Below are 56,762 nucleotides of genomic sequence, written 5' to 3'. Positions count from 1 at the left end.
ATAGGGGCAAAGGACAAAAGAGGTCCCAGAAGATATGAAAACCGGCATCATGAAAACAAAGATCCGGACAGTCCTCTCGGCTTTCGCCTGCATGATTGCCGCAAGTCTTGTCTGCACCATGCCTGCGCGCGCCGTGGTGGAAATCAACATCAACAAGGGTGTGATCGAGCCTCTGCCGATCGCCATCACGGATTTCCTGTCCGCGGACCAGCTTGGTCCGAACATCACGTCGGTCATCGCTGCCGATCTTGAGCGGTCCGGCCTATTTGCGCCCATCGACAAGGGTGCCTTCATTGAAAAGATTTCCAATCCCGATGCCGCGCCGCGCTTCGAGGACTGGAAGGTCATCAATGCGCAGGCACTGGTCACCGGTCGCATCACCAAGCAGCCGGATGGCAGGCTGAAGGCGGAATTCCGTCTCTGGGATACGTTTGGCGGTCAGCAGATGATCGGCCAGCAGTTCTTCACCTCGCCGGATAACTGGCGTCGTGTCGCCCATATCATCGCCGACGCCATCTATGAGCGCCTGACGGGTGAAAAGGGCTATTTCGATACGCGCATCGTTTTCGTCGATGAATCCGGCCCGGCCCAGAAGCGCATCAAGCGCCTCGCCATCATGGATCAGGACGGCGCGAATATCCGTTATCTATCCGATGGTCGCGACATGGCGCTGACCCCGCGCTTCTCGCCGAACCGTCAGGAAGTCACCTATATGTCGTTCGCTGGCGGTCAGCCAAAGGTTTACCTGCTGCAGCTCGAAACGGGCCAGCGTGAACTGGTCGGCAATTTCCCCGGCATGACCATCGCGCCGCGCTTCTCGCCGGATGGCCAGAAGGTCGTCATGAGCCTGCTTCAGGACGACGGCAGCGCCAATGTCTATGCAATGGATCTGCGCTCGCGCACCACGACCCGTCTGACCAACAGCCAGGCGATCGATACCAGCGCTTCCTATTCGCCGGATGGTTCTCAGGTTGTGTTCGCATCCGACCGCGGCGGTCGCCCGCAGCTCTATATCGCCGGTGCCGATGGCTCCAATCCGCGCCGCCTGTCGATGGGCGACGGCAGTTATTCCACACCGGTCTGGTCGCCGCGTGGCGATCTCATCGCCTTCACCAAGCAGTCGCAGGGTCAGTTCTCGATTGGCGTGATGAAGACCGACGGTTCGGGCGAACGCCTTCTGACATCGGGCTTCCACAATGAAGGTCCGACCTGGGCACCGAACGGTCGCGTGCTGATGTTCTTCCGCAAGGCGGCAGGCGCGGGCGGTCCAAAACTGTTCACCATCGATCTGACAGGTCGTAACGAACGTCAGATCCAGACGCCGAATTTCGCGTCCGATCCGGCCTGGTCGCCGCTGCTCGAATAGGCTGACGGTCGGAGAATCATAAAAAGATTAAGGCGCGGGATTTTGGTTCCGCGCCTTTTTCATTGGTCCTTATCGCGCGATATGCGATGTTTTTGGCCTACATTTAAGGCGATTGCCATAATCCGCCCCAAAAGCCCTGTTTCTGCCGCATTTTGCCATCAAGGCCTAAAAGCAGAATTGCAGTCGGAAACGCCGGTTGCATTTGGTCTCAAGACAATATTAACCATACTTCTTGAGCCTGCATTAACCTCGATATGATTATTGGTTGGTTACGCAGGAACATCAAATCTTAAGGAGCCTCGGCCCATGCGCCGCATCCAGTCGATTGCACGTAGCCCGATCGCTATTGCCCTATTCATGTCGCTCGCCGTCGCCGGTTGCGCATCCAAGAAGAATCTCCCGAACAATGCCGGTGATCTCGGCCTCGGCGGTGCAGGCGCGGCAACGCCCGGCTCGGCGCAGGACTTCACGGTCAATGTCGGCGACCGCATCTTCTTCGATCTCGACTCGTCGCTGATCCGCGGAGACGCACAGCAGACGCTTTCGAAGCAGGCCCAGTGGCTGCAGCGTTACCCGCAATATTCGATCACCGTCGAAGGTCATGCTGACGAACGCGGCACGCGCGAATACAACCTCGCTCTCGGCCAGCGTCGCGCTGCCGCCACCCGCGACTTCCTCGCTTCGCGTGGCGTGCCGACCAACCGTATGCGCACCATCTCTTATGGTAACGAACGTCCGGTCGCAGTTTGCGATGCCGACTCGTGCTGGTCGCAGAACCGCCGCGCAGTCACCGTTCTCAACGGTGCCGGCAGCTAAAATTTGCAAACGCACAACAGCGTTGCAGGAAAAGCGGCCTTCGGGCCGCTTTTTTTGTTTTCATGCCAATTGATCAGGCATTTCGACAAACTTTGGCCGAAGTTACTCCTGTCATAGTGAACCGCGATTAGCACTACAGCTGTATTCTTCGTGATGCCGGTCTGCAACGAGCAATTTTCTGTGCTCCGGTGCTCACGTACTTTTAAGTACGCTCCGCTCCGGTGCTCTAAAATCACTCGTTTCGCCACGGCCTGACGAATTTGCAGCTGTGGTGTTAGGGAAAGCATCTTTGCTTTTCGCGGATTTGCTCTAAAAGCGGAACTGGCCGTGCGGTATGGCGTGTTCAGCAAGCATTCAGGCGCGGCACTCGATCATCCTGTTCATTGTAAACTCGCAGGGGCAATAGGGAATGAGGACAACAATGAGGAAAGTGACACTGGCAATCGCCATGCTGCCGCTTTTGGCGAGTGCTCCGGTTTTGGCGCAGACTGGCGATCCGGGTGCAAACCAGTATTCGCAGCAGGTGTGCAATCTCGCGCATCAGAACGCGCAATCCTACAGCAAGATCCTGCAGCTCCGCGACAGAATCGTGAAAATCCATCGCGATAACGAAGCCCGTTTTCAGGCGCTCGAAAAGGGCAAGGGCGGCGGACAGAATAGCGTCAGCGTTGGCTCGACCGCTATTCTCGATGACGCCATGCGTGGCGGCGGTGCATCCGCACAGAATGGCGGCTACCAGAGCCCCGGCATGTTACAGGAACTGGTGCGTAACCTGACAGGCAAGATCGAGGATGTGGACGCGCAGATCGCCTTCACCGACAATCAGCTGCAAAAAACGCAGGAAGACAACGAATTCCGGTTCGAGGAACTCGAAAAGAAGAACGGCATCACCTCACCGGCTTCGAGTGTGGCGGGTCAGTCGGCTGCAGCCGCACCGGCCCCGGGCGCCGATCTTTGTGCGCAGGGCGGAGGCGATGCGGTCAGCATGGCCGATACGCTGGGCATGCGCGCTGAGGCCATGAACTTCCAGATCCTCGAAATGCAGGATCAGATGCAGAAAATGCAGGAAGAATATGAGCAGCGCTTCCAGTTTCTTGAAACGGGCAAGCGCGCCGAAACCGGTGAGCGGTTGGGCAATGGCGGCGGTTCCAGCGATGGTAGCGCTCTCGCCAGCAGCGGTGCCGCCGGAAACCCTGATGCCGGGGTTTCCGCAAGTGCCGGTCAGGACGGTTCGATTTCGGACCGGACACCAGCTCTGGATGCACCGCAGACCGCACAATCGGGCGCAGTCGGCGCCGATTCTCTTGCTACTGGTACAACCGGTTCGGGCGCGATGGCGCAGGGCGGCCCCCAGCGCGGCGAGCCGCCGCAGACATTGGGGTCTATCCGGTTCGATTCGAGTGGCAATGTAATCGGCGATTCGTTGAGTGCTACACCACGCCCCGTCGAACAGGGCGGTCTGCCTGCTGGCCAGGGTTCCGCTGGGAATGGCGGCGCGCAGGACGGCACGGCGGTTGCTTCGCTGCCAATGGGCGATAATCCGAACACGCTCTATCAGGCGTCGTATCAGTATCTGATGTCGGGTGACTACAAAGCTGCCGAATCGGGTTTCCGCCAGCATGTGAAGCGCTATCCGGCTGATCCACAGACGGCGGAAGCGCGCTTCTGGCTGGGAGAATCGCTTTACGGTCAGGGGCGTTATCCGGAAGCCGCGACCGTGTTCATCGACACGCAGCGCGACTATCCCGATTCCCGCCGTGCGCCGGAAAACATGTTCAAGCTCGGCATGACGCTTGAGAAAATGGACAATCACGACGTTGCCTGTGCGACTTTCGAGCAGATTCCGCAACGTTATCCCAAAGCGGCTCCCGCCATTTTGAAGCGCGTTGCCGAAGAACGCACACGCGTAAAGTGCTGATTGCGGAGTTGTTTCGTGGGGCTTTCCCCGACTGATATTTTTAAATCTTTTCATCTGGATCAGGCAAAGACTGTTATTGCGGCCGTTTCCGGTGGCAGCGATTCGCTGGCAATGCTGTTCCTGCTTAAGGATTATTTGGCGACACTGGTTCACTGCCCGGCATTGCTGGCGGTGACTGTTGATCATCGCTTGCGTCCCGAATCAGCCGAAGAGGCTGAAAATGTCGGGGTGCTGTGCCGTGAACACGGTATCGCGCACCGCATTCTGGCATGGGACGATCCCAAGCCGACGCAGGGGCTGGCCGCAGCCGCGCGCAGCGCGCGCTACCGGCTTCTGGTGCAGGCGGCGCATGAAGCGGGCGCGAGTGTGATCGTGACCGGCCATACGCAGGATGACCAGATCGAGACTTTCCTGATGCGCAAGGAGCGCAGCCACCATGCGGAGGCGAGGGGGCTTGCCGCCATGGCCGCTCAATCGTGGCTGGAAGGGTCTGTCGAACTGATCCGACCGTTGCTTTCCGTTTCGCGGCAGGCATTGCGGGACGAACTGACAGCGAAAGGTCTCCGCTGGGTCGATGATCCGAGCAATACCAATACGGATTACGAGCGCCCGCGTGTTCGCCAGGGCGCTGCTGCCGATGCCGATCCGCAGATTGTTCTGGCGCAAGTGGCTTTGGCCAGCGCGGCGCGCAAGCGCGACAACGCCGCTCTCGTTGCGGCCTTGGCTGATCCGGCGAGTTTGCATGTGGATGTTTGCGACCGGATGGAAATCAACCCGGCCATTTATGCCGCCTTGCCCGAAACCGTGCGGCGGCTCTTTTCCGGCCTCGTGGCTTCCCTGGCTGGCGGGCGGCGTTTCCTGCCGGGCGACGCCGAGCGGGTGCGTATTGAACGCATCCTGTTGGGCGAACACGAAAGCCAAAAACACGAAAGATTGACCATTTTTGGCGCGTTGATCGAGCGGGGAGCCAAAGGGCAGCCGCATCGCTTTCGCCGCGAGCGGCGCAATTTGCCGTCCGTGCCGTTGCCCGCCGGGGGTAGTTGCATCTGGGATGGGCGCTTCCGCTTTTTCAATACAGGCGACCGCGATTTTGAATTCGCCGCGCCGGGACGACAGGCGCTGATCGATTTTCTGACCGATTCTCCAGTGTCCCTCCCGGAAAATCCTTCAGAAACAAATACGCGATGGCGCGAAGCGCTTCTGGTGCTGCCCGCGGTCTATGCGGACGGAAAGATTGTCTCTCTTCCGTTCCTTCCGGGGCAGAATCTCCCGGCGGAAGTTCGTATGGAGCGGCATTTCGCTTTGTTCGATCATGTGTTGCCGGGATATGATTTTGCACTTGCCCAGGCGATCGAAAAGCGGATTGGCCGTCAAACTTCGCTAAACTCCTAATTTTTATAAACCAGAGTGGGAAGAATCTCCCATGCGGCGTGATACGCGCCTTGGCAACGCCTTCCTTCGATCCTATGTTAGATCGAAACATCGTTCCGCGGTTGCGGAACGGCCGTGGTATCGATTGGACCCGATATGAATCCGAACTATCGCAACTTCGCCCTCTGGGCGATCATTGCTCTTCTTTTGATCGCGCTGTTCAACCTGTTCCAGAGCCCTGGTCAGCGCACGAATTCCCGTGAAGTTTCCTATTCGCAATTTATTGACGACGTATCCAATGGTCGGGTGAAATCGGTCACGATTACCGGCGAGCGCATTACCGGCACCTTTGCCGACAATGGCTCGACGTTCCAGACCTATTCGCCTGGCGATACGGGCCTCGTCGCGCGGCTTGAAAGCAAGGATGTTGCGATCACTGCCCGTCCCGAAAGCGACGGCTCCAGTTCGCTGATTGGCATTCTCCTGTCGTGGCTGCCGATGATCCTGATCCTTGGCGTGTGGATTTTCTTCATGCGCCAGATGCAGGGTGGCTCGCGCGGTGCGATGGGCTTCGGCAAGTCGAAGGCGAAGCTTTTGACCGAAGCGCATGGTCGCGTCACCTTCCAGGATGTGGCTGGCGTCGACGAAGCCAAGCAGGACCTTGAAGAAATCGTCGAATTCCTGCGCGATCCGCAGAAGTTCCAGCGTCTCGGCGGCAAGATTCCGCGCGGCGTGCTGCTCGTTGGCCCTCCCGGAACCGGTAAGACCCTTCTGGCGCGCTCGGTTGCGGGCGAAGCCAATGTGCCGTTCTTCACCATTTCCGGTTCGGATTTCGTTGAAATGTTCGTCGGTGTTGGCGCAAGCCGCGTCCGCGACATGTTCGAACAGGCCAAGAAGAATGCGCCTTGCATCATCTTCATCGACGAAATCGACGCTGTCGGTCGTCATCGTGGCGCCGGTCTCGGCGGCGGTAATGACGAACGCGAACAGACCCTCAACCAGTTGCTGGTCGAGATGGACGGTTTCGAAGCCAACGAATCGATCATTCTGATTGCCGCGACCAACCGTCCGGACGTTCTTGACCCGGCATTGCTGCGTCCGGGCCGTTTCGACCGTCAGGTCGTGGTGCCGAACCCGGATATCGTCGGCCGCGAACAGATCCTCAAGGTGCACGTGCGCAACGTGCCGCTGGCACCCAATGTCGATCTCAAGGTCGTCGCACGCGGTACGCCGGGCTTCTCCGGCGCGGATCTGATGAACCTCGTCAACGAAGCCGCCCTGATGGCAGCGCGCCGCAACAAGCGTCTCGTCACCATGCAGGAATTCGAAGACGCCAAGGACAAGATCATGATGGGTGCGGAACGCCGCTCCGCCATGACGCCGGAAGAAAAGGCCAACACGGCCTATCACGAGGCAGGTCACGCCATCGTGGCGCTCAACGTGCCTGCCGCTGATCCTGTCCATAAGGCGACCATCATTCCGCGCGGTCGTGCGCTGGGCATGGTCATGCAGCTTCCGGAAGGCGACCGTTATTCGGCCACCTATACCTGGATGGTGTCGCGTCTTGCCATCATGATGGGCGGTCGCGTGGCAGAAGAGCTGAAATTCGGCAAGGAAAATATCACGTCTGGTGCATCGTCGGACATCCAGCAGGCAACCAAGCTCGCCCGGTCCATGGTCACCCAGTGGGGTTACTCCGACAAGCTCGGTCGTGTGGCTTACGGTGACAATCAGGAAGAAGTCTTCCTCGGTCACTCGGTCTCGCGCACGCAGAATATTTCGGAAGAAACCGCGCAGATCATTGATGCCGAAGTGCGTCGCCTGATCGACGAGGCCTATGCCGAAGCGACCCGCATCCTGACCAAGAAGAAGAAGGACTGGATCGCGCTCGCCGAGGGTCTTCTGGAATATGAAACGCTGTCGGGCGACGAGATCAAGGAACTGATCGCGGGCAACAAGCCGTCGCGCGATCAGGGCAATGATACGCCGTCGCGCGGTTCCGGTGTTCCGAAGGCGGGTAGCCCGCGCAAGCGCAAGAGCAGCGGCGAACCGGGGAATGAACCCGGCATGGAGCCGCAGCCGCAATAAGTTGCTTATGGCAAACAGACGAAGAAAGCCGGGTTTCGCCCGGCTTTCTTTTTGATTATATCTCCAAGACAGCTGCCAAGCCCTGCAAAGGCTCGGTTAACGATTTCGGTGCATCATCTTTTGAGGGATACAACTTTAGCGACCGGCATCGCTTTGGACGCTGCCAAAGACGAAATTGCATAGAACAGGCATTTTAGGATATTAACCCAGAAATTCGCCGTCAGAGTTGCGGGCCTGCGCGACTATTGCGCTCCGGTTGAAAGGAGCGGCATATATCGACGGCGCCGGGATGGCGAAGTGGCTCAACGCAAGGCTAAACATATGACACGGAAATACTTCGGAACTGACGGCATTCGCGGACAGGCGAACAGTTTCCCCATGACGCCTGATGTGGCCATGAAGGTCGGCATGGCGGTGGGCCATATTTTCCGCCGTTCGGGTCAGGTTTCGCGGGTGGTGATTGGCAAGGATACGCGCCGTTCGGGCTATATGCTGGAAAACGCACTGGTTGCCGGTTTCACGGCGGCGGGCATGGATGTGTTCCTGCTGGGGCCGATCCCGACACCGGCTGTCGCCATGCTCTGCCGTTCGCTGCGCGCAGATATCGGCGTGATGATTTCGGCTTCGCACAATCCCTATTACGACAACGGCATCAAGCTGTTCGGTCCCGATGGCTTCAAGCTGTCAGACGAGATCGAGCTTCAGATCGAAACGCTGATCGAGGGCGATCTGTCCTCACTGCTGGCAAGCCATGGGGCCATCGGCAAGGCCAAGCGCGTCGACGGCGACATCTATCGCTATATCGAATTTGCCAAGCGCACCATGCCGCGCAACATCGCGCTCAACGGTCTGCGTGTGGTGATCGATTGCGCCAACGGTGCTGGCTATAAGGTGGCTCCGGCAGCGCTCTGGGAGCTTGGCGCGGAAGTCATCACTATCAATGACGAGCCGAACGGCATCAATATTAACGAGGATTGCGGTTCGACCCATCCGATCGGCCTGATGAAGAAGGTGCAGGAACTGCGCGCCGATGTCGGCATTGCGCTGGATGGCGACGCGGATCGCGTGCTGCTCGTCGATGAAACCGGATCGGTAATCGACGGTGACCAGCTGATGGCGGTGATTGCCGAATCATGGGCCAATAGCGACCGGCTGACCGGCGGCGGCATTGTCGCGACCATCATGTCCAATCTCGGACTGGAGCGTTTCCTGACCGATCACAATCTGACGCTCGCCCGCACCAAGGTGGGCGACCGCTATGTGGTCGAGCATATGCGCGAACATGGCTTCAATGTGGGTGGCGAACAGTCCGGCCACATCGTCCTGTCAGATTTCGCGACGACCGGGGACGGACTGATCTCCGCCTTGCAGATATTGGCTGTCATGCAGGAAGCGGAAAAGCCGCTCAGCGACATCTGCCGCAAGTTTGAACCCGTGCCGCAATTGCTCAAGAATGTGCGCACTGCCGGTGGCAAGCCGCTGGAAAATAAGAATGTAAAACACGCCATCGATGAAGCGCGCGAGCGTCTTGGCGTGCAGGGCCGCCTCGTGATCCGCCCATCGGGGACCGAACCACTGATCCGCGTGATGGCCGAGGGCGATGATCGCGTTCTGGTTGAGAAAGTGGTCAACGATATTGTCGATGTCATCTCGTCGGTGGGCAACGCGGCTTAACTTAATAATAAAAATTCGAATGATTGAAACGGCGCGTCTCTACGCGCCGTTTTTATTTTAGCTACGTCTAAGATTTATTAAAAAGGATCGTTAAAAAACAAGGTTAAGTTGTAATTAACCTTTCAAAATTATGTTCCCTACAGAAAGCGAGGATGACGCTCTGGCGTCATGATATTTCAATGGGGCAGATGATGAACGGTCTTGTGAAAACTCTTTTCGGCGGCTTGGCTGCATCTGTCGCCATGATGGCTACGGGCGCTTTGGCGGCCGATATGATCGAACCGCCGGTGGTTCCGGAAGTTGTTGTAGCGCCGCCTGCCGTTGGCGGCTGGTATCTGCGCGGCGATCTCGGCTATTCCAAGCCGAAATTCAAGGATGCGGATTACTCAACGATCGACAATTGCGATTGCGGTCCGTCGACATTCGGCAGCAACACGCTTTATGGCGACTTGAAAGGCTCTTTCCTGATCGGCGGCGGCGTCGGCTACCAGCTGACGGATTACTTCCGTACCGATCTGACGATCGATTACATGACCCGCGCAAAGTTCGAGGGCAATACATTCGGTGAAGCCTGCAACGGCGATCTGAATTGCGCTTCCGATGAACGCGCCCATTTCTCGGCGCTGTCGATCCTGGCTAATGCCTATGTCGATCTCGGCAACTTCAGCGGCTTCACGCCTTATGTCGGCGCCGGTATCGGTGGAACGCGCGTCAGATGGAGCGATCTGGACGATGTGCGCTATGGCGGCTCCATGGAAGGCACGGCCAACTGGCGCTTCACCTACGCCCTCATGGCCGGTGCTTCGGTTGATCTGACGCAGAACCTCAAGCTCGATGCCGGTTATCGCTATCGCCATATCAATGGCGGCAAGATGTTTGAAGGCAACCAGTATATTGGCGACGGTTACGACAAGGGCATGGACATTCATGACTTCCGTGTCGGCCTGCGCTACATGTTCGGCGGAACGAATGCGCCTTATGCTCCACAGCAGGTTTCGACCATTGTGGACGGCCCCGTCTACAAGTAAGCGAATACAGAGATATCTGATTGTTGAGGGCCCGGGAAACCGGGCCTTTTTCTTTGCGGCTTCGCTTGAATGACCCCCCAATTTTTATCGGGCGTTAACCATAGGTGTTCATAATTGAGATAATTCTTATGAGCGGGGTTCTCATCATGTTTGCGAAGTGGCGTGCTCTCGATCTGTCGGCCATTGTTCTGGCGGGTTTCAGCGTTGTATCCGTTGCCTCGGCGGCCGATCTCGATGCCGTCGGCTATGAGCCAATTGTCGAAGCGCAGCCGGTTGAAGTCGGCTCCGGCTGGTATTTGCGCGGCGATCTCGGTTACAATATCTCTTCCAAAACCGGCCTTTCGGCCCGCGATCAGTTCGGGAACAGCATTTCCGAAAGCTTCGATCTGGATAAGAATTTCGTGCCTTCGGTCGGTATCGGTTATCAGTTCACTGATTATCTGCGCGCCGATGTGACGGGCAGCTATTCCAAGCAGGATATGGAAGATTTTCCCGCCGAAGCCCGTATCTGGGACATGATGGCCAACGCCTATGTGGACCTCGGCAATTTCGCAGGCTTCACGCCCTATCTCGGCGGGGGCCTCGGCTTTGCTAATGTGCGCTATACATTCGATACTGGCGTCGGCGATCTGAAGTCCGACGATGACTATCGGTTCGCCTGGGCGCTGATGGCTGGTGTCGGCATCGATGTTGCCTCGAACATCAAGCTCGATCTCGGCTATCGTTACGGCGTCATCAGCAGCGGTGATGTCGTCAGTGGCAATGGCATCACAATCAGCGATCAGGATATCAAGTCGCATCAGCTGCGCGCCGGTATCCGTTTCACGACCTGGTAGTCAGTGCGATTGAAAGCAGGCTGAAAACAGGGCCCTTCCGGGCCCTTTTTTGTTGCGGCAACACCGTTCTACGAATTTTGATATCGTGCGGCAGTTAAGAGCAAAATATTCCTGAAAAGCCCCGTTGTGGAAAAATGCGCTTTCCGCTATTCCCATCAGTGGGCCACGTCTCCCCACCGAGACGCGTGCTATCTGAGAGGATAGAAACAACATGACGACGATTGCGAAGCCGGTAGTTCGCCCGGCTAACCCTAATTTTTCATCCGGTCCCTGTGCAAAACGTCCCGGCTGGTCGCTTGATGCGCTGGTCGATGCCGCTCTTGGCCGTTCGCATCGCGCGAAAATCGGCAAGACCAAGCTGAAGGACGCCATCGACCTTACCCGCGAAATCCTGCAGGTGCCTGCCGATTACCGCATCGGCATCGTTCCGGCATCCGATACCGGCGCTGTGGAAATGGCGCTGTGGTCCATGCTCGGCGCGCGTGGCGTCGATATGGTCGCGTGGGAGAGCTTCGGCGCGGGCTGGGTTACGGATGTGACCAAGCAGCTCAAGCTCGAAGATGTCCGCACTTTTGTGGCGCCTTACGGCGAGATTGTCGATTTTTCGCAGGTCGATTTCGACCGCGATGTCGTCTTCACCTGGAACGGCACAACGTCGGGCGCGCGCGTACCGAACGCCGATTTCATCCCGGCCGATCGCAAGGGTCTGACCTTCTGTGATGCCACCTCTGCGGCTTTCGCGCAGCGTCTGGATTTCGCGAAGCTCGACGTCGTGACCTTCTCCTGGCAGAAGGTTCTGGGCGGCGAGGGCGCACATGGCATGCTGATCCTCAGCCCCCGCGCCGTGGAACGTCTGGAAAGCTACAAGCCTGCATGGCCGCTGCCCAAGATTTTCCGCATGACTTCCGGCGGCAAGCTGATCGAAGGCATCTTCGTCGGCGAAACCATCAACACGCCGTCCATGCTCTGCGTGGAAGACTATCTCGACGCGCTTAACTGGGCGAAGTCGATTGGCGGCCTTGATGGTCTGGTCGGACGAGCCGACAGCAATTTTGCCGTTCTGGATGCTTTCGTGGCCAAGACGCCATGGATCGCCAATCTGGCCGCGAAGCCGGAAAACCGTTCCAACACCTCCGTTTGCCTGACCATCGTCGATCCGGAAGTGACCGCACTTTCTGCCGAAGCTCAGGCTGCTTTCGCCAAGGGAATGGTTACGGCGCTGGAAAAGGAAGGCGTTGCCTATGACATCGGCGCTTATCGCGATGCGCCTTCGGGCCTGCGTATCTGGGCCGGTGCGACGGTTGAGACGTCCGATCTGGAAGCGCTGACCCATTGGCTCGAGTGGGCTTTTGAAGCGCAGAAAGCTGCACTCAAGGCTGCTGCCTGAGGCGCGTTCCTGTTAAGCCGTGGCCAGTCGTTCGGCCACGGCTCGCATTCCCAAAATATTTGCAGCATTTCGCATGAGCCCAATGCGGTGCCTATCTGCAAGCTCACGGTTTGAAATGCTTGGTCAGGAATTGTTTGAAGGAGGCCCAAATGGCACCTCGCGTTCTCGTATCCGATAAGCTTTCGCCCACTGCCGTCCAGATTTTCAAGGATCGCGGTGTTGAAGTCGATTACTTGCCCGATCTCGGCAAGGATAAGGAAAAGCTCCTCGAAGTTATCGGTCAGTATGACGGTCTGGCAATTCGTTCGGCCACGAAGGTCACGGAAAAGCTGATCGCCGCTGCTAAAAATCTCAAGGTTGTCGGTCGCGCCGGTATCGGCGTGGACAATGTTGATATCCCGGCTGCTTCGCGTCGCGGTATCATCGTGATGAATACGCCTTTCGGCAATTCGATCACCACAGCGGAACATGCCATTGCGCTGATGTTCGCCGTGGCGCGTCAGTTGCCGGAAGCCGACACTTCCACCCGCGCCGGCAAGTGGGAAAAGAACCGCTTCATGGGCGTGGAAATCACCGGCAAGACGCTCGGTGTCGTCGGTTGCGGCAATATCGGTTCGATTGTCGCCACGCGCGGCATTGGCCTCAAGATGCATGTGGTGGCTTTCGATCCGTTTTTGTCGGAAGCCCGTGCGCAGGAACTGGGCGTCGAAAAGGTCGAGCTGGACGAATTGCTCGCCCGCGCCGATTTCATCACGCTGCACACGCCACTCACCGACAAGACCCGCAATCTCATCAATGCGGAAAGCCTTGCCAAAACCAAGCCGGGCGTCCGTATCATCAATTGCGCGCGCGGTGGTCTGATCGTTGAAAAGGACCTCATTGCCGCATTGAAGTCCGGTCACGTGGCCGGTGCCGGTATCGATGTTTACGAAACCGAGCCCGCGACGGAGAATGAGCTTTTCACCCTGCCGAATGTCGTCTGCACGCCGCATCTGGGGGCTTCGACCTCGGAAGCGCAGGAAAATGTCGCGCTTCAGGTGGCCGAACAAATGTCGGACTATCTCACCAAGGGTGCGGTTTCCAACGCCATCAACATGCCGTCGATCACGGCGGAACAAGCGCCGCGCTTGCGGCCTTTCGTCAAGCTGGCGGAAGTTCTCGGCGCTTTTGTCGGTCAGGTGACGGATGAGCCGATTGAGGAAGTGGAAGTGCTGTTCGACGGTTCCACCTCCGGGATGAACACCCGCGCTTTGCTGAGTGCGGCTCTGGCCGGTCTCATTCGCCCGCAGGTCGCCGATGTCAACATGGTTTCGGCGCCGATCATGGTGAAGGAGCGCGGCATCATCGTTTCGGAAGTGAAGCGCGACAAGTCCGGCATTTTCGACGGCTATATCAAGCTGACCGTCCGCACGACGCTGCGCGAGCGCTCCATCGCCGGAACCTGCTTCTCGGATGGCAAGCCGCGCTTCATCCAGATCAAGGGAATCAACCTCGATGCCGAGGTCGGTCCGCACATGCTCTACGTCACCAACAAGGACGTTCCGGGCATGATCGGCCTGCTCGGCACGATCTGCGGCAAGCACAATATCAATATCGCAAATTTCTCGCTTGGACGCGATCATCCCGGTGGCGACGCCATTGCCATGCTCTATGTGGATGAACAGATTCCGCAGGCAGCACTTGACGAACTGATAGCTCAGGAGGCAATCAGAGCGGCAACACCGCTTGAGTTCAACGTCGGAGAAGTTTGAAAACATGACTGAAGAGATGGCACAGCCGGAATGGCGGCGCATGCACGAGCAGGATATCGAGCGCGTGACTGTGGTAGCCAATGTGGTCCATCTCGACTTTTTCGAAGATGAGGCGGTCTTCCGGGACCGCTTCAAGCTCTATCCGGCGGGTTGCTTCGTCTATGCCCGTGACAATGACATTCTGGGTTATGGCATCAGCCATCCCTGGAAACTCGATACGGTGCCCGCGCTGAATTCGGTTCTCGGCGAACTGCCGGAAGACACCAGCACCTACTATATCCACGATATTGCGCTTTTGCCCGCCGCCCGCTCCGCCGGTGCCGCCACGCGCGTGCTGGAACTGATGGCCGCCCAGGCCGAAACAGACGGCTTTTTCACCATGTCATTGGTGGCCGTGAATAACTCCGAAGGTTTCTGGGAAAAGAAGGGATTTGTGTCCCGCGACCTGCCAGCACTGGAAGAAAAGCTGAAAAGCTACTCTGATGATGCCATTTACATGGTGAGAGCAGGGTAAAACTCCCGCGCCGGTCGAAAATCGTGATTTTTTTGCACGAAAGAGTCGCGCAAGCGGGATTCAGTCTGTATAGAGACGAGGGATCAGCACCCCGTGAACCTTTCGGGGAAGCTTGCGATCCTTGGGTTGTTAAAGGCCAATAGTTAGTTTTACGCATTTCCGAACGCAAAACCGCTTCACACTTTTGCTGGAAATGCTTCATGCCGACCGAGGAGTTTTCTTAAATGGCAAATGTGGTTGTCGTCGGGTCGCAATGGGGCGACGAGGGCAAGGGTAAGATCGTGGACTGGCTGTCCGAACGCGCCGACGTCATCGTGCGCTATCAGGGCGGTCACAATGCCGGTCATACGCTTGTTATCGATGGCGTCAGCTACAAGCTTTCGCTGCTGCCATCGGGTCTGGTGCGCGGCAAGCTCAGCGTCATCGGCAACGGCGTCGTCGTCGATCCGCACCATTTCGTCTCTGAAGTCGCGAAGCTGCGCGCACAGGGCATCGAGATTTCTCCCGACGTTCTGCGCATTGCCGAAAACGCGCCGCTCATTCTGTCGATCCACCGCGACCTCGACGCCATGCGCGAAGGCTCCAATTCGGGTCTCAAGATCGGCACCACCAAGCGCGGTATCGGCCCTGCCTACGAAGACAAGGTCGGCCGTCGCGCTATCCGTGTCATTGATCTGGCCGAGCCGGAAACGCTGGAGCCCAAGGTCGAGCGCCTGCTGTCGCACCACAATCTGCTGCGTCGCGGCATGGGCCTTGAGGAAATCGCCGTTGAGACGATCCTCAAGGAACTGACCTCGGTTGCCGATGAAATCCTGCCTTATATCGATCAGGTCTGGCGCGTGCTCGACGAGCGCCGCAAGGCTGGTGACCGTATCCTGTTCGAAGGTGCGCAGGGCGCTCTGCTCGACAACGACCACGGCACTTATCCGTTCGTGACCTCGTCGAACACCGTTGCCGGTCAGGCTGCTGCCGGTTCGGGCCTTGGCCCGACGGCTATCGGCTATGTGCTGGGCATCACCAAGGCTTACACGACCCGCGTTGGCGAAGGTCCGTTCCCGACGGAACTCCACGACGAAATCGGCGAATTCCTTGGCACCAAGGGCCATGAATTCGGCGTGGTGACGGGCCGCAAGCGCCGCTGCGGTTGGTTCGATGCCGTGATCGTGCGTCAGACGGTTCGCACTTCCGGCATTACCGGCATCGCGCTGACCAAGCTCGACGTTCTGGATGGTCTGGACGAAATCAAGATCTGCGTTGCCTACGAACTCGACGGCAAGCGCATCGACTATCTGCCGTCCTCCATGGGCGCGCAGGCTCGCGTCAAGCCGATCTATGAAACGCTGCCGGGCTGGTCGGAAACGACCGCTGGCGCCCGTTCGTGGAACGATCTTCCGGCGCAGGCCGTCAAATATGTTCGCCATATCGAAGAACTGATCGGCGCTCCGGTGGCCATGCTGTCCACCAGCCCGGAACGCGAAGACACCATCCTCGTCACCGATCCTTTCCAGGATTGATCATTTCAAGGTGGCGTATTGATCAACCCGAAGCAGTTTTGCATAAACTGCTTCGGGTTTTCAGTTTTTGAGCATTGCAGTGGTGTCCGGTGGTTCAGATTGGCCAGAAAATGCCCGAAGCTTCGTCAAATCTGCCGCTATTTCGCCTCATCGTTTTGAAAAGCTTCGCTTAATTACTGCCAGACACTTTGCTTTCCCTTGATTATTGTGATTATTGGGACATTTAATTGCATCCAGTGCTTGTGGTATCTGAACGGGCGATAAACCGGGTATGACGGAATGGCGGATTTTGTAGCTGTACTGAAAAAGACGATCGATGCGCAGGCGGACAAATCGCCTGAATTACGCCAGCGCGTTTACGCGAAGGCGCGCGCGACGATCGAGCAGAAGCTTGTGACGGCAAATGCCTCGCAGGCTGTGGCGGTACGCCAGCGCAATATTCTTGAAGATGCGATTGCCGAAGTCGAAGCCTTTTATGCGCCGCCGGCAGCTGCGGCGTCACCCGATCCGGTCAATGATGCGCTCGAAGATTTTCTGCAGGAAGCGAATCAGGGCGTAAGCGCCACACGCGCTCACCATGACGACGCCGCTTTTTCTGCCGCACCGGCTGCGGAGCGTCATGATCGCGTGGCGGGACAGGACGAAGATACGTCGTTCAGCGCGGACCGCAGCGGCGATTGGAAGATCGACCGCGCCAAGGAAAAAGCGCAGGCGCGCCGCAGCGAATATATCGAGCGCAGCGCCGTCAAGGAAAAGCGCTCCTATAAGGGACTGATTGCCGGTCTCGTCGCTCTGCTCGTTCTGGGCGGCGCGGGTTACGGCGTCTGGGCCAACAAAGACAAGATTCAGGAACTCGCATCGAGCCTCGGTCGCAACGATGCGCCGTCCACGCCTGCCAGCGGCGACGCGGGCACGACGACGCCGCCTCCCGCCGAGAACCACACGGCAGATCAACAAACCACGCTACCGCCGGAACATCAGGCTCAACCACCGGCTGGCGAGCAGAAGCTCACCCAGCGTTTGATGCCGGATGGCAGCGAAACCGATGAAGGTCCCGCTGGCGGCGCGCCGGGTCTCGGCGAAGGCAAATCCACGGCAGCATCAACGCCGTCTGGCTCGCAGGCGACACCGGGCGAGCAGCCACCGGCCTCGCAGCAGGCTGTGGCCGTCGGTCAGCAGGCGCTGCTTTATGAAGAGCGTGGCGGCACCGAATCCGGTTCTGTGGAAAAGGGCAATGTCGTCTGGTCGGTCATTCAGGAAAGTCCGGGTGACGGTCAGCCGGAAGAACCGGCGGTCCGTGGCACGGTGACGATGCCGACGAGCAATCTTCAGCTGAAAATGACGATCCGCAAGAATACGGATCAGTCCATCCCCGCCAGCCATTTGATCGAGATGGTGTTCACCGTTCCCGATGGCTTCACCGGCGGCGTGATCGACAATGTTCAGCGCATCACCTTCAAGGATACAGAGCAGGCAGCGGGTAACCCGCTGATCGCGGTTCCGTCCAAGATTGCGGATAATTTCTTTATCATCTGGCTCAATGATGCCCGCACGGCACAGGATACCAACCTGTCGCTGATGCGCCGTCTGCAATGGATCGATATTCCGGTTTCCTATCGCAACGGTCGCCGTGCGCTGATCAGCCTTGAAAAGGGCGTTCCGGGCGAGAAAGCCTTCACCGACGTTCTGGGCGCTAACTAAAGCACCGTTATTGCAATGAAAAAAGGCCGCGCGAGCGGCCTTTTTGGTTGCAGAAATCTCTGCGTTATTTCTTGTTCTTTTCCGTGAAAGCCTCGATGGCTGCGGCAACTTCGTTCTGTGCTGTTTCAGCGGTATCAAAGCCACCCAGTTCCACGACCTTGCGGCCTTCCGGCAGCTGCTTGTAGACGCGGAAGAAGGCTTCCAGACGCTGCTGCTCAATCTTCGGCAGGTCGGCGACTTCCTTGATGTTGTCGTAGGTCGGATCGATATCGGAAGCCGGAACGGCGACGATCTTGTCGTCCTTTTCGCCGCCATCGATCATCTTCAGGACGCCGATCGGGCGAACCTTGATGATGGCGCCCGGTACGATCGGCTCGCGCGTGTAGACAAGCGCATCGAGCGGATCGCCGTCGCCGGCCAGTGTGCTGGTGATCGAGCCATAATTGGCCGGATAGATGACCGGCATCGACTGGTAGCGATCAACAACGATATGACCGGTCTTGTCGTCGATTTCGTATTTGGTGAAGCTGCCCTGCGGAATTTCGATGGCCGTGAAGAATTCCTTCCCATCCTGTTCCTTCTGCGGATAGTCGAGATAGGAAACATAGTCGGAAGCAGATGCGGCAGTGGCAGCGGTCAGCGCAAGAGCTGCGGCGAGCAGGAGCTTTTTCATGGGATGTCCTTTAGGCATCGGTGAAACACGCTTTGTGCCTAAAGGCCTACCATTGCAGTTATTTGAAGCTTTTATTGCGGTTGGATGACGGTTCCGCGAGAAAGCGTCTGCGATATTCCGCCGGGCTGATGCCGATCTTCTGTCGGAAATGGTGGCGCAGCGTGTAGGCGCTGCCAAAGCCCACGGAAGCGGCGATATCGTCCACACTGGCCGGGGTCTGGCAGAGCAGTTGCTTGGCGGTCGTCACCCGTTCGGCAACCAGCCATTCGCCGGGCGTGGTCGCGGTCGCTTCCGCAAAACGCCGCAGAAAAGTGCGGGCGCTCATGCGGCTCTCGCTGGCCATTCGTTCGATGGTCCATTCCGAGCCGAGATTGCTTCTGATCCGATCGAGGAGGGGGCTGATTTCGGCGCCTTCGCGTTTGGCGACCGGCCTTTCGAGAAACTGCGCCTGTCCGCCGGTGCGGTGCGCTGGCATGACCAGACGGCGGGCGACGGAATTGGCCGCCACCGGCCCAAAGTCCTGCCGCACGATTTCGATCAGCAAGTCCATTCCCGCAGCACTACCCGCAGAGGTCAAAATACGATCATGCTCGCGATAGAGCGATGCGTCATCGACCGCAATGTCAGGGTGTCTGGCGCGCAGGGCCTCCGCATAGCGCCAATGGGTCGTGGCCTCACCTCCATCAAGCAGACCTGTCGCTGCCAGAACAAATGCGCCGGAACAGATCGAAGCCAGCCGTGCGCCGCGCCGGTGCGCGCGCCGCAGTCTTTCGCAGATCGCTTCGGGCACGGGAATATCGGCGCCTTTCCAGCCCGGCACGATGATGATGTCAGCCTCATCGATCAGTTCCGGCCCATGGTCCGGGGTGATGACGAAACCGCCATGCGCGCGCAATGGGCCATCCTCAATCGGGCAGCTGGCAAAGCGATACCAGTCCGGCCCCATTTCCGGGCGGGGCAGACCGAAGATTTCTGCCACGATGCCGAATTCGAACGTGCAGAGTCCATCGTAGAGAAGGGCGACGACCAGCGGGCCGGCGGTTTGTGGCGTCTGTTTTGTCATGATCTTTACGTATATTGTCAATCGCGCCAATTGCAAGCGCGATGATGTTCAGGCGAAAAGAATGGCGAACATTACAACAGGAGATCGCCATGACCATTGCGTTGAAGACCCCGGCCAAATCCGCCGTGACAGCCATTGAAGCCGCGCCAAGCGCTTTGGCGCGCGACCATTTTGCAGCGCAATTCGCTTTCGAGACGGATTGCTGGGATGTGCATGATGCGCTTTCGAAGGGGGCCGATTTTGTGCTTCTCGATGTGCGCAGCCCAAGCCAGTTTGCAAAAGGGCATGTGCCGGGCGCGATCAATCTGCCGCACGGCAAGATCATCGGCTCGAAAATGGCAAAATGGCCGGAAGAGACAGTGTTTGTCACCTATTGCGCGGGACCGCATTGCAATGGTGCGGCGCGTGGCGCCTTGCGGCTCGCCGATCTCGGCAGGCCGGTCAAGCTCATGGCTGGCGGGATAACCGGCTGGATCGATGAGGGTTTTGAGCTGGAAACCGGGGAGGCGACAGAATAGCCGTGCCCCTAAATAAATCTGCCGCAGGGCGCTTCACGCATCCTGCGGCAGAAAAAAGTGCTTAAGGTTTAAGCCTTTATGCGTGCGCTTCCTCGACGTGGTTCAGCGCCTTTTGCTGCTTGAATGCGGCAGCCTTGACGGCAGCCTGCACCTTTTCAAAGGCGCGCACTTCGATCTGGCGCACGCGCTCGCGGCTGATACCGAACTCGCTGGACAGGTCTTCCAGCGTCATCGGATCGTCGGAAAGACGGCGGGCTTCGAAGATACGACGCTCGCGATCATTCAGCGTGTCCATGGCCTGTTCAAGCATCGAGCGGCGGTTTTCCAACTCGTCCTGTTCGATCAGAACCTGTTCCTGGCTGTTGCTGTCATCGACCAGCCAGTCCTGCCATTCGCCGGATTCACCTTCGCTTGCACGCAGCGGCGCATTGAGCGAGGCGTCACCCGACAGACGGCGGTTCATGGAAACCACTTCGTCTTCACTGACATTCAGCTTGGTCGCGATTTGCTTGACCTGATCCGGGCGGAGATCGCCATCGTCGAGCGCCTGAATCTTGCTCTTCATCTTGCGCAGATTGAAGAACAGACGCTTCTGGTTGGCGGTCGTGCCCATCTTCACAAGGCTCCACGAACGCAGGATATATTCCTGGATCGAAGCCTTGATCCACCACATGGCATAGGTGGCAAGACGGAACCCGCGTTCCGGCTCGAAACGCTTGACGGCCTGCATCAGGCCGACATTGCCTTCGGAAATGACTTCGCCGATCGGCAGGCCATAACCGCGATAGCCCATGGCAATCTTCGCCACGAGACGCAGATGGCTCGTCACCAGCTTGTGAGCGGCTTTCGGATCCGTATGTTCATGATAACGCTTGGCCAGCATATATTCTTCCTGCGGCTCAAGCATCGGAAAACGGCGGATTTCTTCCAGATAACGGGTAAGGCCACCGTCACCGGACGTAATGCTCGGAAGATTCATTTGGGCCATAGAGCACCCTCCTTTATAATTTCAGGTTCCCATTTGGCGAACCTGTCGCGGGGGCTGCCTCCTGCACTTCCCTCACGCGAGCCTCCATATATAGGCATGATTTTGGCGAAAACACGATCCTTTAACTCATGAAACAATCTGTCACTGCAATGTGAACGCTGATCTGCGTGAAAAGTTGCAGAAAGCGTTTGTAAAGCACAGCGGATCGGACTGTTCCCGATGATCCAGGCGCAGTTTTCGAAGTAACTGCACCCGGAACGACAATGGTTCGGTCCTACCCATGCGCTTCAAAAGCTATGTTTACATGCGACGCGAGGCAGGGGAGAACCGGAAGACCTGACAGTATTATATGGAGTGCGCGCGGAAATTTTCCAGTAGGTGCTCCATATCTTCGGGCACGGGCGCTTCAAAACGCATCAAGTCATCGGTTGCGGGATGCGTGAAGGCCAGAAGCCAGGCGTGGAGCGCCTGTCTGTGAAAGCCGTTTACAGCTTCCTTCAGCGGTTCCGGCAGCTTGTTCGCTTTGGTTTTATAGGCGCTGCCATAATCCATGTCGCCGACCAGCGGATGACCGATATGGGCCATATGCACGCGAATCTGGTGTGTGCGACCGGTTTCAAGACGGCATTCCACCAGAGACGCCAAAGCTGTGGCATCCTCGCGGGGGCCGAATTTTTCCACCGTCGCATAATGGGTGACAGCGTGGCGCGCATCTTCGCGCTCCTCGTTCACCACGGCCTGCTTCGTGCGGTCGCGATGCGAGCGCCCGAGATGCGCATCGATGAAACCCTGCGGGCGCTCGGTCATGCCCCAGACGAGGGCGAGATAAGCGCGCTCCAGATCGCCGGTGCGGCCATGGTCGGCAAATTGTTCGCTCAAATGCCGGTGCGAACGGTCGTTCTTGGCCACCACCATGACGCCGCTCGTATCCTTGTCGAGACGATGAACAATGCCCGGACGGCGGATTCCGCCTATGCCGGACAAGCTATCGCCACAATGATATATAAGGGCATTGACAAGCGTTCCCGTCCAGTTGCCGTTGCCAGGGTGAACGACAAGGCCAGCAGGCTTGTTGATCACGATGAGATCATCGTCCTCGTAAAGAATATCGAGGGGAATGTTCTCGCCTTGCGGTTCGGCAGGTTCAGGCTCGGGCAGCACGATGGCAATCTTCATGCCTTCGCGTAGCTTCTGCTTGGTTTCACGAGCAGGTTCGCCGTCGATGGTCACATGACCGTCGGCAATCAGGGACTGAACGCGACTGCGGGAGAGTTCCGGCCCTAATGCTGCGGCCAGCCACTGGTCCAATCTTTTGCCCGCAGCATCAGTGTCGGCAATTAGTTCTTTCAATTGTCTCTTCCCTTCGTTATCACGCGCCACGGGTGCATGAACCGGAGTCATTTAATGCAGGATCCACACTATCCGCGATACCAGAATCAGCAGGATTCAGGATATCAGGACTATCAGCAGGGCTATTATCAGGACGAACAACCGTCCGAGCCTGTGCTTGATCCGGCAATGGAACGTGTGCGCCGCAAGATGATCCGGCTTCTGGCCGTTTCCATCGGCGTTATGCTGATCGGTCTTATGGCCGTGCTCGCCGCTGTTGTCTACAAGATCAATCGCGCGCCCGAAACCCCTGCCACGCAGGAAGCCCGTTCGGATATTCCGGGCCAGACCGCAGCGCAGCCTGTAAAACCGGAACCGCCGAAGCTGATCGAGTCGCAGATCAACCTCGTGCCCGGCACCCGCCTTCTGTCGCAAAGCCTGTCCGGCAATCAGCTTTCGCTGGAAACGCTGCTGCCCGATGGCGGCACCGAACTCATCATCTATGATTATCGCGAATCCCGCGTGGTCGGGCGCATCAAGCTCGGCAGCGTCGAGTAAGATCGGGGCTGTCTATCAATGCAAAAAGGGCGGCTGGAGCCGCCTTTTTATATTCCCGGATTGCTCTTTTCTGTAAGGGCGATTATATCAGCCAGCAGCAGACCCTATGCGCCCATCGTCTAGCGGTCAGGACGGCGCCCTCTCACGGCGCAAACAGGGGTTCGATTCCCCTTGGGCGTACCATTGATTTCCAGCACATTTTTTCGATGGCTCATAAACTCCGGTTATTCCTTGCCGCGCAGAGGGCAGACATTTTGCGATGGGAGAGCGTGCCTTTTCGACCAAATAAAAACCCCGCCTTAAGCGGGGAGAGATCATAAGAGATTATCGTGATTGTGCTTATTTTGGGCATTGAGACGCTTTTACAGTTTTAACGCCCTCAGACGGATCAACGGTCAAACATTGATCAGTGCCCTCTATACAATGACAAGAGTTGTATTTTTGCTCTGCGGCGGCACCGGACATTGAGGCAGCGACCAGAAATGTTGAATACAATACGAGGCCGACCAAGTTTTTCATGACAAGACCCTCCAAATAAACTTTTGAATGATTTTGAAGATATTTTCGGTAGGCATTCCTCACAATCGCAATAGGTTTTCCGCCAAAAACCTTTGGCAATAAATATGGCGCTTGAGAGCCTCATTTAAATCGATGGGGAGATTGCCTCATTCCAGTTGCGAAAATTTGCAACTGGCGGCGGGAGGGTGCATAATCAGCTTATGAGCGAACGTTACAAAAAGCCCGATTACGAACAGGAATTGCGACAGGCCGGGGTGCGCATCACGCGCCCGCGCCGCATCATCCTGAATATTCTGACTGAAACGGAAGATCATCCGGATGCTTTGGAGATTTTTCGCAGGGCGGTCGAGATCGACAGCAGCATTTCGCTTTCGACCGTTTACCGCACCATGAAGCTTTTGGAAGAGCGCGGCGCCATCCATCGTCATGCCTTTGCCGGCGGTCCGTCGCGGTTCGAACAGGCAAGCGGCGCCCATCACGACCATATCATCGATATGGATTCCGGCGAGGTCGTTGAATTCCGCTCCGACAAGATCGAAAAATTGCAGGAAGAAATCGCCCGCTCGCTCGGCTATGAGATCGTTCATCACCGTCTCGAACTTTATTGCAAAAAAATAAAATCCTGACGGAACCAAATTCCAGGGCCTGCGTTTTTGGTCCATGAAGCCCGTGACCCCGCCCCCCAACACGGTCTTCACAGTTCGCCCCAACTCCCCCAACAAGGGTGGACGGCGTGAACGCCGCGCAGACGGTTAACCGTTGTGCCAGCAGGCGTTTCGCTCTTTTTTAATAAGCCGTCATGGTTCGTCCATGACGGCTTTTATTTGGGCCGGAGTGTTGTCTGGAAATCAGGAATCGAACTGTTCGTCCGGTATGGTCAGCGAATAGACAGCGCCGGTGCCATCGATGCGGTATTGCGCCTGGCCATTGACCGAGGCGGGGACTATGCGCTGAAGCACAGCGCTGCCGAAACGGGGATCGTGCTGATAGACCTCCGGCATGGCCGGATTGGTTTCTTCCCAGCGGAAGACCAGCTTTTCGCCTTCGTTTTCGGTGCGGACGACTTCTGCCGAAATCGCCACACGGCCATAAGGGATCGAAAGGCCACCGAATGAGGTCGCATTGACCACCAGCTCATGCAGCGCCAAACCGACATGCAAGGCGGCGCCCGGGAATAGATAGGGGTTGTCTCCTTCGAGACTGAGTCGCTCATCGGTGACGTCGATATATTTTTCCACCTGAGAATGGACAAGGTCGCGGAAAAGCGCGCCGCGCCAGTTGGAATCAGTCACCAGATCCTGTGAATAGGACAGCGACTGGATACGCCCGCGGAATTTCAGGAGAAAATCATCGATCGTGTCGGTGAAGCGCGCTGTCTGGCTGGCGATGCTCTGCACGATGGCCAGCATGTTCTTTGACCGGTGACTGACTTCGCGCAAAAGCGTTTTCAATACCTGCTCACGGCGTTTCAGCTCGCTGATTTCCAGTGCTGTCGTCACCAGTCCGAGGAGATTGCCGCTGGTATCGCGGTCGCAATCGATATGCAGTTCGACCCAGTGGAGCTTGTTGCCGTCCATGATGGAAAGCTCGACATTCTGCGCCGTCATGGTTTGAAGCGCCGTCTCTTTGGCCGATTTCAGCTTGGCGAGCGATGTGGAAACGATGAAATCCTCGTCGGTGCCGCCGGCTTTCCAGTTATTTTGCCAGTAGACGGGTAGATTTTCCCCCCAGGCATAGGTCAGATCGGGACGCTGATAGAGCACGCAGACATTGCTGTTACGGACTGCCCGAAGGAGCGCGCGCAGACGGGCTGCATCCGGTTCGGCTTCGCGTAATGGCAGGTCTGATGCGCTCATTATAGTCTCGATAACGGTCGATTGGGCCGGATGGCGTGCGCTGACTGAAGGTCGGGACGGTGGACCCTATTTTTCTCCAGAAAGCAAACCGCCGCGCAATCTCGCGCGACGGTATGGTGTTGTTCATATCGGTAGGGCCGGTTTACGGCCAAAAACAGACCAGTTCTGAACTGGGTTTTTCTCCGCTCTATCAGGCCTTGCGGATCGCCGAGGCTATAAGCGAAATGACCAGCAAGGCTAGGAACACGAAGAACAGAATCTGGGCGATACCCGCCGATGCTCCGGCAATGCCGCCAAAGCCCAGCGCACCGGCGACAAGAGCCACGACGAGAAATACGAGCGCGTAGTAAAGCATATCCGATCTCCTCTTTTGTATATGAGGAATAAACTACTTTGCTATGCATTCGGTTCCTGCCAGCGCGTAAAAATGAGTTATTCAAGGTTGAGGCGGGGCTTGTGTCGGGTTGCAAAGCGGGAATGCACGCCGCTCCGGGAAGAGGGTTTTCCCTCTCCCGGAGGCGATTACAACCGCCAAACGTGGCTGTAGTGGCCGAACTCAGGCCGCGACTTGGGAAGCCTCTTCGAAAAACAGCGCCTGACTGATCAGGGCTTTCACCATGTCGGGATTGAACGGCTTGGTCACGAGGAAGGTTGGCTCGGGGCGTTCGCCGGTCAGCAGGCGTTCCGGAAAGGCCGTGATGAAGATGACAGGGATCGTGTCGTCTTTCAGGATTTCATTCACGGCGTCGATGCCCGAGCTGCCATCGGCAAGCTGGATATCAGCCAGAACCATCCGCGGCTTCTCTTTTTCATAAAGTGCGAGCGCCTCATCCTTGGTGCGGGCGATGCCGACGACCTCATGTCCGAGGCTTTCGACCATCTGCTCGATATCCATGGCGATCAGCGGTTCGTCTTCGATGATCATCAGGCGGGTTGCGACCTGACGTGAGATTTCCGTCGATGCGGCGGAAAGCAGACGTCCCAGCTCGCCATCGTCGACATTGAGAACCTCGGCGGCTTCCTTGTCGCTGAAGCCTTCGACGGCCACCAGCAAGAAGGCCTGACGGGGCAGCGGCGCAATATGCGCCAGATTGCGGTTTGCCCGCTGTTCCCAGCCGATCTCCGAAGATTGTTCCGGCACCCGGATCGATGCGGTCTTGTAGAGGTCGCAGAACAGGCGATAGACGCCGATGCGGTCCGACGATGTATCCGGGAAAATGCTCAGATCGGCGATCAGAGCTTCTAGCACGGCCGCCACGTAAGCATCGCCGGATGTCTGAGAACCGGTGAGGGCACGCGAAAAACGGCGAAGATAGGGAAGATGCGGCGCGATACGCGTCGATAACGTCATGGTAATGGAACTCCTCATCTGCCGCTTTGTTTTACATTCGCATGAATCCGGTTTGAACAATCGGCTCGAACCAGCTTTTGGCCAAGCGCGATCATCCGCAATCGGGCGCGGCATTACGGATGGAAACGATGCGACTTGAAAAAAGTTCCGAACTGACGGCATAATTTCTGGAACTTTTTTGGGGCTGGTGCATTCCCCGTCCAACAGAAGCTTTGTAACAAACAGGACAGGGCTCATCGCCTAGAACGATACAATATGACAGATAAAGATAACCTTCATACGAATGGCGTCGCGGCGTCGCGGCGCGTCCCGAAGGACATATTAGGACCCAATTGTGAAGTCGGATTGAAACTCAAGGCGTTGTACGCCTCGATTCAAGATGAGACGATCCCGGACCGTTTTCTCGATCTTCTCGAAAAACTCGATCAGGCTGAACAGGAGAGTATGCGTGGACAGAGCACCCGTTCCGTCGGTTGATGGAAATGCCCCTCAGGAGGGCCCGCAAGGCGCGCAGTTCAAGCGAGAGCTGCTGGCGTCGCTGCCAAGCTTACGCGCATTTGCCGTGTCACTTATCGGCCAGCATGACAAGGCAGACGATTTGGTACAGGACACCATCATGAAGGCCTGGGCCAAGCAGGAAACCTTCGAGATGGGCACCAATATGAAGGCCTGGCTTTTCACCATCCTGCGCAATGAATTCTACACTCAGATGCGCAAGCGTGGGCGTGAGGTGCAGGATACGGATGGCCTGTTCAGCGAACAGCTCGCCGTGCATCCTTCGCAATATGGCATGCTGGATCTGCAGGATTTTCGCTCGGCGCTTGAGCAACTGCCTGACGATCAGCGCGAAGCGATCATTTTGATCGGCGCTTCCGGCTTTGCTTATGAAGAAGCGGCGGAGATTTGCGGCTGTGCGGTCGGCACGATCAAAAGCCGTGTCAGCCGTGCGCGGACCCGGCTTCAGGAAATCCTGAAGATCGAAGGCGAGGGCGATTACGGCCCCGATGCCGATTCGTCCCGCGTCACCTTGAGAAGTTTTGCATGAGGCTTCATGCCGCCGGATTCTTTGATCCGGCGGCATTCACCACAAGCTTAAGCAGTTTGTGTGCCATTTTGGCTTAAATGATCCGGTGCCGTCGCCCGGCGGCATTTATTTTCGCTGGTCATGACAGTTTTTTGCCCCAGACACTTGAAGGTTAGCCGCCACTGATATTTGCTATCTGAAGTGGGTGTTCAATTTGTATTGGGGCGCGTTTTGCCATCAGTCTTGTTGCAGAAACTGCTTCAGTCTTCACCGAAACCGATTGCGGTTATCGTCTCGCTCGGACTTGTGCTTCTTTCTGCCGTGATGACGCTGTTTCTGTCCTCGAGCGTTACGCATCAGATTGTCGATATTTCCCGCAATTATGCCTTGCGCCAGCAGGTGGACAAGGTTGCCCGGCTCGCCAACAATATCGAGATGAGCCGTCGCGGCTATCTTCTGACGCTCGACGAGGCGCATCTCGATCTCTATCGCAATTCGATCCTCTCTGTTGAGCAGACATTGACCGATCTGGAGGCCCTGTCGGTCCCCAATCCGTTGCAGGATACGCGGGTAAAGCAGATTCGCGCTCTGATCGAGCGAGAAGAAGCGGATGTGCGCCAAACGGTGGAGCTTGCATCGTCGGGCAATGTCGCAGCAGCGATGCAGCGGGTGCGCAGCGACGAAGGCAAGGCGTTGATGGACCAGCTGTCCACCACCGTGTCGGACTTTATCGATGTGGAAGAAAAGCAGCTTGCCGAACGGAACGAGCGCATCAACCGGATGCGCTACTGGATGACGGCCACCTCCATCGTGGCGCTGGCTTCGGCGGCGATGCTGGGCTTGCTGCTTTTCAGCCGCGTGCAGCGTTATGCGCGCACCATGTTCGAAGGGCAGTCGGCGCTGCGCTCTGAAAACGAGATTCTTGAACAGCGGGTGCGCGAACGCACAGCCGAGCTGGAGGAGGAGCGCCGCATTGCGGAGCGTGAGCGTTATCGCGTCGAGCTTCTGCTACAGGACACCAATCACCGTATCGGTAATTCTCTGGCGACCGTCTCCTCCCTGCTGGGTTTGCAGATGCGACAGGCGCGTAGCGAGGATGCGCGTGCTGCCCTTTCGGCGGCGCGCGACCGGGTGCAGACGGTTTCGACAGCCCATCGGCGTTTGCGGCTGGGCGAAGACATGGAAACCGCCCGCGTCGACGAGTTTCTGACCACGGTTATCAACGATATCCGCAATGCCATCGGTCAGGACCGCCAGATCGAGATCGTGACGAATTTCGAGCAACTTGACCTGAAAGCCCGGGATGTGACGACCATTGGCATCATCGTCGGCGAACTTGTGACCAACGCCATCAAACATGCTTTCAAGGGGCGACCAGGCGGACAGATTTCCGTCAGTTTTCAGGCGGATGCCGATGGTGTGCCCGTTCTGGCGGTGGAAGATGATGGCGTCGGTTGGGGGACGGAAGGCGCGAAGCCGGGCGACAAGAACGGACTTGGCACGCTGGTAGTAGAACAGCTTTGCATGCAGTTCGGCGAAAAGCCGGTCTATGGTGAAGCCGTGGATCGCGCTGGCACACGCGTTTCTGTGCGCCTTGCATCGCTGGTCGATAGCACCGACGCGGCTGCGCAGTAAAGCGAAGCGCCTCCCGATGACCCATGAAAAAACACCGGAACAGGTTCCGGTGTTTTAATTTTTATAGGGCTTTTGTCAGGCTTTGGGCGGTCGCTTCTTCTTGTCTGAGAGGAGCGAAACCAGAGCGATGCCTGCAAGCGGCAGGGCGGCTGCCAGTATCGGCCGCTTGAGGATCGATGGGATCGTCGCAAGAGCGGCTGTCGCCATCATTGCCGATTTGTCGGCTGCGATCCGCTCTTTGCGCTTTTTCGCCTCTGCTGCGGCCTGTATCTTCAGCACAGCGAGAACGAGCAGCGCAAGTATCAGCGAAATGGCGGCAAGAATCAGTGCTGCAAGCGGACCGCCATAGGTCTGCGCCAAAGCCAGAAAGGCCGCGACACAGAGAAACGTGACCGTGATGATGCCGAAAATGCCAATCGCCACGCCGTAAATCGCTGCGCGTCGCGTTTGGCTGACGGTGAATCTCACTTCTTCGCCAGCCAGAGCGGACAGGATAGGGACCAGAGCTTTAAGCATGGGACGCCTCAGCGGCGGGAAAGAAGGGCGAGCAGATAGCCGATGCCAAGCGCGGTAGCGAGCGATGTAATCGGACGTTCACGCACGGTTGCCGTCAACTGCGCTTCGAGGTCCTGCGCCTTTCCGCACAATTCATCAACAACATCGCCGCCTTGCAGATAGGCGCTCTGATAGGTTTCCTTCGCGGTGCGCTTGGCGTCGCGGACGGTCTGGTTGCCGAGATTGGCGAGCGTCGCGGCGATGGCTGCGATGTCTTCCTTCAACTGCTCGACCTGCGCCTGCAAGTCTTCCGTGGTCGAATCGGTCAACGCTTCCTCGATCTTTTCTTCGATCTTGTTCGTCTTCGCGGATGCACGCGCCATATCTGGCCTCCTGTCATAAGGGATTATCGTTGTATCAACGCTTTTCGTCACCAATGGTTGCACGCATTAGCCAATTGCAGCAACGCCGCGCGTCACTTCTCGTGCGTCATGGTAAACGGGCACAGCCGTCGCAGGTGCTCGTCAGAACAAGGCGTGGTCAGACCATGTCAGACGAGGAACAGATAGGCTGCGCCTGCAATCATCAGGAAGGCAAGGCCGACATGGGCCGGTTTCAGCGCGCGCTGCGGAGCTGGCAGCGGATCATCATTGCCCGCCATGGCGGTTCTTGCCGCATGTTCGAGTGCCTGAATGTCTTTGTGCATCATGTGCATGCTCCTCCTGCCGGACCGCACGCCCCAATATTGTTGATCAGGGAGACGAACACATCCGACATGGTTATCAGGTCTGATTTGTCCGCATTATGCAACAGCTATTTATAAGGGGTTTGACAGGCCCCACCTCCCACAAAAGCTGGCAGAAAAAGGCAGTTAAAACAAAACATGACTTGCATCATCATATTATTGGGGTTTAAAAAGAGTTCGACAAGCAGCGCTGCGGCGTGCGTGATGGGTCGTCCTTGGCGCCCGAGTTGAACAATCAAAAGGCGATCAAGATGACTGGTTTCTGTCGGAAAGGCTTCATGGCTGCGGCGATGGGCATTGTCTTGCTGGGCGTTGGTCCGGCATTGGCTCAAGAGGTGACACAGCCCAATCCTTCAACTGCGCCCGCAGCCACTCAACCAGCCACCCAGCCTGCGCCTGCCGCGCCTGCCGCACCTGCGCCGTCGGCTCCAGCAGCACAGCCTGCTCCGGCAGCGCCCACCTCGACTGCGCCTTCGGCCCCGCAAGCCGAGCCACAGCCCGTAATCGCTGGCCAGCCTGCCGCCGAAGAGCGCGATGCCAGCCTTCCGCATGATCTGTCGCCCTGGGGCATGTTCATGGCTGCCGACTGGATCGTGAAGGCGGTGATGATCGGTCTCGGTCTTGCCTCGCTCGCAACATGGACCATCTGGGTCGCCAAGTCGCTCGAACTGGCTGGCGCACGTCGCCGCGCCAACAAGGCGCTGAAGACCATCGGTCATTCCGCCACGCTTTCCGAAGCTGTCCGCGCGCTTGACGGCGTCAAGGGTCCGGGCGCCATCATGGTGCGCGCCGCGGAAGACGAGGTTCGTCTCTCCAGCCCCGCACTGGCGCGGGCTGGCGGCGAGGGCCTGAAGGAACGCGTTTCGTCGCGCCTGTCCCGCATTGAAGCCAAGGCTGGCCGTCGCCTGTCCAAGGGCACCGGCATTCTCGCCACCATCGGCTCGATTGGACCATTTGTCGGTCTGTTCGGCACCGTCTGGGGCATCATGAATTCCTTCATCAACATCAGTGAAGCGCAGACGACCAATCTGGCCGTGGTGGCTCCGGGTATCGCCGAAGCGCTGCTCGCCACGGCCATCGGGCTTGTCGCCGCTATTCCGGCGGTTGTGATCTACAACGTCTTTGCCCGTGCGATCACCGGCTACCGTTCGCTTCTGGCCGATGCATCGGCAGGCGTTGAACGTCTGGTCAGCCGAGATCTGGATTTCAGGGCAGCAGGCGTGCGTGAAGGCACGCTGCACGCAGCGGAGTAGGCATCATGGCGAGTAAAGTCCGCGAAGGCGGTGGTGACGATCTCGAGCTCAATCACGAGATCAACGTAACGCCCTTCATCGACGTGATGCTGGTTCTGCTCATTATCTTCATGGTGGCAGCACCGCTTGCGACCGTGGACGTGAAGGTTGATCTGCCTGCATCGACCGCTGCCGCCGCGCCGCGTCCCGACAAGCCGCTTTATGTGACGCTGAAGGAAGACCTGAGCGTCAGCGTCGGCAATGATGTCGTGGCGCGCGATCGTCTGGGGGCGGCACTGGATGGTCTTTCGGAGAAGAACAAGGAAACGCGCGTTTTCCTGCGCGCCGACAAAACCGTCCCTTATGAAGAGCTGATGCGCATCATGAATTCGCTGCGTGAAGCGGGCTATCTCAAGATCGCACTGGTCGGCCTCGAAACTGTCGGCGCGGCTGCTCCTGCTGCTCCTGCGTCCCCCGCACCGGCGTCTGCTGCGCCCGGAGCGGCACAATGAACGCACTTCCGCCCGATCATCCTCCCGTGAAGGTGGCTTCTGCCGACGCCCATCACCATTCCTTCTGGCATGATGCGGGACGCTGGATCGGCGCGGGAATTCTTGTGCTGACTGTGCATGCGGCTGGTGCTTATGCAATCCACCAGATGCGGGAAGAAGACCAGCCGGATGGCGGACAGGTCGCAGCCATGGTGGTTGAGCTTGCGCCGGAGCCGATGGCTCCGATGGAAGAGCAGGTTGCTGATGAGGCACAGCCGGAAACGGCGGAAGCGCCGCAGGAAGTCGAGCCTGAGCCGGTCGTTCAGCCGGAACCGCAACCTGAAGAGCCAACGCCGCCAGAGCCCGAGCAGGTAACACCACCGGAACCCGAGCCGCAACCTGAGCCGGAAGTTCAGGAGAAGCCGGAAGAGATTATTCCAGATGTGGTCGAGGCTGAAAAGCCGGAAGTGGCCGTACCCATGCCGGTTGAAAAGCCGGAACCAAAGCCCGAGCCGAAGCCAGAACCCAAGAAGGTTGAAAAGCCGAAGCCTGAAAAGCCCAAGCCGCAAAAGGTTGAGAAGCCGAAGCCCAAGAAGGCGGAAAAGGCACCTGAGACCCGTCAGGCCAGTGCGCCCCGCATGGACGCTGATAATGGTGAGCGGGCCGCCGCTAACCGTCGCGGCGAAAACTCAGCCTCGGCTGGTGTAAGCTCGGCCAAGTGGACATCGAAACTGCAGGCTCACATGGCCCGCAACGTACGCTTCTTGCAACGCAAGGCGCGCAATGCCAAGGGTCTGGTACAGGTAACATTTGTGATTGATCCATCCGGGAATGTTATCTCGGCGCGTCTGGCCGGTTCGTCCGGCGATCCGGCGGTTGACCAGCTAGCGCTGGAAGCCGCACGTCGCGCCTCTCCTGTGCCGGCACCTCCGGCAGCTATGGCCAGAGCACGGATGCCGATCACGTTGCCTCTGCTGTTCAAGTAAGTTCTCGAGCTTGTAATCGAAAAAAAGCCGGGCGAAATGCCCGGTTTTTTCGTTTGGGCTTTACTGTGTCAGCGCCGCCTGTTGGCAGATCACCCCGGTAACTTGCACATCGGCTTGGCCTAGTTTGACACCGAGCAAATCCAGAAGAGCAAAGAGCAGATTGTCAAGCAGTGCTGAGATAGGCGTGAGAAGAGCACCGAGAAGACTGAAAACGCCGCTTAAATCCAGAGAAATCAAACCCAGATCTACGTTCACTTCCATCTTCGAAAGCAGGGCGGATGTGAGTCCCCCCAGGAGCTTGGTCGACGAGGCAGTTTGGATTTTTTTATTCTGTATGTCGCTATAACTGAAGTTGAGAATTCTTTGGACATCATCTCCCAACGGAATTTCTGCCTTCGCATATACATCGGGTCCAATACCCAAAACCTTTATTTGCGCAATCTTCTTGCTGGTGACCACCGGCTTCTTGTTGAGATTTTTAAAGTCGGGATCGCTTAGATTTCCAAGGTAAACCCCAGCAATTCCGGTCGTCACACCAATGCCGACTTTCGCACTTTGCGGCCCCGCCGGGCAGCTTACGCTTTTCAGTTCCCCTTCCGCCGAAGCAACATCGACATAGATGGGTAATTTCAAATCTCCGAGCGTAATGAGCCCTAGAACCGAGCTGTTTAACAGCCCCACATAGAGCGATATTCTGATTTGAGCGGTGCGAACGAGCGAACCGACAGCGCCAACCCTGAAATATGGAGTCGATTGGGCTGGTTCGCCGATAGCGACACTGACCGTAACGGTTGCAAGCCCGCCAAGGTCGAGCCCTGTTCCAACGTCGATCTGGTGCTTGCCACCCAAGATTGCGGATGCGGTCACAAGCTGCAAGACATTGGCGGTGATGTTGTAATTGCCAGCAGACCCTATACTGGCATTCGCCAGAGAACCAAGCCCAAGCAGTTTTCCGACTGGCAGTTTGGTGGAAAGTGCTGCAGCATTTTTTCCAAGAACATTGAGCGCCGCCTTGGCTGTTGCGTTGTTGGTCACGACATCCGCCATCACCTTTGCCAGAACGCCGACTGACACATCCGTGTTCAACAGCTGGTCGTAAGTCCCGGCGGTCAGCCCAACCTGCGGCGCCAGTTTGTCGAGAAAGCCAAGCAGATTGATATCGGTGGCGGCAAGCGCGTTATAATCCAACAGCTTGAGATTGAGGGTTGTACCCAACAAACCGCCGAGAAGTCCGTTCAACGCGCTTTCATTCGTGTTCAGACTGGCCAATCGGGAGCCGATGGAAAAGGCCGCTTCCGCATGGGAGGCGGCCATGCCGCTCGCGCTGACCGCAGGGCGATCCATCAGCGCCTGACCGAAATAGAGATTGCCAGGTTTTGCGAGCGTCACCCGCACGGCATCGGGACTTGTTCCACCTGCCACGAAGCGTGACCCGACAGCCACCGATTTATCGGCGGTATATTTGCCGGTCTCCACCCAGACACGCGTGAGATTATCAGTCTTGCCTTTCACGATGGACGGATCGTAAGCGCCCGTCATCATGACCGGATCAAGCCCGTTGGCCTGCAATTGCTTTTTCACCGCGTCGCTAGCAGTGCCTATTGTGCTTGCGCCACTGATAGCCGCCAGATCGGCCATGTTCTGCAATTGCCGTCGCTCCAGATAGAGCGAGCTTGAATCGATGGTGAGTGCGGCGATTGCCAGAAAGAGCGGCGCGACAAGGGCCGCCATCGTGGCCAGATTGCCTTCGCGCGCCTTGAGAAACCGTAAGCCCCCCGCCTGCATGTCATGTCCCTCCGAGCCGGATTGTCGAAGCGCGCGTGATCGTCTTGCCCGGCAAAGGCAATCCCGTGAACAGATTCCAGATCGGCAGATTGGCCGCGTTATAGCTGATCGTGACTGTGAACTGGCTTGGATCCGACGCAGCATTGTCGATTGCGGTCTCGATCTGCGCCGGGTTGATCAGCGTGTATTTGGCCGCATTTTTCTGGATATAGGTCGTGGCAAGGGTCTGCCGCTCCGCCGCATCGATGCCCGCAAGCGCCGTGCGCGTCGCATCCGCAGCAAGCTGCTGCACGGCATTGGCCGCCCCAAGATAAATGCCAAAAGCGATCACGCCCATTAGCAGCAGCAGAAAAACAGGCGCCAGTATCGCAAATTCTACTGCCGCAGTTCCCACTTTATTACGTGGAAAAAGAACAGCAGATCTTAAACTCTCCTGAAACCATGCTTTTCTCTTCAACGATGGGGAATTAATCGTTTTAACTGTGTTCCCGCAGTCCATATGCCCTCCCGTCCAAGAGCAGATAAACTTTTATGTATATACATCACGAATGAACATGCTTCATGCACGCGCATTCAACTGTTTGACAGAAGAAATGCGTTCGATTTTTATTTTTATTACTTTTCATATTAACGCCGTCGATGCCATATCAACATAAAATAATTTAATAAAAGCTAAATAGATAGAAACAGCAAAACCTTATTGAACTCGCAGTAAATTATAACTACAAGTTGCACAAAATAACGGCAGTTACGCAGCTTCTCTTGTTTACCCGCGCAAGTCTACGGCGAAAGCGACCACCCGCCAACCAGTCCCCGAAGCGTCGACAATGGCTGGTTGCATGACAAATAATTAAGATGAAATCTTGAGTGCGAAAGTTTAGATAACCCGAAGCACCACTTTATTGGGAGAAGTACGGGCACGCTTCGGTTATCGGGCGTGCAGGCTTGCGGCCAGAACGGGTGCTTTTCACGGACAAGGCATGGTTTTCCCGCGAGAGCGGGGATTCAAGAATTCAGGGGATTTAACGTTGGGCACATCTTCCGCTTCATCCGGTTCGGGCCAGAAGGCGACATTGTCGCAAAAGCGCGCCTTCGGCAAACGCCGTCGCTGGTGGCTGTGGCTGCCCGCTGCGGTCATTGCTGTCTGCGCTGGCTGGTATTTCTTCGATGCGCGCGCAGCCGGAAACGAAAAGAGCAGCTATCTCGCTGAAACGGTTGTGCGTGGCGATATTGAAAACGCGATCACCGCGGTGGGTACACTCAGCGCCCTGCGCAGCATCAATGTCGGTGCGCAGGTCTCGGGACAGCTCAAAAGCGTGCAGGTGGAAGTTGGCGACCAGGTCACGGAAGGCCAGTTTATCGCCGAGATCGATCCCTCTCCCTTCGAGAAGAGGGTTGAGATCGCTAGCGCGCAGCTCGACAATCTGAAAGCCCAGCTTCTCAGCAAGGAAGCGCAACTGACGCTCAAGAAGCTCAACGCAACGCGGCAGAAGTCCCTGCTTGCCACGCGCGGCGTTTCTCAATCGACGGTCGATCAGGCCGAAGCCGATCTCGCCATGGCCGATGCGGATGTGAAGGCGCTTGGCGCGCAAATCCGCCAGCAGCAGTCGCAATTGGCGAGCGACACGGTCGATCTCGGCTATACCAAGATCAACAGCCCCATGGCGGGCACCGTCGTCGATCAATCCGCCAAGGAAGGCGAGACGCTGAACGCATCGCAAACCGCGCCGACCGTCGTGACGGTCGCCGACCTCAAGGTCATGACCGTCGAAGCGCAGGTTTCCGAAGCGGATATCGCCAAATTAAAGCCCGGAATGGAGGTTTATTTCACCCTGCTCGGCCAACCGGAAAAACGTTTCACGGGCACGCTGCGCCAGATCAAGCCGACACCTGCCACCGAAAATAACGTCGTGCTTTATTATGCGCTGTTCGATGTGCCGAACCCGACCGGCGAACTCATGATCAATATGAGCGCGCAGGTCTATTTCGTGATCGATTCGGCCAAGGATGTGCTGCTCGTTCCAACCTCTGCGCTGAGCTTCAAACGCCGCGACCCTTCCGGTGAGGCGGGAGGTCAGCAAGCCGAACGCCCGCAAGGGCAGCGCAACGGCACCCGCAATGGCGGCAGCCCGCGTGATGGCCAGCATCGCGGAAAACCGCAGATTATCGTCAAGGTCGTTGACACAAATGGCGCTATCGCCGAGCGCACAGTCGAAGTCGGCGTGCGCAACCGCGTGCAGGCCGAAATCAAAAGCGGACTGGAGGAAGGCGACAAGGTCGTCGTCACCAGCGCTTCGGGAACTTCGTCCGCTGGAAATGCCAATGCCCGTGGCGGTCGTCGCCCCGGCGGCATGTCCTTCTTCTGAGGACGTCCCCCATGCAAGACGCGCCCCTCATCCGGCTTGAAGAGATCAGCAAGACGTATCACAATGGCGACCTCGCCGTTGAGGTTCTGCATGGCATCAGCCTCGACATCCGTGCGGGCGAGTTCGTCGCCATCATGGGTGCTTCGGGTTCAGGCAAATCCACCCTCATGAATATTCTGGGCTGCCTCGACAGCCCGACTAGCGGGCAATATCGGATCGACGGTGAAGATGTTTCCACCCTCGATGCCGATGCGCTGGCCGCCCTGCGCCGCCGCACATTCGGCTTCGTCTTTCAGAGCTACAATCTGATCTCGACATCGACCGCGCAGGAAAATGTCGAGGTTCCGGCGATCTATGCAGGCATGCCCGCTGCCGAGCGTCATGAACGCGCAGCCGAACTGTTGAACTCGCTGAAGCTCGGCGACCGTATCGACCACCGCCCCAACCAGCTGTCGGGCGGTCAGCAGCAGCGCGTTTCCATCGCGCGCGCTTTGATGAATGGCGGACGCATCATTCTCGCGGACGAGCCAACGGGCGCGCTCGACAGCCAGAGCGGCGAGGATGTGATGGAACTGCTGCGCAACATGCACCAGCAGGGCCACACCATCATCGTCATCACCCACGCCCGCGAAGTGGCGGAGCGCGCAGACCGGCTGATCGAGATCAAGGATGGCGAAATCCTGTCCGATACGACCAAGCGGGGCATTCCAGACCGGCAGGCGCCGCAGCGCTTGCAGCGGACGGGCGATGGACATGCCGCGCGCATTGCCGATATTTCGGAAGCCGTAAAAATGGCCATGCGCGCCTTGCGGGCCAATATTTTCCGCACAGTGCTGACGCTTCTCGGCATCATCATCGGCGTCAGTTCGGTGGTGACGATGCTCGCCATCGGCACCGGCGCGCAAAATTCGATCCTCGACCGCATCAACGCCATGGGCACCGACCTGGTGCTGGTGCGCCCGTCCATGACGGGTTTTCGCGGCTCGGGCAGTATCGCAACGCTTGTGCCAGCCGATGCGGACGCGATCCTCGAACTGCCGAACATCAAATCCGCCGTGCCGGAAGTCACAGGCACAGTCACGCTCAGGCGCGGCAATGTCGATTACCAGTCACAGGCCAACGGCACCGTTCCGGCTTTTTCGGAGGCCAAATCCTGGAAGCTCGCGACGGGCGATTTCATCACGCAGAACGATATAACCTCCTATGCGCCGGTTGCCGTGCTCGGAGCCACCGTGGTCAAGACGCTGTTTCCGGATGGCAGCAATCCGATCGGCCAATATATTCTGATCCAGAAAATCCCGTTTCAGGTCATCGGAACGCTTGCGCTGAAAGGGGCTGGCTTCGGGGGTACGGATCAGGATGATGTGGTGGTCGTTCCGCTTTCGACCGGCAATCTGCGCCTGTTCGGCCAGAAATATGTGCGCACCATCACAGTGCAGGTGAAGGATGCGGATCTCATCAACACGACACAGGAGCAGATTCAGGGCCTGCTCGACGAGCGCCACAAGCAGCGTGACACGATGATCACCAATATGTCGTCGATTCGCGACGATGCGGCGGCCATGGGCAGCACCATGACGCTGTTTCTCGGTTCTGTTGCCGCCATCTCGCTTCTGGTCGGCGGTATCGGAGTCATGAATATCATGCTGGTCAGCGTGACGGAGCGCACACGCGAAATCGGCGTGCGCATGGCCACCGGCGCAAGGCGGCGGGATATCCTCCTGCAATTCATCACGGAAGCGCTCACTGTCTCGGCCATTGGCGGCGCCTTCGGCGTGGTCATCGGCCTTGGGGCCGCCGCCATCGCCGGTTGGGCCGGACTTTCGGTCGGTTACAGCATCGGGCCGGTTCTGCTGGCTTTCGCCTGCGCCTTCGCAACAGGGCTGGTCTTCGGCTTCCTGCCCGCCCGCAAGGCGTCGCGCCTACTTCCAGCCGTCGCGCTGTCGTCTGAATAGGACCACGCGGGAACTGATGGAAAAAACCGGGCATTTCGCCCGGCTTCTCATTCAATCTATTTCGCTTGGTCAGGCCGTGCCGGTCGAGCCGAAGCCGCCAGCGCCGCGCGTGGTTTCGGTCACCTCAGTGCGTTCCTCGATCTTCGGCTGTACCACGGGTGCAAAGACTGCCTGTGCGATGCGCATGCCGCGTTCAATGCGGAAATCATCGTCACCCAGATTGACCAGCAGCACCTTCACCTCGCCGCGATAATCGGAATCGATGGTTCCCGGTGTGTTGAGGCAGGTAATGCCGTTTTTGAAGGCGAGGCCGGAGCGCGGACGAATCTGCACTTCAAACCCTTCCGGGATTTCGAAGATCAGACCCGTCGGCACCAGCGTCCGGCGTCCGGGCAACAGCACGATCTGGCGGTCTTCGGCAACGGCTGCGCGCAGGTCCATACCTGCAGAACCGGAGGTCTCATAGGCGGGAAGTTCAAGGCCTTTCGCATGTTCGAGGCGAATAATGCCGAGCGTTGGTGCTTGAGCGGATGCTGCGGTCATGAGGGAGCCTTTCCTGCGGGAATTCAAATTGGCGACGCTCATACGTGAAAACAGATCAAAGGTGTACCGCCTATTTGGCGTTTTGCAATGATAGTACGGCACAGGATCATGCTTTTTTTCGTGTATAGCCGATCTGACGCTGCCGTCAGCGCAGGTCGAGCGGGACGACGGTGGTTTCCTTGATTTCTTCCATCACAAAGGAAGCCGAAACATCCGACAGCGGAACGCTGGCGATCAGCTGCTGATAGAGCCGGTCATACGCCTTAACGTCGGTGACCCGCGCTTTCAGCACGTAATCGAGATCGCCGGTCATGCGGTAGACACCGACGATTTCCGGGAAACGCGCCGTGGCGTTGCGGAATTTGGCCAGCCATTCCGGATCATGGCTGGATGTGCGCACCAGAATGAACACGGACAGGCCGCAACCCGCCAGCTCGGCGTCCACCAGCGCGACGCGCGCCTTGATGATGCCTTCCTCTTCCATGCGCTTGACCCGCCGCCAGCACGCATTGCGCGACAGGTTCACGCGCTCCGACAGAGAATCAACGGACAATGTGCCGTCAATTTGCAGTTCTCCCAATATTTTGCGGTCTATCTCGTCCATAGATGCTATCATGGTGGGATGATTGTCCCAATTTTTTACAGATTTCAAGGATATTTTGAGATTTCATCTTCCTCTTTCTTGCTAAAATGATTTTCCAGAAAGGCGCTTCAGCGCAGGGCATAAGAGAATGAATTTCTCAATCAAACGGGAGCATTTGCAATGACGACGCGTATTACCCGCATTTTCACCGAGCATCCCGCATCGGTTGATGAGACCTATTTCGAGCATATGGCATTTGCATCGCGGTTTTCATTCAAACTGTTCGGGGCAGCCTTTGCTGCTTTGATTCATGCATTTTTGCCATTTTTGTTCGAAAAGACTGCAAGCACCATCGTCCGTCAGCTTTATGAGCGGACGCATAACAGAGGTCGCTAAGTTACGCGGTTTCCGCTTTCGGGCGACACGTTTATATCGGATCGCACATGTGCCGTTGGGCCGCCTATCTCGGACCTGAGACCTATCTGGAAGACATTATTTCGTCTCCCTGTCATTCGCTCGTGGCGCAAAGCCACGATGCGCATGAAGCCAAAACACGCACCAATGGCGATGGTTTCGGCGTCGCCTGGTATGGGCATCGCACCGAACCGGGCCTTTATCGGGATATTCTGCCAGCCTGGTCCGATCAGAATCTTGGTAGTCTGGCGCGACAAATCAGGTCGCGCCTTTTTCTTGCGCATGTGCGCGCCTCGACGGGCGGGCTGACCAGCCGTTCCAACTGCCACCCCTTTGTTTCCGGGCGCTGGAGCTTCATGCATAACGGGCAGATCGGCAGTTTCGACCGGCTGCGCCGCAGGCTAGAAGCGCATTTGAGCGATCATGTCTACGCGCAGAAGCACGGCGCAACCGATTCCGAGCTGATCTTTCTGCTGATGCTGGAATTCGGCCTCGACAGCGATCCGGTTCAGGCCATGAAGCGCGTGGTGGCGACGATCGTGGATGAAGCCGGAAAGGCCAATGTGCCGCCGTTTCTGCGGCTGACCGCCGCCTTTTCGGACGGCAATCAGCTCTATGCCATCCGCTATGCCACCGACGCCTTTGCGCCGACGCTTTATACGGCAACGCTTGGCGCATCGTCCGGCATCTGTGTGGTGTCGGAGCCGCTGGATGGCGAAGCCGCCAACTGGATGGCCGTGCCGGCAAACAGCTTTGTCACCGTCTCCCGGCAGGGGCGCATCGCCATCGACGGTTTTGAGGGGACGATGGCGTCTCCTCAGGGTGTGGCAACAGTTTAGGCGTTGCCGATCAGAATACCCGCCGCCAGAACCAATGCGCCGCCCAGCACCACTTGCAGGACCGAGCGGAAGAAAGGCGTTTCCATGAAGCGGTTCTGGATAAAGGCAATCGCCCAGAGTTCAAAGAACACGATGACTACCGCGAGAGATGTAGCCGTCCAGAAATCCGTAATCAGATAGGGCAAAGCGTGGCCGAGGCCGCCCAGCGCCGTCATGATACCGCAGGACAGGCCGCGTTTGATCGGCGAACCACGGCCAGACAGTTTGCCGTCATCATGAATGGCTTCCGTGAAACCCATTGAGATACCCGCGCCGACCGAGGCAGACAGGCCGACCAGAAAAGTCTGCCAGGTGTCCTGCGTAGCAAAGGCGGCAGCAAAGATCGGCGCAAGGGTGGAGACCGAGCCGTCCATCAGACCCGCAAGGCCGGGCTGCACATAGGTGAGGATGAACTGCTTGCGCTCCAGCGCACGCTCCTCGTTCTGTACGGTTTCGGGCGTCAGCTCATGTTCCAGCGATTCGGCTTTAACCTCGTGCTGCTTTTCCTGAAGCGCCAGATCGCCCAAAAGCTTGCGCGTGGCCGCATCTGTGACGCGCTTTGCGGCCTCGATATAGAAGCGATAGGCCTGATCTTCCATCTCGGAAGCCGCGTCGCGCACCTTGTCGATGCCCAGCGGACGCACCAGCCAGTCGGGCTTGCGGTCGTAATAGCCGCTGACATGCTCGCGGCGGATCAGCGGAATATGGTCGCCGAAACGCGCGCGGTGCCGCTCGATCAGCGCATCGCGGTGCCCGTGTTCCTCCGCCGCCATCTGCTCGAAAATCTTCGCCGATTGTGGGAATTCTTCGCGCAAGCCATCGGCATAAGCGAGATAGATGCGCGCATCGTCCTCTTCAGACGAGATGGCAAGCGCCAGGATTTCCTGTTCGGAAAGCGAATCGAACGGGCGACGACCGTTGCGGAAAAAGCGACTCAGCATAATCAAATCCATCATTTTAGAATTATTCTAAAGTTATAATGAGTCAGCTGAAAGTCAAGTCTTGCGGTGCGGGCCTGTTTGGCGCATTACATTTCGGCCCCGGTAAAACGGGGTTTTGTAAAGCAATGACCTGACGAAAAAGCCAGAAAAGAACAGGATCGATGGCATCGATGAACACGCAAGCGCAAGGCACTAGCCCCCGTCCGCTGAATGGACAGGATTTCCGCACCCTTGGCCTTTCGGCCCTTGGCGGCGCGCTGGAGTTTTATGATTTCATCATCTTCGTGTTCTTTGCCAGCGTCATCGGGCATCTGTTCTTTCCGCCGGATATGCCGGACTGGCTGGTCATGATCCAGACTTTCGGCATTTTCGCAGCCGGTTATCTGGTGCGCCCGGTCGGCGGCATCGTGCTGGCGCATTTCGGCGACAAGTTTGGGCGCAAGCGGGTTTTCGCTTTCTCGGTGTTCCTGATGTCGATCTCGACATTGGCCATGGCCTGCCTGCCCACTTATGCGACGCTGGGTGTCGGCGCGCCGATCCTGCTCATCGTGTTTCGCATGTTGCAGGGCGCGGCCATTGGCGGCGAGGTTCCCGGCGCGTGGACCTTTGTGGCGGAACATGTGCCTGCCAATCGGGTCGGCATGGCCTGCGGCTTTCTCTGTTCCGGCCTGACACTCGGCATCATGATTGGTTCGCTGATCGCTACAGCCATCAACTGGATTTTCACCCCGGAAGAACTCTCCGCCTACGCATGGCGCATTCCGTTCTTCATCGGCGGTATTTTTGGTCTGCTTGCGGTTTATCTGCGGCGCTGGCTGGCAGAAACCCCGATCTTCACCGCGATGAAGAACAGCCATTTGCTGAAAGACAAGCTGCCGCTGAAGACCGTTCTGCGCGAGCATATGCACGGTGTCATCATCTCCGTGCTTCTGACCTGGATCTTGTCAGCCGGTATCGTTGTGACCACGTTGATGACGGCGACCTTCCTGCAAAAGCTCTATGGTTATACGCCTTTGCAGTCGCTTGCCGCGACCAGCTTCGGCACGCTTTTCCTGATGTTCGGAACTGTGACTGCCGGTTCTATCGTTGACCGTATCGGCAGCGGACGTTTCTTCGCGGTGGCCGGTGTTTTCTTCGGCATTGCCACCTTCGTTTTCTACAGCTTTGCCGGTACGTCGCTGCCGGTGCTGTTTGCGCTTTATGCGGTGATGGGACTTTCCGTCGGTATGGTTGGCGCGGTGCCCTATGTCATGGTGCGCGCATTCCCGGCCCCGGTGCGGTTCTCCGGCCTGTCTTTCTCCTATAACATTTCCTATGCGGTGTTCGGTGGCTTGACGCCGGTGATCGTGACGACGATGCTGGCGGTCAACCCGATGGCCCACGCCTGGTATCTGGTGTTTATCGCGGTGCTGACCTCCGGGCTCGGTTTCTACCTCATGGCGCGCAGCGACCGGGTGGAAGGTGCTATCGGCCTTGATGATCTGTCGGTTGCAAACGCTGTTCCACACAGGAGCTAACAAAAAGGGCCGCATCAGCGGCCCTTTTCTTTTCGTGTTTAATGCGCCGCCAGTTTGGCAGTGCTCAAGTTCTTGTCGTGAACGGCGAAGCGATCGATCATGTCGGCGCTGGCTTCGTTGAAGCCTGTCACCGACACGTTGGTGCCGCCGGTACGATATTTCATCACCACCTTGTCGAGCGCGCCGACTGCGGTAATGTCCCACAGATGTGCATGGCTGACGTCGATGGTGACCTTCTTCGCAGGCTTGGAGAAATCAAACGCGGCGATAAAATTCTGCGCCGAAGCGAAGAAAATCTGGCCCTGAACAGTATAGATGCGTTCGCTGCCGTCGCTGTTTTCGGCCTCGGAGACGCGGAACATCTTGGCGACCTTGCCCGCAAAGTACACGCCGGAAAGCAGAACGCCGACCAGAACGCCTTTGGCCAGATCATGCGTTGAGACGACGGTGACCACCGTTGCCAGCATGACGAAGGACGAGGATGGCGGGTTACGACGCAGATCGAGGATAGATCGCCACGAGAATGTGCCGATGGATACCATGATCATCACCGCCACTAGTGCCGCCATCGGAATGATGCGCACAAGATCGTCGAGCACCAGAATCAGGAACAGCAGGAAGGCGCCCGCCACGAAGGTCGAAAGCCTGCCGCGTCCGCCGGACGAAACATTGATCACCGACTGCCCGATCATGGCGCAGCCGCCCATGCCGCCGATCAGCGCCGAGGCGATATTGCTCGTGCCCTGACCGATACATTCCTGGCTTTTGTTGCTGGGCGTGTCGGTCATGTCGTCAACAATCTGGGCGGTCATCAGCGATTCGAGGAGCCCGACCGCCGCGAGCGTGATCGAATAGGGCAGGATGATCTGCAAGGTTTCGAGCGTTACCGGCACTTGCGGCAATGCGAAGACCGGCAATGCGGATGGCAATTCGCCGAGATCGCCCACGGTGCGAAGATCCATCCCGCTCCACCAGGCCAGTGCGGTGAGAACCGCGATGGCGACCAGTGGCGAGGGGATCGCCTTGGTCAGTCGCGGGAATAGATAGATGATGGCAAGGCCGCCCGCGATCATCCAATAGGTCTGGACTGGCACATGGATCAGCTCTGGTAGTTGTGCCATGAAAATGAGGATCGCCAGCGCATTGACGAAGCCGGTGATGACCGAGCGCGATACGAAACGCATCAGGCGTCCGAGCTTCAGGAAACCGGCAAGGATTTGTATTATGCCCATCAGGATTGTGGCGGCAAACAGATATTGCAGCCCGTGTTCCTTGACGAGCGAGACCATCACCACGGCGGTTGCAGCCGTGGCGGCAGAAATCATGCCGGGGCGACCGCCGGTAAAGGCGGAGACGCAGGCAATGGCGAAGGAAGCAAAAAGGCCCACTTTGGGATCGACCCCGGCGATGACCGAAAAGCCGATGGCTTCGGGAATAAGGGCAAGTGCTACGACGATGCCGGAGAGAATATCGCCGCGAATATTGGAGAACCACTCGCGGCGGTAGGCAGCAAGACGTGTCATTGAATTTTCCGCAAATAGAAGACGGGCGTTGAGAGCCGTCCGATTCAACATGGCCGATTGTAAAAATGGGAGATGTTGTTGCGTTGTCTGGCGGATAGGCGGCCAGAAGAGCCACCCGGGCTTTCACCGGGTCCTTGCGAATACACGTGTATAAACAAAAAGAACGCAGCAGGGCAATAACCCGCTGCGTTTTCTATTGGGCACTATTGAATAGATCAGAGAATCTTCTGCATGAACGTCAGATCGAGCCAGCGTCCGAATTTCTGGCCGACTTGTTTCAAGGTGCCACAATCTTCAAAGCCCTGCGATTTATGCAGCGCGATGGACGCGGCATTGCCCGCCTCGATACCAGCCACCAGCACATGCACCTTGCGGCGGCGCGCTTCTTCCACCAGTTCGGCCAGCAAGGCGCGACCGATGCCGCCGCCGCGCGCATCGCTTGCCACATAGACCGACAGTTCGGAGGAATGTCGGAAGCCTTCGAAGGGCCGGAAAGGACCATAGCTCGCATAGCCGACAACCTGGCCTTCGCGCTCGGCTGCCAGCACCGGGAAGCCGTCGCGATTGCGGCCTTCCAGCCATTGGCGCCGGTTTTCCAGATCGACGAGCGTTTCGTTCCAGATGGCAAGCGTGTTGTCGACCGCATCATTATAGATGGCGAGCAGCGCGGGAAGATCTGCTTCCGTCGCATGGCGGATGGAGAGGGTCATTTCAGATGCCTTTGTAAAAGAGCGTGGTGGCGCAGGGGCTGCCATCGGGAAAGAGCGCGTAATTCGGGATCACGCCGACAGGCTGCCAGTTCAGATGCGTATAGATCGCTTCGGCGGGACTGCCGGTGGCGGTGTCGAGACAGATCAGCGTTCTGCCATGCAGACGTGCTTGGGCTTCCGCCGCGTCCATCAGCTTGCGGGCAAGGCCGAGGCCGCGCGCCTTGCGGTGGATCAGCAGCTTTTTCAGATCGGCGCGATGCGGCTGATTGGGCATTTGGGAGAGACCAAGCTGCACCGTGCCGACGATCGCGCCGTCATGCTCAGCGACGATGAGCAGCGTCTCGCCGTTCTCCGTCTCGCGGGCGATGCGGGTCCAGTAAGGCGTAAAATCCTGCGGCTCACAGGGTGCCATGAACCCGACCGATGCGCCACCCATGACGCAGTCGGCAAGAATTTCGGCGAGCGCCGGAATGGCTCGTTTCGCTTCTTCCGCATTGAGAACGTGGATCATCGGACGGTCTTTCAGAGGTTGCTGCGGCGTTCGAGCACAATGGCATAGCGTGCAGGGGTCGAACCGGGATTGTGAAAAGTGATGCCCGCCATGATCGGCATATAAAGGCAGTCGCCGGGCTTGAGGCTATAATGCGTGTCGCCGACGGTCATTTCCATTGCACCGGCAAAGAGCCACATATGCTGGGTGATACCGGCATTGGCGGTCTGGGGTGCGAAAGTGACCTTGCCGCCCGCCGGAAACTCGACCTCGATCAGATCGACATTCGAACCGGTGCCGGGCGGGGATACGGACCGGCGCACATAGCCGGTGTCGGGATCGCGCCAGACGGGTTGACGATCGTGGGGGAGGTAGGGCGAGGGCGGGGCTTCCGCATCGCCAAAAAATGCTGATAGCGACGTGCCAAGGGCGGCGCAAATGCGCGCCAGCAGTTGTGCGGTGGGGCTTGTCTCGCCGCGCTCGATCCGCGAGATCATGGCGCGGCTGACACCGGAAGCATCGCCCAACGCATCCAGCGTCATGCCTTGCGCCAGACGCAGGCGGCGCAGGTTCTCACCGATGGCACTGTCGAGTTGTTCGATTGCGTTTTCCATTATGTTAGAAATAATATCTATTATAATGGAGTCAAGCGATTTCGCATATGAAAACGGCGGGATTTCTCCCGCCGCATTCAATCTGTTTCTACGATCAAAGCCCGAGGCTCAGGCAGTGACCTCGCTCCCTCATCCTGAGCCGGTGCGAAGCACCGTGTCGAAGGGCGAGGGCAGGCGCTGGGTTCGCTTTCCCTCGTCCTTCGAGACGCCGTTTTCAACGGCTCCTCAGGATGAGGGAAGGGGACGTCGGTGCATTAAACCGATCAGCCTTGCGCCTTCAGTTCCAAGCGGCGGCGATGCAGGACCGGCTCGGTATAGCCGTTCGGCTGTTCGCGGCCTTTGAAGACGAGATCGCAGGCGGCCTGGAAGGCGATGGACTTGTCGAAATTGGCAGCCATCGGGCGATACAGCGCATCGCCTTCATTCTGCTTGTCGACGACAGCGGCCATGCGCTTCATGGTTTCCATGACCTGCGCTTCCGTGACAACGCCATGGTAGAGCCAGTTCGCAATGTGCTGGGCGGAAATGCGCAGTGTCGCACGGTCTTCCATCAGGCCGACATTGTTGATGTCCGGCACCTTCGAGCAGCCGACGCCCTGATCGACCCAGCGCACAACATAGCCGAGAATCCCTTGCGCGTTGTTGTCGATCTCTTTCTGGATGTCTTCCGGCGTCCAGTTTGGACGGCTGGCGACCGGCACCGACAGAATGTCGTCGAGCTTGGCGCGCGGACGGCTCTTGAGCTTTGCCTGAACGGCCGCAACGTCCACTTGGTGATAGTGGGTGGCGTGCAGCGTGGCAGCGGTCGGTGACGGTACCCATGCGGTGTTCGCGCCTGCCTTCGGATGAGCGATCTTCTGCTCCAGCATTGCCGCCATCAGGTCGGGCATGGCCCACATGCCCTTGCCGATCTGCGCGTGGCCGGAAAGGCCGCATTCGAGACCGATATCGACATTCCACTGCTCATAAGCACCGATCCACGCGGCCTGCTTCATGTCGCCCTTGCGGATCATCGGGCCAGCTTCCATCGAGGTATGAATCTCGTCGCCGGTGCGGTCGAGGAAGCCGGTATTGATGAACACGACGCGATCCTTGGCGGCGCGAATGGCTTCCTTGAGGTTGATCGTCGTGCGGCGTTCCTCGTCCATTACGCCCATTTTGAGCGTGTTGGGCTGCATGCCGAGCAGTTCTTCCGTCCGGGTGAAGATTTCATTGGCGAAAGCCACTTCTTCCGGGCCATGCATCTTCGGCTTGACGATATAGACCGAGCCTTCGCGTGAGTTCATGTGACGGCCATTCGGGCCGATATCGTGCAAGGCGATCAGGCTGGTAAAGGCGGCATCCATGATGCCTTCCGGCACTTCATTGCCGTCAGTGTCGAGAATGGCCGGATTGGTCATCAGGTGCCCGACATTGCGAACCAGCATCAGCGAGCGGCCCTTGAGCGTCAGGTCGGAGCCATCGGCGGCGCGATAGCTGCGGTCGCCATTGAGACGGCGCGTCATCTGCTTGCCGTTCTTTTCGAACGTGTCTTCCAGCTTGCCGTTCATCAGGCCGAGCCAGTTGCGATAGACTGCAACCTTGTCCTCGGCATCGACGGCGGCAATCGAATCCTCGCAATCCTGAATCGTGCTGATGGCCGATTCCAGAACCATGTCTGCAATATGCGCCGGATCGGTCTTGCCGATCGGATGGTCGGCATTGACGACGATATCGACATGCATGTTGTTCTTGGCCAGCAGCACATTGGTCGGGTTGGCGGCGTCGCCATTATAGCCCTTGAACTGGCTGGCATCTTTCAGAACCGTTGCGGAACCGTTCGTCAGCTTGATGTCGAGCTTGCCATCCTTGACGGCAAGGCCAGCGACGTCGGCCCATTTGCCGGAGGCGAGCGGCGCGCTTTCATCGAGGAAATTCTTCGCCCAGGCGATGACTTTCTCGCCGCGCTTCGGATTGTAGCCCTTGCCCTTTTCCGCGCCATCGGCATCGGAAATCGCGTCGGTGCCGTAAAGCGCATCATAAAGCGAACCCCAACGCGCATTGGCAGCGTTGAGGGCGTAGCGGGCGTTCATGACCGGGACGACAAGCTGCGGACCGGCAATATGGGTGATTTCCGGATCGACATTGGCGGTCGAAACGGTGAACTCCCCGCCTTCCGGCAGGAGATAGCCGATGTCCTTCAGGAACTGCTGGTATTCCGCCTGGCTATAGCCTTTGTCGCGGTTTTCCTTGTACCAGCTGTCGATCTTCGCCTGCATGTCGTCACGCTTTTTCAAAAGCGCGCGGTTCTTCGGGGCAAGATCGCGAACGATTGCGGCAAAACCTTTCCAGAACTTGTCCGGGTCTACGCCGGTGCTGGGCGCGGCCTCCTTGGCCAGAAACTCCACGAGTTCAGGGGCAACACGCAAACCTTCAATTTCGACGTAATTGCTCATGGCTTGGCCTCCTTCAGAATAAATACAACTACCGCCAGCGCTTTTCAGGCGTCAGCTACCATGCTGCCTTTGAACCGCTTTGGCGCGCTTTCGTCAATCGACGCGGCGGCACATCATCTGTGACGCTGGGGAGAAAATAAATCACAACTTTAAGGTGTGTCTTATTTGGTCCGGCGTCCATCCCTGTTCACGCAGCGATGCAAGAGCGGTATCCTTGCGGCTTTTCGACAGTTTCAGCCCATCGTCGCCCAGCACGAGGTCATGATGGTGATAATGCGGCTCCGGCAGACCGAGAAGCTTTTGCAGGAGGCGGTGCACAGCGGTCGCGTGGAAGAGATCGCGGCCACGCACGACATGGGTGACGCCTTGCAGGGCGTCGTCCACCACCACAGAAAGATGATAGCTGGTCGGCGTGTCCTTGCGTGCGATGATCACATCACCCCATCGGGCGGGATCGGCGGCAATGCGCCCGGTCTCGCCATCCGGTCCGGCGCCGTTTTCTTCCCAGAACAACGTTTCACCCACGGTGGCCAGCGCCTTTTCCATGTCGAGACGCCAGGCATAAGGGATGCCGGATACGATCCGTTCCAGCCGGTGCGCTTCATTGAGGTTGCGTTCGCCCTTTGGATAAAGCGGCGTGCCGTCCGGGTCCGACGGCCAGACCTTGCCCCTGGCGTGGGCTTCGCCAATCCGCTCGCGCACTTCGCCACGACTGAGAAAGGCCGGATAGACAAGGCCCTTGTCGGCAAGCTTTGTCAGCGCATTGCGATATTCGCCAAAATGTTCCGACTGGCGGCGTACAGGCCTTTCCCATGACAGGCCGAGCCAGTGCAGGTCGTCGTAAATGCCCTGTTCCAGCGCAGGCGTGCAGCGCGCCGTGTCGATGTCTTCCATGCGTAATAGAAAACGACCGTCGCTTTCGTTCGCCATGCGTGCATTGAGAAGAGCTGAATAGGCATGGCCGAGGTGCAATTGGCCATTGGGGCTGGGGGCAAAGCGAAAGACGGGTCTGGTCATGATCCTGTCAGTTGATTGTCATCTGAGCACATTGGTACTTTGTCGGCGATTGAAATGAAAGGCCACAGCATGCAGCGCATCGATACATTGGAGGATATAGAGGCTGGCCTTGAAGCGCTGGTTTTGGCCGATATGCGCCTGGCCGATATTCGCAGCCGCGCTCATGCGGTTCCGCTGCGTCGCTCACCACCAGGGTTCGAAAGTCTGGCTTCCATCATCGTGGCGCAGCAGGTTTCAACTGCAAGCGCTGCGGCCATCTGGGGGCGGTTGAAACAGGTGATCGATCCGCTGACGCCGCAGGCCTATATTGCTGGCGGCGAAGAGGCGTGGCGCTTTGCCGGGCTGTCTCGGCCCAAGCAGAGGACGCTTCTGGCTGTCTCGCAGGCGCTGGTGGATGACGGGATCGATCTGCACGGGCTTTGCGATCTGCCTGCGGAGGAGGCGATAGCTGCGCTCACCGCTATCAAGGGCATCGGGCCGTGGACGGCGGAAGTCTATCTGCTGTTTGCAGCCGGTCACCCGGACGTGTTTCCGGCGGGTGACGTGGCGCTGCAAGCTGCCGTCGGTCATGCCTTTGCCCATGAAACGCGCCCGGATGCTGTGGCGCTGCGCAAGCTTGCGGAAGACTGGGCGCCGTGGCGCGGCGTGGCGGCGCGATTATTCTGGGCCTATTACGCGGCAATCAAGGGCCGCGAGGCGGCCCCACTTTTGTAGATGCATCTGTAAATGTTGCGTGTTTCCGGTGGCACAAATGCGTTTCCGCTTCACAATCCTGTCACGTCGGGCTTACATTATCGCCATCAGCTGATGACGGTATTTCGATTCGCAGAAGCTTGATTTTCTGCTGATTGCAGTCCCGTCCTCGCGAGGTTGGAGCGTCGTTGTTGCGCCCACAATGGACGCGCGGCGCTCCGATGAAGAGCGCAATTCCGCTTGGAAAGTCGTCGTTTCGCCCTTTCTCGGAGTTGCTCTGAAGGAGGTGCGTCCTTGACCATTGCAGTCTCACCCCGGACCGTCTCGACGAGTGGCTTGCCCGCTCTGGTCCTCAACGCGGATTATCGTCCGCTCAGCTATTACCCCTTGTCGCTCTGGTCATGGCAGGATGCGATCAAGGCGGTCTTTCTCGAACGCGTGAATATCGTCGCGGAATACGACCAGATCGTTTCCTCGCCGTCTTTCTCCATGCGTGTTCCGAGCGTGATCTGCCTGAAGGATTATGTGAAGCCGCCGCGCTATCCGGCGTTTACGCGCTTCAATCTTTTCCTGCGTGATCGTTTCGAGTGCCAGTATTGCGGCTCGCCGCATGATCTGACCTTCGATCACGTCACCCCGCGTTGCCATGGCGGCGAGACGACGTGGGAAAATGTGGTCGCCGCCTGTTCACCATGCAATCTGCGCAAGGGCGGTCTCATGCCTGCGGCTGCGCATATGTGGCCGCGCCAGAAGCCGGTCATGCCGACCGTGCAGGATCTGCACAACAACGGTCGTCTTTTCCCGCCCAACCATCTGCATGATAGCTGGCTCGATTTTCTCTATTGGGATGTCGAACTGGAGCCTTGACGCATGTTGCGCAAAACTGCGTAGCAATCCTGCGACAACATCATGCGAAAAAAGAAGACCTAAGCCCCTCAGAATCTTCCCTTACTTGCCACTCTTCGCAAAAGCGCCGTAGTAGCCGATGGCTGCAAAGAACAGGCTTGCGACGATATTCCATCCGGCAAAGGACAGACCAAGGAAAAAGCCGGGTGCGCTGTCGCATGCGGGCGGGCGCGTATTGAGATCGCCCAGAAGATTGCCCGCGTCCAGCGTGACTTTCATCGTCGCCGCGCTGCAATCGGCCGGGCCCGGCCAGTACTTCAGCTCAACACCCGTATGATAGACCGCCAGCGCCAGACCATAGGTCATCAAAAGCGCGCCGATCAGGATGAGGCCGCGCGTCAGGATCGGCGGCCATTTCAAGCCGTAGGAAAGCCAGGCCGCAGCCAGAACCGGAACGCCGATATAATAAGGCGTGCGCTGTTCAAGGCAGAGTTTGCACGGCATGAAACCGGCAATATGCTCGAAACCGAGCGCGGTGCCGACAGTTGCGGCCAGTCCGAAGGTCATGATGCCTGCGGTCCATGCCTGTGTTTTGCCAACCGGGTTATTGAGTGCAAATGCCATATGAAAATTCCTGACGCGGCTCTTTATGTGCAGCTAAACTAAGATAGAGACTTGTTTCCAAGCAATTTATTTTGACCGGCGTGAGGCAGCCGGCTCATGCGTGAAGATATTTCACAGCAAAAAACAGGGCGATCAGCAAGACCGCCACGGCGCTGGCGATCAGGCCAAGGCGCTTTTCGATAAAATGGCGGATCGGCTCGCCATAACGGCGCAGCAGCCAGGCCAGGAAATAGAAGCGCGCGCCGCGCGCAACAATGGCCGATGCGATGAACAGCCAGATATTGACGCCAGCCGCCCCCGACAGGATTGTCACAACCTTGATCGGCGGGAGATGGGCGAGGCCCGATGTGATCAGCATCAGCAAAATGGTGTCGGCGCTGGTCGTGCCGCGCAGTTGCTCGAACGTGTCCAGCTTGCCATACATTTCCAGCACCGGCTTGGCGATCTGTTCATAGGCATGATAGCCGAGATACCAGCCTGCGATGCCGCCCAGCACCGATGCAACGGTTGCGATGAAGGCATAGCGCCAGGCGCGTTCCCGACGAGCCAGCGCCATCGGCAGGAACAGAACGTCTGCCGGGACAAGGAAAACCGAACTCTCCACGAAAGCGATGATCGCCAGCCACCATTCGGCTGATTTTCTTGCGGCAAGCGAAATAGTCCAGTCGTAAAGGCGGCGCAGCATGGATTGTCCGGATAATGTGCGGCGGATAGCCGTCGTTGCGGTTGCACCGTCTATAAATAAAAAAGACGGCGCGAACAATCCGCACCGTCTCTTCATTGGCTTATATCAATCAGCGCTTATAGGCGCTGCAGATATATTTGGTTTCGAGATATTCCTCGATGCCGTATTTGGAGCCTTCGCGACCGAGGCCGGACTGCTTGACACCGCCGAACGGCGCGACTTCATTGGAGATCAGACCGGTATTGTGGCCGACCATGCCGTATTCGAGCCCTTCGCTGACGCGGATCGCACGGCTGAAGTTCTCCGTATAGAAGTAAGCCGCGAGACCGAAGATCGTATCGTTGGCCATGGCCAGCACTTCTTCTTCCGTGTCGAAGGCAAAGAGCGGCGCCAGCGGGCCAAAAGTTTCTTCCCGCGCAACGGCCATGTCCGAGGTCACGCCGGTGAGAACGGCCGGTTCGAAGAACAGGCCGCCCAGTTCCTTGCCGCCGGTGATGAGCTTTGCACCCTTCGAAACCGCGTCTTCAATATGCGCCTTGACCTTGGTGATCGCCTTTTCCTCGATCATCGGGCCGATGACCACACCCGGTTCGGTGCCGTTGCCGACCTTCAGCGCCTTGACCTTCTCCGCGAGTTTTTCAGCAAATTTGTCGTAAACGCCGCGCTGAACATAAATGCGGTTGGCGCAAACGCAGGTCTGACCAGCATTGCGATATTTGGAAATCATCGCGCCCTCGACAGCGGCGTCGAGATCGGCGTCGTCAAAGACGATGAATGGCGCATTGCCGCCGAGTTCCAGCGACACTCTTTTGATCGTTGGTGCGCACTGGGCCATCAGCAGGCGGCCCACTTCCGTGGAGCCGGTGAAGGAGAGCTTGCGTACAGTGTCATTGCTGGTGAGTTCAGCGCCTATTTCGCGCGCCTTGCCGGTCACGATCTGCAAGACACCGGCAGGGACGCCAGCCTTTTCAGCCAGCACGCCAAGCGCCAGAGCCGTCAGCGGGGTCAGATCGGCAGGACGCACGATCATCGTGCAGCCAGCGGCGAGTGCCGGTGCAGCCTTGCGGGTGATCATGGCGGCAGGGAAATTCCACGGCGTGATCGCGGCGGTGACGCCAACCGGCTGGCGGATCACCGTCAGGCGCTGACCGGCCTGCGGGGCAGGGATGGTGTCGCCATAGACGCGCTTTGCTTCTTCTGCAAACCATTCAATGAAAGACGCGGCATAAAGCACTTCACCGCGCGCTTCGGCCAAAGGCTTGCCCTGTTCCGATGTCATGATCAGCGCAATGTCATCGGCATTGGCGACAATGAGGTCGAACCACTTGCGCATGATGCCCGCGCGTTCCTTGGCGGTTTTCGCGGCCCAGGCGGGAAGCGCCTTGGCGGAAGCGTCGATGACTTCCTTGATCGTGTCTACCGACAGCGACGGAACCGTGCCGACCACCGAGCCATCAGCCGGGTTGGTGACATTAATGGTCTTGCCATCAGCGGCGTCGATCCAGCGACCGTCGACCAGGCATTTCGATTGAAGCAGCGAAGGGTCTTTCAAGGTGATCATGTCTGATGTTCCGTCCCAGTCTTGCATTTGATTGTTTGTTCAGTATATTGAACACGCTTCGATATATTGAATTAAACAGATCATGGCAGCCAAAGTCAATCGGGAAGCCGATGATCTGTCGGGCAGGTGGCGTGTCAGCATAGGAATGAAACGATGACCGAAGAGGCAGGTTCCCTCAAACTGGTTCCGGCGGTCATGCGCGCCGCACAGATACTGGATCTTATCGCCAAGGCCGGTGCCGGCATGGGCGGGGCACTGAAACTATCCGATATTGCGCGTCAGGCCGGGCTGCCCAAAAGCAGCGTGCACGGGCTTTGCCAGACGCTGGTTTATCTGAAGCTTCTGAAGTTCAATAGCGACGGCAGCTTTTCCATGGGGCCACAATCGGTGCGCTGGGCCAATATCTTTCTGGCGGGCAGCGATATTGTCGAAGTGTTTCATGAGGCGGTGGCGCAGGCAGAGGGGCTTGGCGCCTACACGCTGACGCTTTCCCATCTGGAGGGACCGGATGTCATTTATCTGTCCTGCCGCAATTCGTCCGCGCCGCTTGGGATAACGTTCCGCATCGGCATGCGCGTCCCCGCAGTCTTTACGGCAACGGGCAAGGCCATGCTCGCGGCAATGCCGAATGACGAGCGCGCACGTCATCTTCCCGAACATTGGCCGGAACTCGCTACACCAGCGAGCGTCGCTTCGCTGAAGGCGCTCGAAGGCGAGATGTCCGGCATAAGAGAGAAGGGCTATTCCCTTGATGACGGCCAGTTGCGCGAAGGCATGTTCTGCATCGGCGCGGCAATCTACGAACAGCCAAACCGACCGAGCGCGGGGATTGCTCTTTCCATGATGGCTGCAGAGGCCCGTCCTGAAGTGATCGAGCAGATTGGCAAACGGATGCGGGCGCTCGCGGATGATGTCGCGGAGCGAATGGGGTGGGCTTCCGCATCAGAATCGCCTGTTCAAATTGGTGAATAAGGAGTAAATTTCGTTCGTTATCCCTGTGGAAAAGAAAATCGCATTTTTATCGAAAGCTGTGTTGACAGTTTTGGTGTGCGGGGCCTATATAGCGCCACAACGAGGGCGGCGACGCTGCTAGCGGCAGGTTGCTTCGTCCTTGAGTTCTGGTGAAAGTGGTTGACAGGTTGTTGGCTGACGAGT

General features: G+C 57.9%; 54 protein-coding genes, 1 tRNA gene and 1 other annotated feature. Of the genes, 31 read left to right on the top strand and 24 right to left on the bottom strand.

Annotated features, from left to right (window positions below):
- Positions 1–34 precede the first annotated feature (34 nt).
- The 13 genes from tolB (at position 35) to ABWW11_RS20135 (ending at position 17,964) form a co-directional block, all read left to right on the top strand.
- Complete coding sequence (gene tolB, locus ABWW11_RS20195; RefSeq protein WP_109369746.1) at positions 35–1,366, top strand: Tol-Pal system beta propeller repeat protein TolB; 1,332 nt, start codon at positions 35–37, stop codon at positions 1,364–1,366.
- 306 nt (positions 1,367–1,672) lie between these two features.
- Positions 1,673–2,182, top strand: a complete 510-nt coding sequence (gene pal / locus ABWW11_RS20190) for a peptidoglycan-associated lipoprotein Pal (RefSeq protein WP_078339475.1) — start codon at positions 1,673–1,675, stop codon at positions 2,180–2,182.
- A 409-nt stretch (positions 2,183–2,591) separates the two neighbouring features.
- A complete protein-coding gene (ybgF, locus tag ABWW11_RS20185; protein ID WP_109369744.1) occupies positions 2,592–4,100 on the top strand; it encodes a tol-pal system protein YbgF in 1,509 nt (502 codons plus the stop codon).
- A gap of 15 nt (positions 4,101–4,115) precedes the next feature.
- Positions 4,116–5,492: a tRNA lysidine(34) synthetase TilS gene (gene tilS / locus ABWW11_RS20180; RefSeq protein ID WP_109369743.1), complete on the top strand. Its 1,377-nt coding sequence runs from the start codon at positions 4,116–4,118 to the stop codon at positions 5,490–5,492.
- Positions 5,493–5,627: 135 nt separating this feature from the next.
- On the top strand, positions 5,628–7,559 hold the full coding sequence (ftsH, locus tag ABWW11_RS20175; protein ID WP_109369742.1) for an ATP-dependent zinc metalloprotease FtsH: 1,932 nt from the start codon (positions 5,628–5,630) through the stop codon (positions 7,557–7,559).
- Positions 7,560–7,880: 321 nt separating this feature from the next.
- Entirely contained in the window at positions 7,881–9,233 is a 1,353-nt protein-coding gene (glmM, locus tag ABWW11_RS20170) for a phosphoglucosamine mutase (RefSeq protein WP_109369741.1), read from the top strand.
- A 191-nt stretch (positions 9,234–9,424) separates the two neighbouring features.
- Positions 9,425–10,261, top strand: coding sequence for an outer membrane protein (locus tag ABWW11_RS20165; RefSeq protein WP_109370309.1), 837 nt, complete (start codon positions 9,425–9,427; stop codon positions 10,259–10,261).
- Positions 10,262–10,389: 128 nt separating this feature from the next.
- A complete protein-coding gene (locus ABWW11_RS20160; protein ID WP_235892027.1) occupies positions 10,390–11,097 on the top strand; it encodes an outer membrane protein in 708 nt (235 codons plus the stop codon).
- Positions 11,098–11,308: 211 nt separating this feature from the next.
- On the top strand, positions 11,309–12,484 hold the full coding sequence (locus tag ABWW11_RS20155) for a phosphoserine transaminase (RefSeq protein WP_109369740.1): 1,176 nt from the start codon (positions 11,309–11,311) through the stop codon (positions 12,482–12,484).
- Between the two features lie 149 nt (positions 12,485–12,633).
- Positions 12,634–14,235, top strand: a complete 1,602-nt coding sequence (gene serA, locus ABWW11_RS20150) for a phosphoglycerate dehydrogenase (protein WP_319080682.1) — start codon at positions 12,634–12,636, stop codon at positions 14,233–14,235.
- 4 nt (positions 14,236–14,239) lie between these two features.
- Positions 14,240–14,749 carry a GNAT family N-acetyltransferase gene (locus ABWW11_RS20145; RefSeq protein ID WP_078339468.1) on the top strand — a complete coding sequence of 170 codons (510 nt, stop codon included), beginning with the start codon at positions 14,240–14,242 and terminating at the stop codon, positions 14,747–14,749.
- A 224-nt stretch (positions 14,750–14,973) separates the two neighbouring features.
- Entirely contained in the window at positions 14,974–16,263 is a 1,290-nt protein-coding gene (locus tag ABWW11_RS20140; RefSeq protein WP_109369738.1) for an adenylosuccinate synthase, read from the top strand.
- A gap of 279 nt (positions 16,264–16,542) precedes the next feature.
- The gene (locus ABWW11_RS20135) at positions 16,543–17,964 is read left to right on the top strand and encodes a transcriptional regulator (RefSeq protein ID WP_109369737.1); all 1,422 of its coding nucleotides are present in this window, start codon (positions 16,543–16,545) and stop codon (positions 17,962–17,964) included.
- A gap of 64 nt (positions 17,965–18,028) precedes the next feature.
- Here ABWW11_RS20135 and ABWW11_RS20130 read toward each other — a convergent pair whose 3' ends face one another.
- Entirely contained in the window at positions 18,029–18,637 is a 609-nt protein-coding gene (locus ABWW11_RS20130) for an inorganic diphosphatase (RefSeq protein WP_109369736.1), read from the bottom strand.
- A 58-nt stretch (positions 18,638–18,695) separates the two neighbouring features.
- Positions 18,696–19,700 carry a transcriptional regulator FtrA gene (gene ftrA / locus ABWW11_RS20125; protein ID WP_124915882.1) on the bottom strand — a complete coding sequence of 335 codons (1,005 nt, stop codon included), beginning with the start codon at positions 19,698–19,700 and terminating at the stop codon, positions 18,696–18,698.
- A gap of 89 nt (positions 19,701–19,789) precedes the next feature.
- On the opposite strand from ftrA, the gene ABWW11_RS20120 reads away from it, so the two are divergent.
- On the top strand, positions 19,790–20,218 hold the full coding sequence (locus ABWW11_RS20120) for a rhodanese-like domain-containing protein (RefSeq protein ID WP_109369734.1): 429 nt from the start codon (positions 19,790–19,792) through the stop codon (positions 20,216–20,218).
- A gap of 76 nt (positions 20,219–20,294) precedes the next feature.
- On the opposite strand, the gene rpoH is transcribed toward ABWW11_RS20120, so the two are convergent.
- Positions 20,295–21,206: an RNA polymerase sigma factor RpoH gene (gene rpoH / locus ABWW11_RS20115; protein ID WP_109369733.1), complete on the bottom strand. Its 912-nt coding sequence runs from the start codon at positions 21,204–21,206 to the stop codon at positions 20,295–20,297.
- A 345-nt stretch (positions 21,207–21,551) separates the two neighbouring features.
- On the bottom strand, positions 21,552–22,607 hold the full coding sequence (locus ABWW11_RS20110; RefSeq protein ID WP_181376102.1) for an RluA family pseudouridine synthase: 1,056 nt from the start codon (positions 22,605–22,607) through the stop codon (positions 21,552–21,554).
- Between the two features lie 3 nt (positions 22,608–22,610).
- On the opposite strand from ABWW11_RS20110, the gene ABWW11_RS20105 reads away from it, so the two are divergent.
- From ABWW11_RS20105 to ABWW11_RS20095, 3 genes are all read left to right on the top strand, one after another.
- A complete protein-coding gene (locus ABWW11_RS20105) occupies positions 22,611–23,093 on the top strand; it encodes a hypothetical protein (RefSeq protein WP_109369731.1) in 483 nt (160 codons plus the stop codon).
- A gap of 108 nt (positions 23,094–23,201) precedes the next feature.
- Positions 23,202–23,276, top strand: a tRNA-Glu gene (locus tag ABWW11_RS20100).
- Between the two features lie 536 nt (positions 23,277–23,812).
- Entirely contained in the window at positions 23,813–24,238 is a 426-nt protein-coding gene (locus ABWW11_RS20095; protein ID WP_109369730.1) for a Fur family transcriptional regulator, read from the top strand.
- Between the two features lie 222 nt (positions 24,239–24,460).
- On the opposite strand, the gene ABWW11_RS20090 is transcribed toward ABWW11_RS20095, so the two are convergent.
- The 3 genes from ABWW11_RS20090 to ABWW11_RS20080 all read right to left on the bottom strand — a co-directional run bounded on the left by ABWW11_RS20090 (position 24,461) and on the right by ABWW11_RS20080 (position 26,819).
- Positions 24,461–25,468, bottom strand: a complete 1,008-nt coding sequence (locus ABWW11_RS20090) for a sensor histidine kinase (RefSeq protein WP_109369729.1) — start codon at positions 25,466–25,468, stop codon at positions 24,461–24,463.
- Positions 25,469–25,658: 190 nt separating this feature from the next.
- On the bottom strand, positions 25,659–25,823 hold the full coding sequence (locus ABWW11_RS20085; protein WP_006473348.1) for a DUF1328 domain-containing protein: 165 nt from the start codon (positions 25,821–25,823) through the stop codon (positions 25,659–25,661).
- Between the two features lie 201 nt (positions 25,824–26,024).
- Positions 26,025–26,819, bottom strand: coding sequence for a response regulator (locus ABWW11_RS20080; protein ID WP_109369728.1), 795 nt, complete (start codon positions 26,817–26,819; stop codon positions 26,025–26,027).
- A 255-nt stretch (positions 26,820–27,074) separates the two neighbouring features.
- Here ABWW11_RS20080 and ABWW11_RS20075 point away from each other — a divergent pair, with 255 nt between their 5' ends.
- The 3 genes from ABWW11_RS20075 (at position 27,075) to ABWW11_RS20065 (ending at position 29,478) form a co-directional block, all read left to right on the top strand.
- Positions 27,075–27,296: a NepR family anti-sigma factor gene (locus tag ABWW11_RS20075; RefSeq protein WP_109369727.1), complete on the top strand. Its 222-nt coding sequence runs from the start codon at positions 27,075–27,077 to the stop codon at positions 27,294–27,296.
- Positions 27,268–27,864, top strand: a complete 597-nt coding sequence (locus tag ABWW11_RS20070; protein WP_109369726.1) for an RNA polymerase sigma factor — start codon at positions 27,268–27,270, stop codon at positions 27,862–27,864. Before ABWW11_RS20075 ends, ABWW11_RS20070 begins: the two co-directional genes overlap by 29 nt.
- A gap of 210 nt (positions 27,865–28,074) precedes the next feature.
- The gene (locus ABWW11_RS20065) at positions 28,075–29,478 is read left to right on the top strand and encodes a sensor histidine kinase (RefSeq protein WP_109370307.1); all 1,404 of its coding nucleotides are present in this window, start codon (positions 28,075–28,077) and stop codon (positions 29,476–29,478) included.
- 75 nt (positions 29,479–29,553) lie between these two features.
- Here ABWW11_RS20065 and ABWW11_RS20060 read toward each other — a convergent pair whose 3' ends face one another.
- The 3 genes from ABWW11_RS20060 to ABWW11_RS20050 all read right to left on the bottom strand — a co-directional run bounded on the left by ABWW11_RS20060 (position 29,554) and on the right by ABWW11_RS20050 (position 30,682).
- Positions 29,554–29,994: a phage holin family protein gene (locus tag ABWW11_RS20060; protein ID WP_121538540.1), complete on the bottom strand. Its 441-nt coding sequence runs from the start codon at positions 29,992–29,994 to the stop codon at positions 29,554–29,556.
- Between the two features lie 8 nt (positions 29,995–30,002).
- The gene (locus ABWW11_RS20055; protein WP_109369724.1) at positions 30,003–30,356 is read right to left on the bottom strand and encodes an ElaB/YgaM/YqjD family protein; all 354 of its coding nucleotides are present in this window, start codon (positions 30,354–30,356) and stop codon (positions 30,003–30,005) included.
- A 167-nt stretch (positions 30,357–30,523) separates the two neighbouring features.
- Positions 30,524–30,682 carry a hypothetical protein gene (locus ABWW11_RS20050; protein WP_167836095.1) on the bottom strand — a complete coding sequence of 53 codons (159 nt, stop codon included), beginning with the start codon at positions 30,680–30,682 and terminating at the stop codon, positions 30,524–30,526.
- Positions 30,683–30,933: 251 nt separating this feature from the next.
- On the opposite strand from ABWW11_RS20050, the gene exbB reads away from it, so the two are divergent.
- The 3 genes from exbB to ABWW11_RS20035 are packed head-to-tail and all read left to right on the top strand — an operon-like array spanning position 30,934 to position 33,427.
- Positions 30,934–31,971 (top strand): tonB-system energizer ExbB, encoded by a 1,038-nt coding sequence (gene exbB, locus ABWW11_RS20045; protein WP_109369723.1) that lies wholly within the window; start codon positions 30,934–30,936, stop codon positions 31,969–31,971.
- Between the two features lie 5 nt (positions 31,972–31,976).
- Entirely contained in the window at positions 31,977–32,462 is a 486-nt protein-coding gene (gene exbD / locus ABWW11_RS20040; RefSeq protein ID WP_109369722.1) for a TonB system transport protein ExbD, read from the top strand.
- Complete coding sequence (locus ABWW11_RS20035; RefSeq protein ID WP_109369721.1) at positions 32,459–33,427, top strand: energy transducer TonB family protein; 969 nt, start codon at positions 32,459–32,461, stop codon at positions 33,425–33,427. The genes exbD and ABWW11_RS20035 overlap by 4 nt, the downstream gene beginning before the upstream one ends.
- Positions 33,428–33,487: 60 nt before the next feature.
- On the opposite strand, the gene ABWW11_RS20030 is transcribed toward ABWW11_RS20035, so the two are convergent.
- Together ABWW11_RS20030 and ABWW11_RS20025 are read right to left on the bottom strand one after the other, a co-directional pair.
- Positions 33,488–35,212: a pilus assembly protein TadG-related protein gene (locus ABWW11_RS20030; protein ID WP_109369720.1), complete on the bottom strand. Its 1,725-nt coding sequence runs from the start codon at positions 35,210–35,212 to the stop codon at positions 33,488–33,490.
- A 1-nt stretch (position 35,213) separates the two neighbouring features.
- Positions 35,214–35,606 carry a TadE family protein gene (locus ABWW11_RS20025; RefSeq protein WP_235858975.1) on the bottom strand — a complete coding sequence of 131 codons (393 nt, stop codon included), beginning with the start codon at positions 35,604–35,606 and terminating at the stop codon, positions 35,214–35,216.
- A 586-nt stretch (positions 35,607–36,192) separates the two neighbouring features.
- Between ABWW11_RS20025 and ABWW11_RS20020 the strand changes: the two genes are divergently transcribed.
- Together ABWW11_RS20020 and ABWW11_RS20015 are read left to right on the top strand one after the other, a co-directional pair.
- Positions 36,193–37,578, top strand: coding sequence for an efflux RND transporter periplasmic adaptor subunit (locus tag ABWW11_RS20020; protein WP_371834930.1), 1,386 nt, complete (start codon positions 36,193–36,195; stop codon positions 37,576–37,578).
- 11 nt (positions 37,579–37,589) lie between these two features.
- Entirely contained in the window at positions 37,590–39,533 is a 1,944-nt protein-coding gene (locus ABWW11_RS20015) for a MacB family efflux pump subunit (RefSeq protein WP_109369717.1), read from the top strand.
- A gap of 69 nt (positions 39,534–39,602) precedes the next feature.
- On the opposite strand, the gene dut is transcribed toward ABWW11_RS20015, so the two are convergent.
- The gene (gene dut / locus ABWW11_RS20010; protein WP_109369716.1) at positions 39,603–40,076 is read right to left on the bottom strand and encodes a dUTP diphosphatase; all 474 of its coding nucleotides are present in this window, start codon (positions 40,074–40,076) and stop codon (positions 39,603–39,605) included.
- Positions 40,077–40,221: 145 nt separating this feature from the next.
- On the bottom strand, positions 40,222–40,692 hold the full coding sequence (locus ABWW11_RS20005) for an Lrp/AsnC family transcriptional regulator (protein WP_109369715.1): 471 nt from the start codon (positions 40,690–40,692) through the stop codon (positions 40,222–40,224).
- Between the two features lie 147 nt (positions 40,693–40,839).
- Between ABWW11_RS20005 and ABWW11_RS20000 the strand changes: the two genes are divergently transcribed.
- Complete coding sequence (locus ABWW11_RS20000) at positions 40,840–41,055, top strand: DUF6356 family protein (RefSeq protein WP_109369714.1); 216 nt, start codon at positions 40,840–40,842, stop codon at positions 41,053–41,055.
- A 47-nt stretch (positions 41,056–41,102) separates the two neighbouring features.
- Complete coding sequence (locus ABWW11_RS19995; RefSeq protein ID WP_109369713.1) at positions 41,103–41,912, top strand: class II glutamine amidotransferase; 810 nt, start codon at positions 41,103–41,105, stop codon at positions 41,910–41,912.
- Here the strand turns inward: ABWW11_RS19995 and mbfA are convergent.
- Positions 41,909–42,892 carry an iron exporter MbfA gene (mbfA, locus tag ABWW11_RS19990; RefSeq protein WP_109370306.1) on the bottom strand — a complete coding sequence of 328 codons (984 nt, stop codon included), beginning with the start codon at positions 42,890–42,892 and terminating at the stop codon, positions 41,909–41,911. The genes ABWW11_RS19995 and mbfA overlap by 4 nt on opposite strands.
- A 170-nt stretch (positions 42,893–43,062) precedes the next feature.
- On the opposite strand from mbfA, the gene ABWW11_RS19985 reads away from it, so the two are divergent.
- Positions 43,063–44,409 (top strand): MFS transporter, encoded by a 1,347-nt coding sequence (locus ABWW11_RS19985; RefSeq protein ID WP_109370305.1) that lies wholly within the window; start codon positions 43,063–43,065, stop codon positions 44,407–44,409.
- Between the two features lie 38 nt (positions 44,410–44,447).
- Here the strand turns inward: ABWW11_RS19985 and ABWW11_RS19980 are convergent, their stop codons facing one another.
- The 6 genes from ABWW11_RS19980 to gluQRS form a co-directional block, all read right to left on the bottom strand.
- Positions 44,448–45,932, bottom strand: a complete 1,485-nt coding sequence (locus ABWW11_RS19980) for a SulP family inorganic anion transporter (RefSeq protein ID WP_109369712.1) — start codon at positions 45,930–45,932, stop codon at positions 44,448–44,450.
- Between the two features lie 81 nt (positions 45,933–46,013).
- Positions 46,014–46,069 (bottom strand) — a sequence feature (sul1 is cis-regulatory element that is thought to sense ions involved in sulfur or methionine metabolism; They are found in Alphaproteobacteria).
- A 78-nt stretch (positions 46,070–46,147) separates the two neighbouring features.
- Positions 46,148–46,642 carry a GNAT family N-acetyltransferase gene (locus ABWW11_RS19975; protein WP_109369711.1) on the bottom strand — a complete coding sequence of 165 codons (495 nt, stop codon included), beginning with the start codon at positions 46,640–46,642 and terminating at the stop codon, positions 46,148–46,150.
- Position 46,643: 1 nt separating this feature from the next.
- The gene (locus ABWW11_RS19970) at positions 46,644–47,153 is read right to left on the bottom strand and encodes a GNAT family N-acetyltransferase (protein WP_109369710.1); all 510 of its coding nucleotides are present in this window, start codon (positions 47,151–47,153) and stop codon (positions 46,644–46,646) included.
- A gap of 11 nt (positions 47,154–47,164) precedes the next feature.
- Positions 47,165–47,746 carry a helix-turn-helix domain-containing protein gene (locus tag ABWW11_RS19965; RefSeq protein ID WP_124915879.1) on the bottom strand — a complete coding sequence of 194 codons (582 nt, stop codon included), beginning with the start codon at positions 47,744–47,746 and terminating at the stop codon, positions 47,165–47,167.
- Between the two features lie 263 nt (positions 47,747–48,009).
- The gene (locus tag ABWW11_RS19960; protein WP_109369708.1) at positions 48,010–50,181 is read right to left on the bottom strand and encodes a malate synthase G; all 2,172 of its coding nucleotides are present in this window, start codon (positions 50,179–50,181) and stop codon (positions 48,010–48,012) included.
- Positions 50,182–50,322: 141 nt separating this feature from the next.
- Positions 50,323–51,198 (bottom strand): tRNA glutamyl-Q(34) synthetase GluQRS, encoded by an 876-nt coding sequence (gene gluQRS, locus ABWW11_RS19955; protein WP_109369707.1) that lies wholly within the window; start codon positions 51,196–51,198, stop codon positions 50,323–50,325.
- 69 nt (positions 51,199–51,267) lie between these two features.
- On the opposite strand from gluQRS, the gene ABWW11_RS19950 reads away from it, so the two are divergent.
- Positions 51,268–51,912: a DNA-3-methyladenine glycosylase family protein gene (locus ABWW11_RS19950; protein WP_109370304.1), complete on the top strand. Its 645-nt coding sequence runs from the start codon at positions 51,268–51,270 to the stop codon at positions 51,910–51,912.
- Positions 51,913–52,185: 273 nt separating this feature from the next.
- The gene (locus ABWW11_RS19945) at positions 52,186–52,758 is read left to right on the top strand and encodes an HNH endonuclease (RefSeq protein ID WP_078339434.1); all 573 of its coding nucleotides are present in this window, start codon (positions 52,186–52,188) and stop codon (positions 52,756–52,758) included.
- An 81-nt stretch (positions 52,759–52,839) separates the two neighbouring features.
- On the opposite strand, the gene ABWW11_RS19940 is transcribed toward ABWW11_RS19945, so the two are convergent.
- From ABWW11_RS19940 to ABWW11_RS19930, 3 genes are all read right to left on the bottom strand, one after another.
- Positions 52,840–53,361, bottom strand: coding sequence for a disulfide bond formation protein B (locus ABWW11_RS19940; protein ID WP_109369706.1), 522 nt, complete (start codon positions 53,359–53,361; stop codon positions 52,840–52,842).
- A gap of 94 nt (positions 53,362–53,455) precedes the next feature.
- Positions 53,456–54,046 (bottom strand): YqaA family protein, encoded by a 591-nt coding sequence (locus tag ABWW11_RS19935; protein WP_319080683.1) that lies wholly within the window; start codon positions 54,044–54,046, stop codon positions 53,456–53,458.
- Positions 54,047–54,155: 109 nt separating this feature from the next.
- Positions 54,156–55,607, bottom strand: a complete 1,452-nt coding sequence (locus ABWW11_RS19930) for an NAD-dependent succinate-semialdehyde dehydrogenase (protein WP_109369704.1) — start codon at positions 55,605–55,607, stop codon at positions 54,156–54,158.
- A gap of 153 nt (positions 55,608–55,760) precedes the next feature.
- Here ABWW11_RS19930 and ABWW11_RS19925 point away from each other — a divergent pair, with 153 nt between their 5' ends.
- Positions 55,761–56,579 (top strand): IclR family transcriptional regulator, encoded by an 819-nt coding sequence (locus ABWW11_RS19925; RefSeq protein ID WP_109369703.1) that lies wholly within the window; start codon positions 55,761–55,763, stop codon positions 56,577–56,579.
- The last annotated feature ends 183 nt before the right edge of the window (positions 56,580–56,762 follow it).

Source organism: Brucella sp. NBRC 113783, from assembly GCF_040372265.1.
Lineage (GTDB): Bacteria > Pseudomonadota > Alphaproteobacteria > Rhizobiales > Rhizobiaceae > Brucella > Brucella teleogrylli.
The sequence above is the reverse complement of the archived record's forward strand: the minus strand, read 5'-3'. Positions and strand labels throughout refer to the sequence as shown.

Bases quoted from the DNA above. Each gene is read 5' to 3' on its own strand.
- ABWW11_RS20140 (WP_109369738.1), top strand. From the start codon at position 14,974: ATGGCAAATGTGGTTGTCGTCGGGTCGCAATGGGGCGACGAGGGCAAG.
- ABWW11_RS19960 (WP_109369708.1), bottom strand. From the start codon at position 50,181: ATGAGCAATTACGTCGAAATTGAAGGTTTGCGTGTTGCCCCTGAACTC.
- rpoH (WP_109369733.1), bottom strand. From the start codon at position 21,206: ATGGCCCAAATGAATCTTCCGAGCATTACGTCCGGTGACGGTGGCCTT.
- glmM (WP_109369741.1), top strand. From the start codon at position 7,881: ATGACACGGAAATACTTCGGAACTGACGGCATTCGCGGACAGGCGAAC.
- ABWW11_RS20015 (WP_109369717.1), top strand. From the start codon at position 37,590: ATGCAAGACGCGCCCCTCATCCGGCTTGAAGAGATCAGCAAGACGTAT.
- ABWW11_RS20020 (WP_371834930.1), top strand. From the start codon at position 36,193: ATGGTTTTCCCGCGAGAGCGGGGATTCAAGAATTCAGGGGATTTAACG.
- ftsH (WP_109369742.1), top strand. From the start codon at position 5,628: ATGAATCCGAACTATCGCAACTTCGCCCTCTGGGCGATCATTGCTCTT.
- ABWW11_RS20105 (WP_109369731.1), top strand. From the start codon at position 22,611: ATGCAGGATCCACACTATCCGCGATACCAGAATCAGCAGGATTCAGGA.
- ABWW11_RS20080 (WP_109369728.1), bottom strand. From the start codon at position 26,819: ATGACGTTATCGACGCGTATCGCGCCGCATCTTCCCTATCTTCGCCGT.
- ABWW11_RS19925 (WP_109369703.1), top strand. From the start codon at position 55,761: ATGACCGAAGAGGCAGGTTCCCTCAAACTGGTTCCGGCGGTCATGCGC.
- ABWW11_RS20155 (WP_109369740.1), top strand. From the start codon at position 11,309: ATGACGACGATTGCGAAGCCGGTAGTTCGCCCGGCTAACCCTAATTTT.
- ABWW11_RS20000 (WP_109369714.1), top strand. From the start codon at position 40,840: ATGACGACGCGTATTACCCGCATTTTCACCGAGCATCCCGCATCGGTT.
- ftrA (WP_124915882.1), bottom strand. From the start codon at position 19,700: ATGACAAAACAGACGCCACAAACCGCCGGCCCGCTGGTCGTCGCCCTT.
- ABWW11_RS19995 (WP_109369713.1), top strand. From the start codon at position 41,103: ATGTGCCGTTGGGCCGCCTATCTCGGACCTGAGACCTATCTGGAAGAC.
- ABWW11_RS19965 (WP_124915879.1), bottom strand. From the start codon at position 47,746: ATGGAAAACGCAATCGAACAACTCGACAGTGCCATCGGTGAGAACCTG.
- mbfA (WP_109370306.1), bottom strand. From the start codon at position 42,892: ATGCTGAGTCGCTTTTTCCGCAACGGTCGTCGCCCGTTCGATTCGCTT.
- ABWW11_RS20075 (WP_109369727.1), top strand. From the start codon at position 27,075: ATGACAGATAAAGATAACCTTCATACGAATGGCGTCGCGGCGTCGCGG.
- ABWW11_RS20055 (WP_109369724.1), bottom strand. From the start codon at position 30,356: ATGGCGCGTGCATCCGCGAAGACGAACAAGATCGAAGAAAAGATCGAG.
- ABWW11_RS19970 (WP_109369710.1), bottom strand. From the start codon at position 47,153: ATGATCCACGTTCTCAATGCGGAAGAAGCGAAACGAGCCATTCCGGCG.
- ABWW11_RS19935 (WP_319080683.1), bottom strand. From the start codon at position 54,046: ATGCTGCGCCGCCTTTACGACTGGACTATTTCGCTTGCCGCAAGAAAA.
- ABWW11_RS19940 (WP_109369706.1), bottom strand. From the start codon at position 53,361: ATGGCATTTGCACTCAATAACCCGGTTGGCAAAACACAGGCATGGACC.
- ABWW11_RS20050 (WP_167836095.1), bottom strand. From the start codon at position 30,682: ATGATGCACAAAGACATTCAGGCACTCGAACATGCGGCAAGAACCGCC.
- ABWW11_RS20165 (WP_109370309.1), top strand. From the start codon at position 9,425: ATGAACGGTCTTGTGAAAACTCTTTTCGGCGGCTTGGCTGCATCTGTC.
- serA (WP_319080682.1), top strand. From the start codon at position 12,634: ATGGCACCTCGCGTTCTCGTATCCGATAAGCTTTCGCCCACTGCCGTC.
- ABWW11_RS20090 (WP_109369729.1), bottom strand. From the start codon at position 25,468: ATGAGCGCATCAGACCTGCCATTACGCGAAGCCGAACCGGATGCAGCC.
- ABWW11_RS20130 (WP_109369736.1), bottom strand. From the start codon at position 18,637: ATGAAAAAGCTCCTGCTCGCCGCAGCTCTTGCGCTGACCGCTGCCACT.
- ABWW11_RS20145 (WP_078339468.1), top strand. From the start codon at position 14,240: ATGACTGAAGAGATGGCACAGCCGGAATGGCGGCGCATGCACGAGCAG.
- ABWW11_RS19950 (WP_109370304.1), top strand. From the start codon at position 51,268: ATGCAGCGCATCGATACATTGGAGGATATAGAGGCTGGCCTTGAAGCG.
- ABWW11_RS20160 (WP_235892027.1), top strand. From the start codon at position 10,390: ATGAGCGGGGTTCTCATCATGTTTGCGAAGTGGCGTGCTCTCGATCTG.
- exbD (WP_109369722.1), top strand. From the start codon at position 31,977: ATGGCGAGTAAAGTCCGCGAAGGCGGTGGTGACGATCTCGAGCTCAAT.
- gluQRS (WP_109369707.1), bottom strand. From the start codon at position 51,198: ATGACCAGACCCGTCTTTCGCTTTGCCCCCAGCCCCAATGGCCAATTG.
- ABWW11_RS20110 (WP_181376102.1), bottom strand. From the start codon at position 22,607: ATGACTCCGGTTCATGCACCCGTGGCGCGTGATAACGAAGGGAAGAGA.
- ABWW11_RS20060 (WP_121538540.1), bottom strand. From the start codon at position 29,994: ATGCTTAAAGCTCTGGTCCCTATCCTGTCCGCTCTGGCTGGCGAAGAA.
- ABWW11_RS20030 (WP_109369720.1), bottom strand. From the start codon at position 35,212: ATGCAGGCGGGGGGCTTACGGTTTCTCAAGGCGCGCGAAGGCAATCTG.
- ABWW11_RS19930 (WP_109369704.1), bottom strand. From the start codon at position 55,607: ATGATCACCTTGAAAGACCCTTCGCTGCTTCAATCGAAATGCCTGGTC.
- ABWW11_RS20085 (WP_006473348.1), bottom strand. From the start codon at position 25,823: ATGCTTTACTACGCGCTCGTATTTCTCGTCGTGGCTCTTGTCGCCGGT.
- ABWW11_RS19985 (WP_109370305.1), top strand. From the start codon at position 43,063: ATGAACACGCAAGCGCAAGGCACTAGCCCCCGTCCGCTGAATGGACAG.
- ABWW11_RS20035 (WP_109369721.1), top strand. From the start codon at position 32,459: ATGAACGCACTTCCGCCCGATCATCCTCCCGTGAAGGTGGCTTCTGCC.
- ABWW11_RS20120 (WP_109369734.1), top strand. From the start codon at position 19,790: ATGACCATTGCGTTGAAGACCCCGGCCAAATCCGCCGTGACAGCCATT.
- ABWW11_RS20135 (WP_109369737.1), top strand. From the start codon at position 16,543: ATGGCGGATTTTGTAGCTGTACTGAAAAAGACGATCGATGCGCAGGCG.
- pal (WP_078339475.1), top strand. From the start codon at position 1,673: ATGCGCCGCATCCAGTCGATTGCACGTAGCCCGATCGCTATTGCCCTA.
- ABWW11_RS20095 (WP_109369730.1), top strand. From the start codon at position 23,813: ATGAGCGAACGTTACAAAAAGCCCGATTACGAACAGGAATTGCGACAG.
- ABWW11_RS19980 (WP_109369712.1), bottom strand. From the start codon at position 45,932: ATGACACGTCTTGCTGCCTACCGCCGCGAGTGGTTCTCCAATATTCGC.
- ybgF (WP_109369744.1), top strand. From the start codon at position 2,592: ATGAGGACAACAATGAGGAAAGTGACACTGGCAATCGCCATGCTGCCG.
- tolB (WP_109369746.1), top strand. From the start codon at position 35: ATGAAAACCGGCATCATGAAAACAAAGATCCGGACAGTCCTCTCGGCT.
- ABWW11_RS19975 (WP_109369711.1), bottom strand. From the start codon at position 46,642: ATGACCCTCTCCATCCGCCATGCGACGGAAGCAGATCTTCCCGCGCTG.
- dut (WP_109369716.1), bottom strand. From the start codon at position 40,076: ATGACCGCAGCATCCGCTCAAGCACCAACGCTCGGCATTATTCGCCTC.
- ABWW11_RS20005 (WP_109369715.1), bottom strand. From the start codon at position 40,692: ATGATAGCATCTATGGACGAGATAGACCGCAAAATATTGGGAGAACTG.